The 52,694-nt window shown below is 39.3% G+C and carries 50 protein-coding genes, 2 tRNA genes and 2 pseudogenes (1 of these 54 cut by a window edge); 23 read left to right on the top strand and 31 right to left on the bottom strand.

What is annotated here, in order from left to right; genetic code table 11:
• The 6 genes from PL8927_RS29025 to ureE all read right to left on the bottom strand — a co-directional run.
• Positions 1 to 407, bottom strand: a 407-nt coding sequence (locus PL8927_RS29025) for an RNA-guided endonuclease TnpB family protein (protein WP_456319744.1), incomplete at its 3' end; no start/stop codon positions are given.
• 229 nt (positions 408 to 636) lie between these two features.
• Positions 637 to 939, bottom strand: a complete 303-nt coding sequence (gene ureA / locus PL8927_RS19515) for an urease subunit gamma (protein WP_083624877.1) — start codon at positions 937 to 939, stop codon at positions 637 to 639.
• Between the two features lie 27 nt (positions 940 to 966).
• The gene (locus tag PL8927_RS19510; protein WP_083624876.1) at positions 967 to 1,830 is read right to left on the bottom strand and encodes an urease accessory protein UreD; all 864 of its coding nucleotides are present in this window, start codon (positions 1,828 to 1,830) and stop codon (positions 967 to 969) included.
• A gap of 214 nt (positions 1,831 to 2,044) precedes the next feature.
• Positions 2,045 to 2,644 carry an urease accessory protein UreG gene (gene ureG / locus PL8927_RS19505; protein ID WP_083624875.1) on the bottom strand — a complete coding sequence of 200 codons (600 nt, stop codon included), beginning with the start codon at positions 2,642 to 2,644 and terminating at the stop codon, positions 2,045 to 2,047.
• 49 nt (positions 2,645 to 2,693) lie between these two features.
• Positions 2,694 to 3,392, bottom strand: a complete 699-nt coding sequence (locus PL8927_RS19500; RefSeq protein ID WP_083624874.1) for an urease accessory protein UreF — start codon at positions 3,390 to 3,392, stop codon at positions 2,694 to 2,696.
• Between the two features lie 122 nt (positions 3,393 to 3,514).
• Positions 3,515 to 3,952, bottom strand: coding sequence for an urease accessory protein UreE (ureE, locus tag PL8927_RS19495; protein WP_083624873.1), 438 nt, complete (start codon positions 3,950 to 3,952; stop codon positions 3,515 to 3,517).
• 187 nt (positions 3,953 to 4,139) lie between these two features.
• Between ureE and PL8927_RS19490 the strand changes: the two genes are divergently transcribed.
• The 6 genes from PL8927_RS19490 to PL8927_RS19460 all read left to right on the top strand — a co-directional run bounded on the left by PL8927_RS19490 (position 4,140) and on the right by PL8927_RS19460 (position 9,282).
• Positions 4,140 to 4,817: a response regulator transcription factor gene (locus PL8927_RS19490; protein WP_083624872.1), complete on the top strand. Its 678-nt coding sequence runs from the start codon at positions 4,140 to 4,142 to the stop codon at positions 4,815 to 4,817.
• On the top strand, positions 4,783 to 6,147 hold the full coding sequence (locus PL8927_RS19485) for a sensor histidine kinase (protein WP_156093251.1): 1,365 nt from the start codon (positions 4,783 to 4,785) through the stop codon (positions 6,145 to 6,147). The genes PL8927_RS19490 and PL8927_RS19485 overlap by 35 nt, the downstream gene beginning before the upstream one ends.
• 237 nt (positions 6,148 to 6,384) lie before the next feature.
• Entirely contained in the window at positions 6,385 to 6,828 is a 444-nt protein-coding gene (locus PL8927_RS19480) for a hypothetical protein (protein WP_156093250.1), read from the top strand.
• A 299-nt stretch (positions 6,829 to 7,127) separates the two neighbouring features.
• Positions 7,128 to 7,745: a hypothetical protein gene (locus tag PL8927_RS19475; RefSeq protein WP_083624870.1), complete on the top strand. Its 618-nt coding sequence runs from the start codon at positions 7,128 to 7,130 to the stop codon at positions 7,743 to 7,745.
• Between the two features lie 828 nt (positions 7,746 to 8,573).
• Positions 8,574 to 8,720 (top strand): helix-turn-helix domain-containing protein, encoded by a 147-nt coding sequence (locus tag PL8927_RS19465; protein ID WP_231506069.1) that lies wholly within the window; start codon positions 8,574 to 8,576, stop codon positions 8,718 to 8,720.
• Between the two features lie 52 nt (positions 8,721 to 8,772).
• Positions 8,773 to 9,282 (top strand): zinc ribbon domain-containing protein, encoded by a 510-nt coding sequence (locus PL8927_RS19460; protein ID WP_083624868.1) that lies wholly within the window; start codon positions 8,773 to 8,775, stop codon positions 9,280 to 9,282.
• A gap of 4 nt (positions 9,283 to 9,286) precedes the next feature.
• On the opposite strand, the gene PL8927_RS19455 is transcribed toward PL8927_RS19460, so the two are convergent.
• Both PL8927_RS19455 and PL8927_RS29165 read right to left on the bottom strand, forming a co-directional pair.
• Positions 9,287 to 10,651: a glycosyltransferase family protein gene (locus tag PL8927_RS19455; protein WP_231506068.1), complete on the bottom strand. Its 1,365-nt coding sequence runs from the start codon at positions 10,649 to 10,651 to the stop codon at positions 9,287 to 9,289.
• A gap of 76 nt (positions 10,652 to 10,727) precedes the next feature.
• A complete protein-coding gene (locus PL8927_RS29165; RefSeq protein WP_155806305.1) occupies positions 10,728 to 10,889 on the bottom strand; it encodes a ribbon-helix-helix protein, CopG family in 162 nt (53 codons plus the stop codon).
• A 639-nt stretch (positions 10,890 to 11,528) separates the two neighbouring features.
• Between PL8927_RS29165 and PL8927_RS19450 the strand changes: the two genes are divergently transcribed.
• Positions 11,529 to 14,813, top strand: a complete 3,285-nt coding sequence (locus PL8927_RS19450) for an EAL domain-containing protein (protein ID WP_156093249.1) — start codon at positions 11,529 to 11,531, stop codon at positions 14,811 to 14,813.
• Positions 14,814 to 14,940: 127 nt separating this feature from the next.
• On the opposite strand, the gene PL8927_RS19445 is transcribed toward PL8927_RS19450, so the two are convergent.
• The 3 genes from PL8927_RS19445 to PL8927_RS19435 all read right to left on the bottom strand — a co-directional run bounded on the left by PL8927_RS19445 (position 14,941) and on the right by PL8927_RS19435 (position 16,396).
• On the bottom strand, positions 14,941 to 15,129 hold the full coding sequence (locus PL8927_RS19445; protein ID WP_083624866.1) for a CsbD family protein: 189 nt from the start codon (positions 15,127 to 15,129) through the stop codon (positions 14,941 to 14,943).
• Positions 15,130 to 15,269: 140 nt separating this feature from the next.
• Positions 15,270 to 15,521: a sunset domain-containing protein gene (locus tag PL8927_RS19440; RefSeq protein ID WP_197047477.1), complete on the bottom strand. Its 252-nt coding sequence runs from the start codon at positions 15,519 to 15,521 to the stop codon at positions 15,270 to 15,272.
• 50 nt (positions 15,522 to 15,571) lie between these two features.
• Positions 15,572 to 16,396: an RNA-guided endonuclease InsQ/TnpB family protein gene (locus PL8927_RS19435; RefSeq protein ID WP_231506067.1), complete on the bottom strand. Its 825-nt coding sequence runs from the start codon at positions 16,394 to 16,396 to the stop codon at positions 15,572 to 15,574.
• 146 nt (positions 16,397 to 16,542) lie between these two features.
• Between PL8927_RS19435 and bioU the strand changes: the two genes are divergently transcribed.
• The gene (gene bioU, locus PL8927_RS19430; protein ID WP_083624864.1) at positions 16,543 to 17,544 is read left to right on the top strand and encodes a (S)-8-amino-7-oxononanoate synthase BioU; all 1,002 of its coding nucleotides are present in this window, start codon (positions 16,543 to 16,545) and stop codon (positions 17,542 to 17,544) included.
• A gap of 294 nt (positions 17,545 to 17,838) precedes the next feature.
• Here the strand turns inward: bioU and PL8927_RS19425 are convergent, their stop codons facing one another.
• From PL8927_RS19425 to PL8927_RS19415, 3 genes and pseudogenes are all read right to left on the bottom strand, one after another.
• The gene (locus PL8927_RS19425) at positions 17,839 to 18,156 is read right to left on the bottom strand and encodes a DUF3067 family protein (RefSeq protein ID WP_083624863.1); all 318 of its coding nucleotides are present in this window, start codon (positions 18,154 to 18,156) and stop codon (positions 17,839 to 17,841) included.
• 29 nt (positions 18,157 to 18,185) lie between these two features.
• Positions 18,186 to 19,253, bottom strand: a pseudogene (locus PL8927_RS19420) (site-2 protease family protein); the annotation flags it as partial.
• A 319-nt stretch (positions 19,254 to 19,572) separates the two neighbouring features.
• Positions 19,573 to 21,564: a serine/threonine-protein kinase gene (locus PL8927_RS19415; protein ID WP_083624862.1), complete on the bottom strand. Its 1,992-nt coding sequence runs from the start codon at positions 21,562 to 21,564 to the stop codon at positions 19,573 to 19,575.
• Positions 21,565 to 21,813: 249 nt separating this feature from the next.
• On the opposite strand from PL8927_RS19415, the gene msrP reads away from it, so the two are divergent.
• Positions 21,814 to 22,794: a protein-methionine-sulfoxide reductase catalytic subunit MsrP gene (gene msrP, locus PL8927_RS19410; RefSeq protein WP_083624861.1), complete on the top strand. Its 981-nt coding sequence runs from the start codon at positions 21,814 to 21,816 to the stop codon at positions 22,792 to 22,794.
• Positions 22,795 to 22,852: 58 nt separating this feature from the next.
• On the opposite strand, the gene PL8927_RS19405 is transcribed toward msrP, so the two are convergent.
• Entirely contained in the window at positions 22,853 to 23,092 is a 240-nt protein-coding gene (locus tag PL8927_RS19405) for a LapA family protein (RefSeq protein ID WP_083624860.1), read from the bottom strand.
• A 616-nt stretch (positions 23,093 to 23,708) separates the two neighbouring features.
• Between PL8927_RS19405 and PL8927_RS19400 the strand changes: the two genes are divergently transcribed.
• The gene (locus PL8927_RS19400; RefSeq protein ID WP_083624859.1) at positions 23,709 to 24,833 is read left to right on the top strand and encodes a hypothetical protein; all 1,125 of its coding nucleotides are present in this window, start codon (positions 23,709 to 23,711) and stop codon (positions 24,831 to 24,833) included.
• 147 nt (positions 24,834 to 24,980) lie between these two features.
• On the opposite strand, the gene PL8927_RS19395 is transcribed toward PL8927_RS19400, so the two are convergent.
• The 5 genes from PL8927_RS19395 to PL8927_RS19375 all read right to left on the bottom strand — a co-directional run bounded on the left by PL8927_RS19395 (position 24,981) and on the right by PL8927_RS19375 (position 29,189).
• Complete coding sequence (locus PL8927_RS19395; RefSeq protein ID WP_083624858.1) at positions 24,981 to 26,210, bottom strand: adenylate/guanylate cyclase domain-containing protein; 1,230 nt, start codon at positions 26,208 to 26,210, stop codon at positions 24,981 to 24,983.
• 321 nt (positions 26,211 to 26,531) lie between these two features.
• On the bottom strand, positions 26,532 to 26,954 hold the full coding sequence (locus PL8927_RS19390; RefSeq protein ID WP_083624857.1) for a QcrA and Rieske domain-containing protein: 423 nt from the start codon (positions 26,952 to 26,954) through the stop codon (positions 26,532 to 26,534).
• Between the two features lie 112 nt (positions 26,955 to 27,066).
• Positions 27,067 to 27,777 carry a rubrerythrin family protein gene (locus PL8927_RS19385; protein WP_083624856.1) on the bottom strand — a complete coding sequence of 237 codons (711 nt, stop codon included), beginning with the start codon at positions 27,775 to 27,777 and terminating at the stop codon, positions 27,067 to 27,069.
• Positions 27,778 to 27,865: 88 nt separating this feature from the next.
• On the bottom strand, positions 27,866 to 28,288 hold the full coding sequence (locus PL8927_RS19380; protein ID WP_083624855.1) for a QcrA and Rieske domain-containing protein: 423 nt from the start codon (positions 28,286 to 28,288) through the stop codon (positions 27,866 to 27,868).
• A gap of 205 nt (positions 28,289 to 28,493) precedes the next feature.
• Entirely contained in the window at positions 28,494 to 29,189 is a 696-nt protein-coding gene (locus tag PL8927_RS19375) for a GDSL-type esterase/lipase family protein (protein WP_083624854.1), read from the bottom strand.
• 284 nt (positions 29,190 to 29,473) lie between these two features.
• On the opposite strand from PL8927_RS19375, the gene PL8927_RS19370 reads away from it, so the two are divergent.
• The 5 genes from PL8927_RS19370 (at position 29,474) to PL8927_RS19350 (ending at position 32,989) form a co-directional block, all read left to right on the top strand.
• Positions 29,474 to 29,704 (top strand): DNA-directed RNA polymerase subunit omega, encoded by a 231-nt coding sequence (locus PL8927_RS19370; protein WP_083624853.1) that lies wholly within the window; start codon positions 29,474 to 29,476, stop codon positions 29,702 to 29,704.
• Between the two features lie 108 nt (positions 29,705 to 29,812).
• Positions 29,813 to 30,445: a hypothetical protein gene (locus tag PL8927_RS19365; protein WP_083624852.1), complete on the top strand. Its 633-nt coding sequence runs from the start codon at positions 29,813 to 29,815 to the stop codon at positions 30,443 to 30,445.
• Between the two features lie 10 nt (positions 30,446 to 30,455).
• On the top strand, positions 30,456 to 30,821 hold the full coding sequence (locus PL8927_RS19360) for a DUF1818 family protein (RefSeq protein WP_083624851.1): 366 nt from the start codon (positions 30,456 to 30,458) through the stop codon (positions 30,819 to 30,821).
• A gap of 49 nt (positions 30,822 to 30,870) precedes the next feature.
• A tRNA-Pro gene (locus tag PL8927_RS19355) sits at positions 30,871 to 30,944 on the top strand.
• Positions 30,945 to 31,159: 215 nt separating this feature from the next.
• Positions 31,160 to 32,989, top strand: coding sequence for a DUF262 domain-containing protein (locus PL8927_RS19350; RefSeq protein WP_083624850.1), 1,830 nt, complete (start codon positions 31,160 to 31,162; stop codon positions 32,987 to 32,989).
• Between the two features lie 131 nt (positions 32,990 to 33,120).
• On the opposite strand, the pseudogene PL8927_RS19345 reads toward PL8927_RS19350, so the two are convergent.
• A pseudogene (locus tag PL8927_RS19345) lies at positions 33,121 to 33,402 on the bottom strand (Uma2 family endonuclease); the annotation flags it as partial.
• A gap of 177 nt (positions 33,403 to 33,579) precedes the next feature.
• Positions 33,580 to 33,652, bottom strand: a tRNA-Ile gene (locus PL8927_RS19340).
• Positions 33,653 to 33,788: 136 nt separating this feature from the next.
• On the opposite strand from PL8927_RS19340, the gene PL8927_RS19335 reads away from it, so the two are divergent.
• Together PL8927_RS19335 and PL8927_RS19330 are read left to right on the top strand one after the other, a co-directional pair.
• On the top strand, positions 33,789 to 34,487 hold the full coding sequence (locus PL8927_RS19335; RefSeq protein ID WP_083624849.1) for a hypothetical protein: 699 nt from the start codon (positions 33,789 to 33,791) through the stop codon (positions 34,485 to 34,487).
• Positions 34,488 to 34,515: 28 nt separating this feature from the next.
• Positions 34,516 to 35,964: a hemolysin family protein gene (locus PL8927_RS19330; protein WP_083624848.1), complete on the top strand. Its 1,449-nt coding sequence runs from the start codon at positions 34,516 to 34,518 to the stop codon at positions 35,962 to 35,964.
• A gap of 57 nt (positions 35,965 to 36,021) precedes the next feature.
• Here the strand turns inward: PL8927_RS19330 and PL8927_RS19325 are convergent, their stop codons facing one another.
• Complete coding sequence (locus PL8927_RS19325) at positions 36,022 to 37,941, bottom strand: cation:proton antiporter (protein ID WP_083624847.1); 1,920 nt, start codon at positions 37,939 to 37,941, stop codon at positions 36,022 to 36,024.
• 106 nt (positions 37,942 to 38,047) lie between these two features.
• Between PL8927_RS19325 and PL8927_RS19320 the strand changes: the two genes are divergently transcribed.
• Complete coding sequence (locus PL8927_RS19320) at positions 38,048 to 38,719, top strand: hypothetical protein (RefSeq protein ID WP_331281852.1); 672 nt, start codon at positions 38,048 to 38,050, stop codon at positions 38,717 to 38,719.
• 54 nt (positions 38,720 to 38,773) lie between these two features.
• On the opposite strand, the gene PL8927_RS19315 is transcribed toward PL8927_RS19320, so the two are convergent.
• On the bottom strand, positions 38,774 to 40,054 hold the full coding sequence (locus tag PL8927_RS19315) for a GH25 family lysozyme (protein WP_083624846.1): 1,281 nt from the start codon (positions 40,052 to 40,054) through the stop codon (positions 38,774 to 38,776).
• Positions 40,055 to 40,503: 449 nt separating this feature from the next.
• On the opposite strand from PL8927_RS19315, the gene PL8927_RS19310 reads away from it, so the two are divergent.
• Positions 40,504 to 41,169, top strand: a complete 666-nt coding sequence (locus PL8927_RS19310; RefSeq protein WP_083624845.1) for a leucine-rich repeat domain-containing protein — start codon at positions 40,504 to 40,506, stop codon at positions 41,167 to 41,169.
• A 7-nt stretch (positions 41,170 to 41,176) separates the two neighbouring features.
• On the opposite strand, the gene PL8927_RS19305 is transcribed toward PL8927_RS19310, so the two are convergent.
• Positions 41,177 to 41,836 carry a DUF1361 domain-containing protein gene (locus PL8927_RS19305; protein WP_083624844.1) on the bottom strand — a complete coding sequence of 220 codons (660 nt, stop codon included), beginning with the start codon at positions 41,834 to 41,836 and terminating at the stop codon, positions 41,177 to 41,179.
• Positions 41,837 to 42,011: 175 nt separating this feature from the next.
• Here PL8927_RS19305 and PL8927_RS19300 point away from each other — a divergent pair, with 175 nt between their 5' ends.
• The gene (locus tag PL8927_RS19300) at positions 42,012 to 42,860 is read left to right on the top strand and encodes a zinc metalloprotease HtpX (RefSeq protein WP_083624843.1); all 849 of its coding nucleotides are present in this window, start codon (positions 42,012 to 42,014) and stop codon (positions 42,858 to 42,860) included.
• 122 nt (positions 42,861 to 42,982) lie between these two features.
• On the opposite strand, the gene PL8927_RS19295 is transcribed toward PL8927_RS19300, so the two are convergent.
• The 5 genes from PL8927_RS19295 to PL8927_RS19275 all read right to left on the bottom strand — a co-directional run bounded on the left by PL8927_RS19295 (position 42,983) and on the right by PL8927_RS19275 (position 49,577).
• On the bottom strand, positions 42,983 to 44,359 hold the full coding sequence (locus tag PL8927_RS19295) for a hypothetical protein (RefSeq protein ID WP_083624842.1): 1,377 nt from the start codon (positions 44,357 to 44,359) through the stop codon (positions 42,983 to 42,985).
• 346 nt (positions 44,360 to 44,705) lie between these two features.
• The gene (locus tag PL8927_RS19290; protein WP_083624841.1) at positions 44,706 to 45,146 is read right to left on the bottom strand and encodes a hypothetical protein; all 441 of its coding nucleotides are present in this window, start codon (positions 45,144 to 45,146) and stop codon (positions 44,706 to 44,708) included.
• Positions 45,133 to 47,994 carry a CHAT domain-containing protein gene (locus tag PL8927_RS19285; RefSeq protein WP_083624840.1) on the bottom strand — a complete coding sequence of 954 codons (2,862 nt, stop codon included), beginning with the start codon at positions 47,992 to 47,994 and terminating at the stop codon, positions 45,133 to 45,135. Before PL8927_RS19285 ends, PL8927_RS19290 begins: the two co-directional genes overlap by 14 nt.
• Before the next feature lie 327 nt (positions 47,995 to 48,321).
• The gene (locus tag PL8927_RS19280; RefSeq protein ID WP_083624839.1) at positions 48,322 to 49,170 is read right to left on the bottom strand and encodes a M28 family peptidase; all 849 of its coding nucleotides are present in this window, start codon (positions 49,168 to 49,170) and stop codon (positions 48,322 to 48,324) included.
• 173 nt (positions 49,171 to 49,343) lie between these two features.
• Complete coding sequence (locus PL8927_RS19275) at positions 49,344 to 49,577, bottom strand: hypothetical protein (RefSeq protein WP_083624837.1); 234 nt, start codon at positions 49,575 to 49,577, stop codon at positions 49,344 to 49,346.
• Positions 49,578 to 50,208: 631 nt separating this feature from the next.
• Between PL8927_RS19275 and scpB the strand changes: the two genes are divergently transcribed.
• Together scpB and PL8927_RS19265 are read left to right on the top strand one after the other, a co-directional pair.
• Complete coding sequence (scpB, locus tag PL8927_RS19270; protein WP_083624835.1) at positions 50,209 to 50,724, top strand: SMC-Scp complex subunit ScpB; 516 nt, start codon at positions 50,209 to 50,211, stop codon at positions 50,722 to 50,724.
• A gap of 43 nt (positions 50,725 to 50,767) precedes the next feature.
• Positions 50,768 to 51,100 (top strand): DUF760 domain-containing protein, encoded by a 333-nt coding sequence (locus tag PL8927_RS19265; RefSeq protein WP_083624833.1) that lies wholly within the window; start codon positions 50,768 to 50,770, stop codon positions 51,098 to 51,100.
• Positions 51,101 to 51,114: 14 nt separating this feature from the next.
• On the opposite strand, the gene PL8927_RS19260 is transcribed toward PL8927_RS19265, so the two are convergent.
• Complete coding sequence (locus tag PL8927_RS19260) at positions 51,115 to 52,335, bottom strand: HhoA/HhoB/HtrA family serine endopeptidase (protein ID WP_083624831.1); 1,221 nt, start codon at positions 52,333 to 52,335, stop codon at positions 51,115 to 51,117.
• A gap of 246 nt (positions 52,336 to 52,581) precedes the next feature.
• Between PL8927_RS19260 and PL8927_RS19255 the strand changes: the two genes are divergently transcribed.
• A protein-coding gene (locus PL8927_RS19255) for a LysM peptidoglycan-binding domain-containing M23 family metallopeptidase (protein ID WP_083624829.1) crosses the window boundary here: on the top strand, positions 52,582 to 52,694 show its beginning. Its footprint extends 769 nt past the window's final position; only the first 113 of its 882 coding nucleotides appear in the window; it begins with the start codon at positions 52,582 to 52,584; its stop codon lies beyond the right edge, outside the window.

Genomic DNA, 52,694 nt, shown 5'->3' with positions numbered 1-52,694 from the left:
GAGTAAGTGTGGGCTTCTGATTTCTCAGCCCGATGCCCTTTCACCGTTCGGCTGAGGCTCACGGCTGAAGCCTTGCGGTTATCCGGTCTTACACAGACTCCATCAACAGAGACGGGGTTCCCTCCGCCTTTATTCTTAATTCTGATGCCTTCGTTCCTGATGTTAAGCGAGGCGTTAAGATCTCGGTCATGATGAGTATGACAGTTAGGGCAATCCCATTCTCTGATATTCAGAGGTAACACATCCACTATATGACCACAACTCGAACAAGTTTTGGAACTAGGGAAAAAGCGATCAATTTCTACAAGTTCACCATCTTTTTGTTTGAGTTTATAGTCAACAAAATTGATGAACATTCCCCATCCCACATCAGATATTGATTTTGATAGCTTCCGGTTCTTAACCATTCCCTTGACGTTGAGATTTTCAACGACAATAACNCTAAAGTTCGGGCTAAGAGCTAAAGTCATCTAAAGATGACTCAAAACTTCTCTTTCTTAACCCGTTTTAACGGGTTTTAGCTTTGAGCCTGAAATTGATTTCAAGGCTTTTGGCGCGATTGTTGACACGGATGGTTCTATACTATCTTTCCTGATTCACAAGATCTTGATAAACCCGCCCATCAACCGTCAACATTTAAACAATCGGATCATGAACTGTAACTAATTTTGTACCATCGGGAAATGTCGCTTCTACCTGAACTTCATGAATCATTTCAGGAATGCCTTCCATGACCTCTTCCCGCTTCAAAATAGTTTTGCCATAACTCATTAATTCAGCAACAGTTCGTCCTTCCCTAGCCCCTTCTAAAATAGCAGCAGTAATATAAGCAATGGCTTCAGGATAATTCAGTTTTAATCCCTTTTCTTTGCGTCTTTCTGCTAATAAAGCAGCCGTAAAAATTAAAAGTTTATCTTTTTCTTGGGGAGATAATTGCATAGATAATCCTGGCAGAATTTTAAAAAATTAAATTTGCCAAACACGGGGTTTGACTATCAATTGTCCGGTATAATTTTGACGGAGTAACCGCCAAACATCTGTAAACCAGTCTATCACCTCTTGGGTAGAATTTCCCCGATAGCGACAGAGTAATCCTGATATTAATTGAGTCACTCCAGCTTGACTAGAAGTTTCTCGTTGTTCCCACAATTGTCGTATATTTTTAACAATATCTTCAGAAACAGGTTGTCCGACCCAAGTTAAACTTCCGATCACAGCTTGTCCTCCTAAACTATGGGGACTATTTAATAGGTCTTCATTGGCGATAAATCCTTGTCGATCAATCCAAAGTGGACAGCCGTTTTGCCAGATTTCTGTACAGGATTTCCATTGTCCTTGATTAAAGGTTTCTCCCCTAGCTGTTCGTCCAAATCGGGTAATTTCCCATCCCAAATAACAAGCTGATTCAGCTAAATTAACTTGTATATTTTGGCTAAATATTGCGCCCTTAAAAACAATCGTTTCACGAGGAATAAACTCTAAATAGGCGTGTTCCTGAAGATCAATTTTAATATTTTGTTGGGCAATTTCTCCCGTACTCCGATAAATTTTACTAGCGGCTGGTGTAGTTAATAAAACTTGAGTTTTCGGCTGTAAGTTAATCGTTTGAGATAAGCGATCGCCCCCTACAATTCCTCCGGCGGTATGTAATATTATATTATGACAAATCTCTTTTCCTTCTGGATAAAAGGAACGCTGAATTTTTAAAGGAGCTTGACTATAAGCTTTAACTAATTGGGTAGAATTATCAATTTTTTGATAGTCTAACTCTAATATTCCCTGCCAGTTAGAGGGCTTTTGTTCTAAATCATGAAATTCCAAATTACTCATAATATTAATCTTAAACGTAGTAAGCCCTTCAGGGCTTTCTTACATAAAGTTAGCACTAACTACAACCTTGATCTATTGCCTATTGCCTTAATTTAATCGGTTATCAGTGTTAGGTTTTGGTGTTGACCGTTAGATGAGAAAGCCCTGAAGGGCTTACTACTGTTAGGAAAGCCCTGAAGGGCTTACTACTGTTAGGAAAGCCCTGAAGGGCTTACTACTGAATTAAATGGGATTGAATAAATTTAATTATAGCATCTACTCCTTGTTTTGTTTTTAAATTAGTAAATACAAAGGGTTTATTTCCTCGCATTTTTTTAGCATCTCTTTCCATAATCCCTAAGTCTGCACCCACGAAGGGAGCTAAGTCAATTTTATTAATTACTAATAAATCTGATTTGGTAATTCCTGGCCCCCCTTTTCGAGGAATTTTATCTCCGGCGGCGACATCTATCACATAAATGGTAATATCGACTAATTCCGGGCTAAAAGTTGCGGCTAAATTATCGCCTCCACTTTCAACAAATAATAGATCTAAATTCTGAAATTGGGTTTCTAATTGTTCAATAGCTGCTAAATTTAATGAGGCATCTTCTCGAATTGCTGTATGGGGACAACCTCCGGTTTCTACTCCTAAAATGCGATCGCTTTCTAAGGCTTGGGAATGAACTAAAAATTGAGCATCTTCTTGAGTATAAATATCATTAGTCACCACCGCTAATTGATAGGAAGTTCGCATTTGCTTACATAAAACATCAACTAAGGCGGTTTTCCCCGAACCTACAGGGCCAGCAATTCCAACGCGCAAACCAGACATAAAATTAAGGCAAAAATGACTCATTTAATTATAGCATAAATTTATAGTTTTAACTTCTAAATAATCGAGTATATTGGGTTTCATGAGCCATACTCGCTAAGGCTAACCCCCAATTACAACTGACTAAATCCTCGTCTTTTAATTTTAAAATAGCTGCGGTTGTAGCTTCAATTTCTGGGTGTAATTGTAATAGTAAGGTTTGACCCATTGTTTGACCCAAAGGAATCAGTTTGACCCCAGCATTAATTAAATTAGTCGCCCAACTGTAGAGATATCCGAGTAAAGCATTTTTTAGCTCCAAATTCCAATAAGCTGCACCCAGTCCAAACGCGATCGCATAATTACAAGGTTTTCCCACTTGTTCAACCCAATTTTTCAAAGGAGGTAATTCTAAATTCAGAGTTTCTGTTGTTTTAACTCCTTCTAAATGAACCAGAAGCTGGATTAAGGTATTCCCCATTTGCCAACTTTGTTGTCGCAGTTCAGCCGTTTCTTTCGCCGCCGTTGACCATTGATTCCAATAGATCAATTTGTTATATTCTTGTTGAATCACACATCGATAAGCTCGAACCATGATAGCAGATTCTAAGCGAATCGCCCCGAATTTTAAGTCTTGAATTAACCACTGTAATAAACTCTGGCTATCCGTAATAATTTGAGTTTCAACTAAAGTTTCTAATCCTTCAGAATAGCTATAAGCACCCAAAGGTAAAGCCGGACTTGAAAGTTGTAATAAATTTAAAATCATTATCAATAATTAAGGGTTATGACCGTCTGGGCTAAAGGTATTTGAAAAAGACTAATACAGCAAACCTAGACTTATCTTATGTTCCTCTTTTCCTCCCTGTTCCCTGTTCCCTGCTATCATTTTTAATGATCATGTCCATAGGCCCCCCGTTCAGGATAAAAAGGGGTAATTTCTTCTTTAATTGTTAATCCCATTTGCACCAACATTGAACATAATACAGGATCAGGTAAAAACCGTAAATAGTCTGAGGTAATTTCTAAAGGAACGTGACGATTTCCTAAATGATAAGTGGCTTTTAATAAATCGAGGGAATGGTTAGCAAAAACGGTGATAATGGGTTCGGGTTTAGCAATTACTTTCGCCCAAAAATCTTGAGTATCAGAGGTTAATAAATCTCCAGCATTTAAAACTATTCCTCTAGGTAGACGAATATAATAGGTTTCACCCTCTATTGTTTCAATATACTGGCGAGTTTTCGTGCGTTGTTCTGCGGTTAAAGCGAGGTAAACTTTAACGAATTGATTTTCATTTGCTGGACAGGATTGTGTAAAAATGATCATGTTACATTTTAAGTTGAGTTTGTCTGATAACCCGATTGAATTCTTTCTAAACCCTAGAATGAGTAAAAATTCTTAGGATTTTTCTGTGATTTCAACAGTACCAACATTTAGCTTTATATCATCAAACCTGATTTTTTTATTCAAATTGTAAAATCAAAGGTATACAGTTTGGATCATGAGTCAATCCATGAAGTTATTGCTAGTTGAGGATGATGAACGAGTCACGGAAGCTCTGGTTGAATATTTCACAGATCAACATTACTTAATTGATGTGGCACATGATGGGCAAATTGGCTTACAAATGGCAGAGACTTTTAATTATAACTTAATTTTACTCGATGTGATGTTACCCAAACTAGATGGAATTAGTATTTGCAAACATTTACGAGAAAAAGGTTATAATACTCCGATATTAATTTTAACGGCTAAAGATACCAGTACCGATAAAATTTTGGGTTTAGATGCAGGTGCGGATGATTATGTTGTTAAACCTTTTGATTTAGAGGTTCTCTCAGCAAGAATTCGGGCGTTACTCCGTCGAGGAGGACAAAGTTTACCTCCGGTTTTAGAATGGGAAAATCTTCGTCTGAATCCCAGTTCTTTGGAAGTCACTTATCGAGGTCAACTCTTATCTTTAACCCCTAAAGAATATCGGTTACTTGAACTTTTTCTCAGGAATGGTCGTCGTGTATTTAGCCGCAGTGCAATTTTAGATTTACTTTGGTCATGGGAGGAGATTCCTACCGAAGCAACGGTTAAAACCCATATTAAAAGTTTACGATCTAAACTAAAAGCTGTTGGTGCTCCTGGTGATTTAATTGAAACGGTCTATGGTTTGGGATACCGACTTAAAAAGAACCCGTAATTTTAATTTTAGGCATTTACGTTGGCATTTATTGTTATCCTATTTAACAGTAATGGCAGCTATATTATTTATTTTTGTTCTAGGTGTTTATCTATTTTTTAGCTATAGTTTTTATCAACAATTAGATGAGAAACTCAGAACCTTAGCCCAATCTGCCGCCCCTTCTTTGAGTCAAGTAGAAACGCAGGGAAATCAATATTTGAATCAAATGTCTGTTTTTCCTTGGCGTGATTTATTTAATCGTAATCAACAAAGTTTACAATGGTTTAATGCCAATCGGCAATTATTAGCTCAAAGAGGACAATTAGTTTTTCGTCTTTCTCCTCAGCCGGGAGCCTTGACAATTCGCTTATCAAACAATCCATTTCCTGTTCGTACCTACACAATTTCAGTTTTTACCACTTCATCGAATAAAAAGCAGATTTTGAAAGGATTTATTCGGGCGAGTCAATCAACAGAATCGATTAAAAAGTCTCAAAAAAAATTATTATTCTGGTTAGGTTCAGGAGGAATACTGGCGTTAGGATTTGCCGGAATTGGAGGATTATGGTTAACACAAAAAGCATTAAAACCGATTGAGCAAAGCTATAAACAACTCCAACAATTTACCGCCGATGCTTCCCATGAGTTACGCAGTCCTTTAACAGCGATTAAAACCTCTGTGGATGTGATGTTAACTCATTTAGAACGCATTCATCCTAAAGATTTGAAAAAACTCTCTACAATTAGTAATGCCACGATTGAAATGAATCATCTTGTCGATGACTTATTATTTTTAGCAAGAACAGATGTTTCTGCTTCTAAACTCTATCATGAATGGCTTCCGATTAAACTCCATGAAACTTTACAAGAGGTCATTGACTTAATTGAACCTTCAGCTAAGGTTAAAAATATTCGATTAATTTCTGAAGTTTCTCTGAATCTATTAATTTATGGTAATCGTACTCACCTTAATCGTTTATTTTCTAATTTATTAGAAAATGCCATTCAATATACCTCAGCCGGAGGTAAAATTACCATCTGTTTAAAGAAACAAAATCGCTTTGCAGTGGTGAGTATCAAAGATACAGGAATTGGCATTGCTCAGGAGCATTTACCCTTGATTTTTGATCGATTTTGGCGGGCGGATAAAGCGCGTTCTCATCGGGAAAGAGGTACGGGGTTAGGACTGTCTATTGCTCAAGCGGTGACTCTCCAACATGGGGGTAAAATTACTGTCACCTCTAAACTAGGGGTCGGGAGTTGCTTTTTTGTCCGTTTACCTCGCATTTCTTCAACGGTAACTGGGGCTAATTTTCCCAAAAACTCTGACTTAAAATCCTTGAGTTAAGCCATCTTTCCGAGATCTTCACTTTTTCCGTTTAAGTTAAGACTAAGTATCAACAATCGCTGAATAATCTTTAACAAAGTTTATGAAAATTAAATTTTGTTTACATTACCTTTGAAGTCGGGGTCAGTATCCCTGGTGGTACTGACCCCCTACTCTAAGCTTTTCTATCCAGAAAAGTTGGGAAATTGCCTTTCCTATATCCGTTATTTGTCCCCCTATACTGCTTTTAGCTATCCTATGAACACAGTTATTGAAGTCAATTGTAACTGTCAATTTCATCAAGAAATTAACGCTTTTCTAACCCAGATTGAACAAAGGATTATGACGATTAATTCTGGGTCAGAACCTTCTACTGCTTGGCAAAATCAACGGGATAGAATTACAGCAGAATTAACGAAAGTTCGAGAATTAATGGCTTTTTATTTGGCTCAATGTAAAACAACAAACCTTGAAGTTAATGATCAGTTTATTCAAGGTTATCAAGTTGGGAAGCAATGCAATCAAGTGCTGTATGATGCCTCTCAAATTCCGGTTCAAGAAGTCAAAATGGCATTAGCCTTAGATCTGAGTCAAAATAGTGTTCCGCCTTATCTACTAGGGATTCAACTGGGGTGGAGATTGGCGGTAATTGAACAAAGTTTAACTCGATTTTTACCCGATGAGAAATTAACTATTGCTTGAATTCGCTTGTAATCAGTAAGGATAACTGGATTCAAAAATTGATTTTAATCACGGTGTTATGGGTTATCTAGTTATGAGCTTGATTTTGACTTAACTCCCATGTATATCAAAGCTTTTGGGATTTTTAAGACTAATTTATTACGCAAAAATCAATCTCTTTCTCCAGATGGATAATACATTGTTCCTTCAGACAGATTAATTGAGGAAAGGATTTTAGATAAACTTTAAAGGATCAGAAGTTATCGCTTTATCTAAATCAATTTATTTTCAATTAGTTTGATCAACCTTGGGAAAAATGTATGAATAATAATCAACCTCAAAATCCTCCCTATTCTCATCGAGAGAGTAATGCTCAAAAAGAGTATACTTTTGACCCGATACGAGATGAATATATTCGTCAAACTGAAAGAAATAAAGCTAACTATGAAGCTACTTCGAGTGCTTTAATTGGCATAGGAATTGCTGTGTTATTAGCATTAGGAATCGGTTCTCTGGTTTGGCCGAGTTTATTTAAACCCAATAACCCCCAAACTCCAACTGTGGGGCCAGAAACAACCGAATCCGATTCCTCTAATAATCAACCCAGAACCCAGGAAACACAGCCAAATACCGTAATTATTGAGAGAAATCGGACTCAAGTGGTTCCAGTTCCGGTAGAAACCCCCCAACCTCCCAGTCCCCAACCGACCCCCAATGTTGATGTCACGGTTCCTCCTGCGGCTCCTCAAACCGTACCCAATGTTGATGTCACGGTTCCCCCAACCCCATCGGAAACCTTACCCAATACGGACGGAACTTTACTGGATACCAATCCTACCCCCACTTCTGACCCCTCCGTTCAACCTCCGAGAGCATCAGGCACCGATGGGTCTGGAGGAACGGAAACCACCCCCACAGCACCCGTTGACCAACCGTAAAGTCATCACTTTGCCCCAAACTCCTGATCAGTTAGTCAGTACAAATTTATCCCAAACAAGAAACTCATCTGCATTATTTAACGGTCGCCGTGATTAGATTAAATTCAACCTGTTTGTAGAGGCGTTGCTGTGGAATGTCTCTACAAAAACGGCAGATTTCCTGCTAGGTTGATCAACAATACTGAGATAATAGAAGATTGTGTGAACTACCCACACTTCTCTAANGTCTGGGATGGGGGTAACAGAACTGGCAGGGGTCGGATGGGTTGGGTCTAGGGGGGATTCTGAACGCTCTAAATCATCGGGTTTGGGTTCGGGGGGAGAGTCTGTTTCTTGATTGGCGACTTCTCGGAGTTGGCGACCAATCATAATATACAATCCCGTCGAGGCGACAAATAAAAATAAGATACTCACCACATTCAGGTAGATGCCCATCGCCGCCAAGCAGAAAAACAGCAACCAAGGAGACATTAAGGCCACTGATTGCAACCAGGACAACAAGCCGAGTTTTCCGAAAGGTCTAGCGCGATAATACCCCCAACCTAGGATGCCAAGGGCAATAAATAGAACTAGAACAGTGGTGTTATCAGATGCTGTAAACATTATTGACCTTGATTTTGAGCTTCGGGAGAGTATCTATCTTAAATGTCGTGAGAGGAATCCCTCCGAGCGCGTTAGCTTGACGGTGAGATGAATCACGGGACATTTATCAATATGAGCGGTAGCGAATCCGATTTAATTGAGTTGGCTGTTACTTAACATTAAATAAGCTGGCAACAAACAACATTAAATATTATCTTAACAGAAGATTGTCAATATGTAGCAGCAATGTTAGATGTTCTCAGAGTAAGGATATACCCAAACCAAGAACAGCAAGCAGCTTTAGCGAAAAACTTTGGCTGTTGCCGTATGGTATGGAATTACTACTTAATTTACTCAAAGTTACTCATATACATAGCTAGAAAGCTAAAATGAGGAGATTTTTAGCAAGATGTATTTATTGACTCGGCTCAGGTAGAATGAAGGTATGAAGCTAGTTGAACGTCATGTTGTCACCCAATCACATTCATTGTGGTCAGAAATTGACCATTATGCTTTTTTGTCAAAAAATCTGTTCAATCTAGCCAACTACCATTATCGTCAATATTTCTTTCTTGACCACAAGAAATTAAGTTTTAATCAACTCTATCATCTTGTTAATATTCCTCATTATAGATTAATAGAAATGTTAACTTATAAAGCCAAATTAAAGGGAATAAAAGTCATCATAACCGAAGAATCCTATACATCACAATCTAGTTGTTTAGATAGAGATGAGTTGCCTAAATATGGCGAGAAAAAACCATTATTTAAAGGAAAAAGAGTAGCTAGAGGATTGTATAGAACTGGTGATAATAAATTATTAAATGCCGATGTTAATGGTGCATTTAATATTATGAGAAAAGTAATTCCTGATGTCGTTGACCAGGGAATAAAGGGTTTGCCGTTTAACCCTGTAGTGCTTGATCCACTACGAATGACTAGCCTTTCAGACTGAATAGTTAAGTTTGAGTAGGTTTAGTTGAGCGGTGTTCTAACTCCATCGAACTTAAGGGGTTAGGGTCTTTTGAGAAGCCGTTTGAATCCTCCAGGGGAATGAAATCAGGATTAGCGGCTAAAATGGCTTTGGCTTCAGCCATATCTCTACGGGTGGCTTCTCGCAATTGTTCTCGTAGAGCAGGCATAGCGGCTAAAGCCCTTGTCCAGTCTGGAATTTGAGAAGCGGCCGGATTTTGAAAGAATTCTTCCCCGGCTTCGGCGATCACTTGTTCAAACACATCTACCGTCGCTTCTTCTTGATGACGGTCATAACGTAAATTATTGAATCGCGCATCAACGAAATATTGACGGGTAAAATCTTGAGCTTCCCGTTTGAATTTAATCCGCAGGGTGTGGATTTGTTCACGGGTGACAACGACTCGCTCGGTTTCAATTAAAGTTCGCAAAATAGACCGGAGAATATCGGCACACATTTTGCGTAATCCTTCTTGGGAAGAGTTACCAATAATTTGATGTTTATGATCAAAGTTTCCCAAATCAATTTGAGCAATTCTTTGGGGGGCAACATTGCGATACACTTCCGCTAATAAACCAATTTCTAAGCCCCAGTTGCTCGGAATTCGGGTATTGAGGGCAATATCATTCGTTAAGGCAAATTCCCCGGATAAGGGATAACGATAGGCACTGAGATATCGTAAGTAATTGTTATAGCCATATAAATCCATTAATGCCACCAGTAATGGGGTGACAAATAGACGCATCACCCGACCATGAAAGCCTCTAGGTTCTCCCCCTAAACGGGCATAATAAGCTTTATTAAAAGAAATCCCTAGTTCTTTTTCCAGGAGGGGAAATAACAGTTTCAGAGGATAGGATTTATCGTAAGTAATAATATCGGCATCATGGAGAGCGATCGCTTCTGCTTGTAAGGAGACGACACCTAAACCAATCCAAACGGCTCGACCTTTGCCTTTAAAGCTCATTAGGTCTAAGCCTTTTTCCCTCAATTTTTCTAACAGTTGAGTTACTCTAGGGCTATTTTCCCAAATCACTAGGGTAGGTTGGGGTAAAATACTAAAAAATTGAACGGCTTTTGTGTACTGTTCTAGGGTTTTGGCGTAGAGACAGACCACAACGGTATTGATGAACTGGCACTCTTTGAGACAATCCCGAATTCGAGTCAAAGCAGGGCGTTCTAGTTCTTCGTACAGAGCCGGAATCAAAACAGCAGTGGGAAACGTTTCACAAAGTTGGGTGAGTCGGGCTTCCAATAAGTCAATATCACAACCGAAGTCGTGAATGGTGGTAATTAATTCTTGTTTATAGTCCATAGGGTTACCCAACTCCCAAGGCGGTAAGCCAGTCATAGAGTCCATCCTAACACTGAACGGCAAAGACGTATACAAATTTTTACAATAATCCTCGCACTACAGCCCACGTACTTCAGTCGTGGGATGTAGTGCGACCCCCTTTAGGGGGCGTGAGGGTTTTAATGTAGTCCCTAAGAACTTCAGCCATTGATAATCCTTCTGATTCAGCATAGCTTTTGAGCCGTTCATATTCTTTCTCATTGACGTTAAACTGAATTTTCTTCTCTCTTGACATACTCTAGTTAAAACTCTACTGTCAGAGTGTAGCAGGATGTTCCTCGCTGATGTCGGATGTTCCGACGCACTTAGAAACAAGTTGCCAATTGGCCCGAAAGAAGGCAACCACTGTAACAACCCTAGTTAGCTACAGAGGACTACGCACTCATCCCATCAGATTTCAGGGGATTGAATCTTTAAAACGGAATCGATTTGTGTAATACTAAAATTAGTTTTAATCCTAAATTCGGGTAAAAACTTGAAGCTAAGTTGCAGGAAAAAAATTGTCAGTCTAGGTTGCCCAAATTAGCAATCGCCACTATAAATGGAACAGGCACTAAAGCAACAAGGGAAGGGATGAAATCCAAAAGCGGGACTAGAAACGACATCAAAAAATCAGTACCTATCATGAGGCAAAATAAGTGAAATTAGTGCGGCCGTTAATTATTTTGGACAACCTGATCGAGGACTTTTTATAGCCGTAGTAGAAAGTCGTGATTTTAACGGTTTTATTCCAGTAGGGTTGAACTAAAGATTATCTTCTCATCACCGAGATCGTAACTTTTTTTTGAAACAGGCTTGATGTTCAATCTCTTATTCTTCAGGATAAGAATATACAATAAACCCAGTGAACCACCAGAAACCTCAAAATTATATTATGCAACAGGAAGACGCACTTATTCTGAATCATGATTTGATGAAGATAGAGCAAGAGTTCATTCATAATCCGGGTAGGATACAACCTCATGGTCTTTTGTTGGTGTTACAAGAACCAGATTTAAAAATTTTGCAAGTTAGCCAAAATGCGCTAAAACTCTTTGGTGTATCCTTTTCGACTTTTCTGAATCGACCCTTAAGCCATTTTTTAAACAAACTGCAATTTTTTCAAATTCAAGACTGTTTAATCAATAATAACTTCCAATCTTATAATCCGATTCACCTCGTTTTTCATATTAAAAATAAAAAGATTATTTGTGAAGGTATTTTGCACCGAAATCAGGATATTGTAGTTTTGGAACTAGAGCTAACTCAAGACCAAAATGTTACATTTGTCAATTTTTATCATTTAGTCAGAGTCTCGGTTTGTAAAATTCAAAGTGCCACAAATTTTCAAAGTCTAACTCAATTTTTAGCCGAGGAAATCCGAAAAATTAGTGGTTTTGATCGGGTTATGGTGTATCAATTCGATCAAGCAAATAATGGGATTGTGATTGCCGAAGATAAACGCCAAGATTTAGAAAGCTTGTTAGGACTCCATTACCCCCATACTGACATTCCTAGATTTTACAGAGAACTTTATAAGCAAAATTGGTTACGATTATTAGTAGATATTGATCATGAACCCGTTGATATTATTCCTGCAATTAATCCGGTGACACAAAAACCCCTAGATTTAAGTTTTTCGGTTCTACGTTCAGTCTCTCCTTGTCATTTAGAATATCTCAGAAATATGGGAGTACAAGCGACTCTGTGTATTTCTTTGATTAAAAAAGATCGGCTGTGGGGTTTAATTGCTTGTCACCATTATTCTCCCCGTTACTTGTCCTACGGTATCCGAAAAGCCTGTGAATTTCTGGGACAAGTGATGGCTGTAGAATTACCCTATAAAGAAGTCAGTGAAGATTACCTTTATTACCATGAAATTCTCAAATTAGTTCGGAAAAATTTACTCAACGCACCCGCACTAGAAACCTCTTTTATTCAAAGTTTAGTTCAAGACAAAACCAATTTGTTGAATCTTGTTAAAGCTCAAGGTGCTGTAATTCGATTTGGGGAAGATTTGATGTTAATTGGTCAAACCCCATCTTTAACAGAAGTTCAACAACTGATTACCTGGTTATCTCAATATTGCCATCAAGAGGTATTCTATACAGATTGTTTACCAGCACTTTATCCTAAAGCTGCATCTTATAAGGACTTAATTAGTGGAATTCTGGCTATTTCTCTATCTCCGAATCAAAGCGAATATCATTTAATTTGGTTTAGACCGGAAGTGATTCAAATGGTGAATTGGGCAGGAAATCCCCAACATTCCCTGGAAATTGAAAATCCAGGCGTGCTGCGATTAACCCCTCGACAATCTTTTGAACTTTGGAAAGAAACCGTTAAATTAAAATCCTTACCTTGGAAATCTGTTGAAATTGAAACCGCCCAAGAATTAAGAAACTCCTTGATGTTAGCCGCCTTAGAATCGAGTGAATATCAGTTAAGACAAAGTAAAGAATTAGCGCAAGTTACCTTACAATCTATTGGCGATGCGGTAATTACCACCAATAATCAAGGAGAAATTGAATCCCTCAATCCCGTTGCCGAAGAATTAACAGGTTGGTCAGTAATCCAAGCGAAAAATTTACCTTTACATGATGTCTTTAAAATTTTTGATGGCATCACCCATGAATTCATCGAAAATCCCGTTAAAACAGTATTAAAAGAAGGGTGTATTTTTGATTTTTCAGATAATGTCATTTTAAGGTCAAAAGATGGTAAAGAACGAGCCATTGATAATTCTGCCGCCCCGATTCGTAACCGAGATGGTGCAATTATTGGAGCCGTTTTAGTGTTTCGGGATGTCACCCAAGAACGAGAACTTTCCCAGCGATTATCTTGGCAAGCCTGCCATGATGCTTTAACCGGATTAATTAATCGTAGTGAATTTGAAAAGCGAGTTAAAACAACCTTGCAACTAATGCAAGAATCTCCCAATCATCACGCCATTTGTTATTTAGATTTAGATCAATTCAAAATTGTTAATGATACCTGTGGACATCTAGCGGGAGATGAACTGCTCCGGCAATTGAGTTGTTTGTTACAAACTCAAGTCAGCGAACGAGATACCCTGGCTCGTTTAGGCGGGGATGAATTTGGCTTGTTGTTGAATTACTATTCTTTCGATGAAGCCCAAAAGAAAGCTTTAGATTTGTGTAATTTAATCCGAAGTTTTCGCTTTATTTGGCAAGAAAAAGTATTTTCTATCGGAGTGAGTATTGGATTAGTCATTATTGATGAGAAAACCTCTGATTTAGCCACGATTTTGAGTGCGGCGGATGCGGCTTGTTATGCGGCAAAAAATCAAGGTCGTAACCGGGTTCACCTCTATCAAGCCGATGACCAAGACTTAATTCAACAACGCCGGGAAATTCGCTGGGCGGCTCAAATTCCTCAAGCCTTAGAAGAAGATCGTTTCTGTTTATATCACCAACCGATTGTTGAGGTGAATACCACTTCAAAACAGCATAAACATGGTGAAATTTTACTCCGTTTACGAGACACATCCGGTCAACTGGTTTCACCGATGGCATTTATTCCCGCCGCCGAACGATATGATTTAATGAAAAGCATTGACCGTTGGGTAATTCGTACTGTTTTTAGCCATTTAGAAAAACATCATCAGAGTTTGAATTTAACTACAAATGCCGGGGAAACTGAAGAATTTTATGCAATTAATTTATCGGGTGCAAGTTTGAATGATAATGAATTTATTAAGTTTCTCTATGAACAGTTTAAAGTTTATCAAGTTTCCCCCAAAATGATTTGTTTTGAAATTACAGAAACCTTAGCCATTGCTAACCTCAAAAAAGCGGTTCAACTGATTCAATCTCTCAAATTATTAGGCTGTTCCTTTGCCTTGGATGATTTTGGTAGTGGAATGTCTTCTTTTTCCTATTTAAAAACCCTACCCATTGATTACTTAAAAATTGATGGGGGTTTTGTTCGAGAAATTTTAACTGACCCCGTTGCTCGTGAAATTGTTGAAGCAATACATCGTATTGGTCATGTAATGAAAATTAAAACTATTGCAGAATTTGTAGAAAATGATGCTATTTTAACAGAACTTAAAAAAATTGGGATTGACTATGCTCAAGGGTATGGAATTGGGAAACCTCAGCCCTTTATTCTTCCTGTAATTAAAACTGGACGCGAGACAGACTGGAATAGACATTAAACCGTATTCCTAACTCAGAAACTGGGTTGGTTTTGATTTATAACAGTCAGTAAATCCGGTAATTAACATAGATTGATAATTAATTTTATCCTAAAAAGGGTGAGTAAACCCACCCCTGTAATGGATTTCAAAGGTCTCGTGAAGCCTGATTCACTTTTTCTTTAATATTTTCAACAGAATGCTGAAATTTTGCTTCAGCTTGTTTGGCTTTTCCTTCGGCTTTATCTTGAGGATCACCTGTAATTTCACCGATGGCTTCCTGTGTCTTTCCTTCAATATTTTTAGCCGTTGCTTCTAATCTTTCCTTCATACTCATTTTGACCTTCCTTGTTTTTAAACAAAGTTGAATTTTTATAGTTATAATTATAAAGAATTTAAAAACCTTTACCTTCTATCCTAAGATAGAAAACAGGGAACAAAACAATAAAAATAATCAGTTGTATTCAATGGGGTTAACTATCTTGGTGCTTTACTCCAACCCTTTGCGATCGCTTCTGACTCTGTACAAAACCACCTTTCTCCTTTTCCTCGATCAATAACTGTTGATTTATAATCTTTCATCCCTGGAATATAATATAATTTATTGCCTGTCTTCAGGGAAATATTTCCTTTAATTTTACATCCGGGTTTGATAATAGATTGAATGACAGGAGGAAATTCACTCGGACTACATTCTATAATAAAAAGTAAGATTATAGCGACAATCACATACTTGATAATATTTATTAATATACTCTCTTTGATGCGTTTATTTTCGTTTAATTCATACAGATATTGATCATCTTGAATAAAAGCTTTATCAGTAGAANATCTACCAACTTTCTTGATAATTTATGCAAGAAATCTTGGCGGGAATTGGCGATTTTCTCATGAACCTTAGCTACAATCTTTCTAAACCTCTCTCTCGATTTACTTCCTTTGGTTTTTCGAGAGAGTTTTTTCTGTTTTCGGGCTAGATTTTTTTGGTGACGATATAAATGTTTGGGGTTAATATATTTAGTTGCGATATCTCCGTCATGAACAATTGCAAAATCTTTCAACCCCAGATCAATACCGATAATTTTATCTCCCGACTGTTTAATATCAGTTCCTTCCACTTCACACAGAATTGAAGCAAAGTATTTATCAGTTGGAGTTTTTGAGATTGTTACGGTTTTAATCTTTCCCGTAACTTCTCGGTGAAATACCGCTTTGATTTCACCAATTTTAGGGATTTTTAGGTGTTCACCGTTAACAGTAACACTCTGGGGATATTGGATTGATTGCTTATGATGTTTAAATTTGAATCTAGGAAACTTAGCTCGTCCCTCAAAAAAGTTTTTATAAGCTTTATCCAAATTGATTGCTACACACTGCAAAACTGATGAGTAACAATCTTCCTTAAGCCAAGGATATTCTTTCTTGAGTTGAGGGAGCATTCCCTTATAGGTTGCTAGTTTTAAGCTTTTTCCTGTTTCTTGATAGTGCTGAATACAGGCATTTAAGGCAAAATTCCAATACCATCTTGCACAACCATAAGACTTGGCTAATGCCAATTCCTGTTCGGGTGTTGGGTATAGTCTAACCTTTACTGCCTTAAGCACTTTAAATCACCCCCTTTTTTGATTATAATCAATTATTGAACATTTTAGTTCCTGACCGCAATTCATCCCACGCTGCCCTAACGGGTCAGACGTGGGGCACGAGTGCGGATGAAGCTAAAAGCAATCAGATATTAATGAGTTCAGTAATGGTTAATTCAGATTTGTCTTTGATTCGGGTGGGAATTTTGGGGTTTGGCGGGTTAGGACAAGCCGCAACACGGGTTTTAGCGCCAAAACAGCAAATGCAGTGGGTCGCTGTGGCGGATCAAAAAGGTTATGCTTATGATGCTGAGGGATTGAATCCTAATCGCTGTATTGATATTTATCAATCTCAAGGGTCTGTGGGATATTTAGAACCTTATGGGGTTCTCAGCAATAACAGTATTGAAGATTTAGTAAAAACAGCCCCAGACGTTGAGGGATATTTTCTAGCTTTGCCGAATTTACCGAATGATTTTATGGCAAGTGTGGCTAAAACTTTTATTCGTTTAGGATGGCGAGGGGTATTAGTTGATGCGATTAAACGGACGAGTGCCGTTGAATTATTATTAGAACTCAAAGATGAGTTAAAATCGGCGGGAATTACTTACATGACCGGATGCGGTGCAACACCGGGGTTATTAACCGCCGCCGCCGCTTTAGCCGCCCAAAGTTATACCGAAATTCACAGCGTTAAAATTACTTTTGGAGTGGGTATTGCCAACTGGGAAGCCTATCGCGCTACCATTCGAGAAGATATTGGTCATTTACCTGGATATACCATCGAGCAAGCGAGAGCGATGACGGATGCTGAAGTGGAAGCTTTGTTAGCAGAAACGGGCGGGTTACTGACGTTAGAAAATATGGAACACGCCGATGATATTATGTTAGAATTGGCGGGAATTTGTTCCCGCGATCGCGTTACTGTTGGCGGAATTGTTGATACTCGTAACCCGAAAAAACCCTTAAGCACAAACGTTAAAATTACAGGCCGAACTTTTGAAGGCAAAATTTCAACCCATACCTTTACTTTAGGGGATGAAACCAGTATGGCAGCTAACGTTTGTGGGCCAGCTTTCGGCTATTTAAAAGCAGGAATTCAACTGCATCGTCGAGGAATTCACGGTTTATTTACTGCTGCTGAAATCATGCCTCAATTTGTTAAGTAACCTCCGATTTCACCCTAAATTATCTAAATATAGGAGGGAACAGGGAACAGGGAACAGGGAACAGGGAACAGGGAATGAGTAGTAGAGACGCGCCTTACATTGGTGTGAACTTAACTCACGTTAGCCCTGAACGCTCATTTCGGGCTAAGAGCGATCGGCATCTAAAGATGACTCAAAACTTCTCTTTCTTAACCCGTTTTAACGGGTTTGAGCTTTGAGCCCGAAATTTATTTCCGGGCTTTTGGCGTTAAGTTGACACCAATGCGCGCCATGGCGCGTCTCTGTAATGGGTATCTAAAATTCCTCTACCATCCATTCTGAAGATCTAGCCCCTAAGTCGAGGGGAATACTAACGGCTTTTCCTAAACGCGGTTTTTCACGGGTATTGAGAATATAATGTCTAACTTGTTCTGTACTTCCCCAACTATTCAAATAGTCGGCGATCGCATTCAAATGAGCAATATAATCCGCTTCTGTCATTGGAAAAGACAGTTGTTCTAAATATTTCCACATAATTTGTAGGAAGATTTTACCCCGTGTCCGTCGCAGTTGAATATCGTAGGACACACCCCATTTATTTAATAAGAGTTGACGTAGATCTTCTCCTGTCATAGTTAAGATTCACTCCCCAATAATAACAGTTAACCCCCAATTCCTAACCCTCTAGCTAATCCGGGTGTGAGGGGAAATAGGGTGACAATCATTAAAAACAAAACCAATAATCCCCAGGCGGCGCGAGCATCATTAGGTTCTGTTAATTCATTTAAACTGGGACGCTCTAAATTGCGCTGTAAAATTAAAATTACTAAAGCCCAATAGAGTGCTAATGGATTAGTTAAAGAAGCGATCGCTAACACAATAAACGAGGCAATTGTTGAACGTCCGGCTATTTTTCGTCCATAAATTGCCTGCATAATCCGTCCTCCATCTAATTGTCCCGCAGGCATTAAATTTAAGGCGGTAATTACTAATCCAAACCAACCAATTAAGGTAAGAGGATGCACATCAACGCTGGTTTGATGCAATTGTGAACCTAAAATTACCCGTGATATTGTTCCCACTAATACTGACCCTTGAAAAAATTCCGTCGGAACTTTAAATAAACTCCCCGGATGAGATAAAAATAACCCACTGATTAACATCAATAACGATAATCCTCCGCCTGCTGCTGGCCCTGCAAAGGCGACATCAAATAAAACCGTGCGGTTGGGTAAGACGGATTCAAACCGATTGAAGGCTCCAAAGGTTCCGATTTGAACGGTGGGAATAAAAAACGGCCAACTAAACTTAATATTATGTCGTTTTGCCATAATTTGATGAGCGATTTCATGGCTGATTAAAATCGCTAGAAGACCGAAGACGATGGGTAGAATTTCCCCATAACGGTTTAAATTTTCAAAAAAATCGAATCCTAATAAAAGACCTCCGGCTTCAAAAATTGTTCCGATTGTAATTAAGCATAAAATTATCGCTAAAACTTTTTGAGAAATTGAAGTAGTTGGGGGTTCATTGGTGCGGGGAAGCACAATCACAACGGGTTTGCCATCGGGATTATCAACTAAAAATAACCGTAAGCGATCGCCAATTCGTCTTTTTAAATTTGCCGATAATTGTTGATAAGCGGTTTCAGGATCGCTGCGAAGATTTCCTTTAAAAATTACTCCGTCTTGATAGGGAATTGTTTCTGTAGCGAAAAATGTATCGATGCCANCATTTGCTTTTCTCAACTGTTGAACAACTGACTTATATGAAATCCCATTATGAACGCTACAGATGATCCCCCCCAACCCCCCCCTGTAGAGACGTTGCATGCAACGTCTCTACAGGGGGATTTGTAGCAAACATTTAAGGATGGAATATTATAACCCTTAAATTCAGCCAACATTAAAGCTGTATATCCACGTTGATTTTAATCACTAATATTAGTCCCTGACTAAATTAATGATTTAACTGCTGCTTTTATAAAAGTCATTCCCCCTGGTTTTTTTGAAGAATAATTAACCTCAATAAACCTACCCCGTTACCCTTTCAGTCTGGTGGTAATAACTGCCAAACTTTCAATGTATCATCTAAACTCCCGGTAATTAAGGTATAATTCTGAGGATTAAACGCTACATTTACCCAAGCTCGATGTCCTTTAAATGTTCCTCGGAGTCCTCCATTTTTCACGTCCCAAAGTTTAACGGTTCCCGCTAAATCTCCACTGGCTAAGGTATAACCATCGGGACTAAAAGCAACAGATTGAACCTTCTCCCCATGACCCAAAAGAATTTGCTGAGGAGTATTATTAAAATAGCGAGATTCTAATTCCTCGAAATTCCACAATTTAATCGAATGATCCCAACTTCCCGTCGCTAAATTTTGACCATCGGGACTGATAGCAACCGACCAAATTGCCTCAGAATGGGCTTTAAATGTTCTTAATAATTGTCCGGTGTGCCAATTCCAAATATCAACAATACCGTTACTTCCACCACTAACTAACGTTTGATTATCCGCACTAAAAGCCAAGGACTGCACCTCTGTCCCATACCCTTGTAAGGTCATCAAGGTTTGTCCCGTGTAGATATTCCACAGCCGAATTGTTTGGTCACGACTGACACTCGCCACCGTTTCCCCATCGGGACTAATGGTAACCGCATAGACCCATCCTTGATGACCGTAGAGCATCTTTTTCTGACGGCCATTCCACAAATCCCAAACTAAAATAGTTTTATCACCGCTTCCACTTACTAACGTCCGACCATCGTTACTAATTGCTAAGGTTCCCACGGGTTGAGAATGTCCTAACAACGTGTTAATTAATCCTCCAGTATTGGCATCAATAATATTAATTGAACCATCCGTATTTCCATAAACCACAAATTGACCATCGGGACTGACGGCCACTGACCACACTGGGCCCGAATTGTGGGACAGGGTGCGAACGGCCGGAAATTTTTGCGGAATTGGCGGGTCAAAATTCTCGATTTGGGGAGAAGGAATATGAATATCAGGAACCTGATAAATCGGTTCTACGGGTTCGGGGGAAAATTGCGGAAGCGGTTGGGAAAAACGGGAACTCATGAACAAGGATAACAGAGCTAACCCGGCTCCCCCCAAGGCCGTTAAGATCCATTTTTTGGGGGTAACTGGGGTGAGATTAACAGCAATTGGCCCTGATTTTAAATCCTGAATTACCGCCGTCGCCGACTGATAACGTTTTGCGGGGTTGCGTTCAATTAATTGATTCAGAATCCGAGTTAAACGATGACTAATCGGTGTTTTGAGATAGTGATGCCAAACCCAAGAATTGGTTTTAATATCCCATAAATCAAAAGCAGACATCTGAGTTAACAGATGCAAACAAGTTACTCCTAAACTATAGAGATCACTTTTCGTGCTAATTTCGCCTTGAAGTTGTTCCGGTGCGATATATTCCGCCGCAGCTTGTAGGGGATTTCTCCCGGCAAAATCGACTAAAACCAGTTGTTTTTTAGGGGATGAATTCGGAAAAGCAGGGGTTGAAACTAAACGACGAATAATATTTTCAGGTTTAATATCCCCATGCACCCGATCTTTTTTATGAATAAATTCCAGCATGGGGAGAATTGCACTCAGTAAAGCCCAAATTTGCAGTTCCGAAAAAACCCCTTCTTGTTCGAGTTCTTCGGCTAAATTTCGCCCTGGTATATAGTCTTGTACCAGATACCCATAGCCATTTTCTTCAAAGACGGCTAACAGCTTGGGAAGGGCTGGATGTTGACTAATTTGATCTAAGGCTGCTGCATAAAGGCGAAACTCTACACTCGCTTCTGGGGTGGATAGGCCATCATCCAGACATTGTTTAATCACACATCGGGGTTTGGAGGGTTGATCTTCATCAATCGCTAAAAACGTGCGGTTACAATGGCTTTGACCTAAAATTCTGATCACACGATAGCGATGTTTGAGGCGTAGTTCTAATCCACAACTCTGACACAAAACAGCGTGAGTCGGGTTTTGAGGGTTCTGACATTGGGGGTTGATGCAGTAACTCATAACCGGAATTTTTTAGTATATTTTTCTATGATACTTCTTTCCCAAACTTTAGTCGGATTCAGGGGTGGCGATCGCAGATTCTTAAATAAACGCAACATCTTTGAACCGATTTTCCGTCATCAGGAGGATGACGACATCAAGGGTGATCTTAAATTCGGGTGAGTTAAGATAAAGTAGTTTGTGAGATCTAGCTTCCCGTTTCCTGGTTTTGATTTTTCTTTTCTCATTTCTAAAATTTACTACTTACTTATGACTTTAATTCGTATTACTCCTTCTTGGCAACTTCCAGAGAATCAAATTACACCCGAGTCAGGATTTCTGAATCGTCGTCGGTTTATGAAAAGTTTAATTGGGGCGGGATTAACAGCCTCAATTTTACCTTTAACCGGATGTCAATCTTCCTCAAAAGTTAAAAATCAGGATAAATTTTCGGGTCAAGAGATCTCGAATTTTACCCAAAATCCGAATTTTGCTCAAGTTAATCGTCCCGTTACTTCTGAAGATTTAGCCACAAAATATAATAATTTCTATGAGTATGGCGGATCAAAATCAATTTGGCAAGCAGCCCAAGCATTACCGTTAGAAGATTGGAAAGTTGAGGTTTCAGGATTAGTTAAAAATCCGACAACTTATGATTTAGATGATCTTCAGAAAAAATTTCCCTTAGAAGAACGAATTTATCGCTTTCGCTGTGTTGAAGCTTGGGCGATGGTAATTCCCTGGTTAGGGTTTCCGATGCGGGAATTAATGGCGGCGGTTGAACCCAATTCTCAGGCTAAATTTGTCCGGTTTACTTCTTTTTATGATCCTAAAATTACCACCGGGCCAGGATTTTGGGCCAATGGTTATCCTTGGCCTTATACCGAAGGATTAACGATGGCAGAAATGGCGAATGAATTAGCGTTTTTTGCCATAGGAATGTATGGTAAAACGATTTCTAAACAAAATGGTGCTCCTTTGCGAATGGTAACTCCTTGGAAATACGGATTTAAGGGGGCAAAATCGATTGTTAAGATTGAGTTTTTGCAGGAAAAACCCGCCACATTTTGGAATACTTTAGTTCCCGATGAATATGGGTTTCAGGCTAATGTTAACCCCACAAAACCTCACCCTCGATGGTCACAAGCGACAGAACGAATTGTCAGCAATACCCCTAGTTTTTCTTGGGAAAAACAGCCAACTTTACCCTATAATGGTTATGGGGAATATGTCGCTAGTCTTTATTCTTAGAAAATTAACCCGCTTTGTCCAATCAGGGCTGACCCAAAATCCAACACCCATATTTTCCCTATCTTTTTGTCTTACCCATTTCGCCTTCTCCTAGCTGTGCTATCGGCTGGAACAAAGCAGCGCCCAAAAGTCCACTAACGACACTAAAGGCTAGAATTACGCCAACGGGAAGTTGAATGGAGTCGAAGAACAGAAACGTCAGGGAAATGGGTGTAGCATTTTGAACCGCGAGAATTGCGATCGCACTGATCCAGAAGGCGACAATAAAGCTGGTTACAATAGCAGGAGCGTTAGGCATAATTGACGACAACCTGTCAAACTAAAAGAGTTACTTTCCATTGTAATCAACAGATAGAAAAATCCTGACGCTCTGGAAAAAATAGACTTTATGGGTATTTTAATAATGCCGAATACTTCTCTAACACTGATTTCTAATCACAGTTCCCTCTCCACCACCGATCAACCGATGTAGCAAAAATTAAATAAAAAGATAGAAAATATACGGAAATTTATTAAAAATGCGGTATTATCGATCAATCTCAAAATCAGTATTTAAGAAAAATTTAACATTTGACAAAAAAGGGTGTATCACTGAAATAGATTATGGTATAATCTCTAGTTAAACTTGAGTTAAATTACTAATTCAGTTTGTCTAATTACTTGAATTACGCCCATCCTTAATTCAATAAGTATCTCTTATCCAAGTTAGATTCAAAGGAGGTCGTTCTATTACTGCTGTCTATTGGACTAAAACCCAATTTTTACAGACTAAAATCCCCTCCCCCATCACGATAGAAGTTCCCCCTGAATAAGCGTTTAGATCGAGATCAGCAGAGTTTTAATTGATCACTCTCTTGCTGTGCTTTGAGAATTTTTCTCATGAATTTACAAACACAAGCAAAACTAAATTCAATATGACACCCGAATACCAAGGTTTACCCGTCCACGACTGGACTCAAGGAGCCCCTGAAACCCTTGCCTTCTTAACTCAAACTTCCACTTCTGGGTCTATCATACCTGGAGAACCCCAGGATGAAAACCTCAGCCCCAGTTCCCATTCTTCCCAGATGATGGCCCTAATGGCGGTGGAATGGGCTAAACAATATTATTCAATGATTTGGGCAACAAATCAAGCTAATCCATCTCTAGGGTTAGAGTCCCTTAACAAAATTGATATCACAGAATTTGACGAACAGCGCTCTCGAATTGTTTCCCAGCTTTTGCAAATGTTAAATGTGGCGGGAGAAATTGCTTGGAATAAAATTGAAGCGGTACTCGGAGATCATATTCAATCTCATCAAATTCTTTTAAAGTTAATTGAAAAAACCGAAATTATTCAAGATACTTGTCAGTTGTATCGAAAAACAATAGAAGCTTATGCTCAATATGAATATCCTTCACGGTTATCTGTTTTAGTCGGTCGAGACATTATTTCAGTTCGCCGAAAATATTCCAGTATTAATGCCTTATTCCTAGCTGTTTTAGCAATGGAATTTCACTATGTTGGTAGAATTTTATTAGACTGGATTCCTCTAAAATCTCGATCTATCTTTATACTGTATTTTAAAGCTGTAGAAGATTATCTTCATGCGCCTCTAGGAGAAGTTTATGCCTTAGCTGGTACCCATCAAGTGGATTCTGAAGCCTTAATTGCTGTACAGCAATTACTCTCTCAAACCACAACCATTGCTCATACTGTTTATAAACGGGTTTGTCATTTACATCCCGGCTATCGGAGCATGAGTGGTCATTTAGTACATTCGATGGTTTACTATTCTAGTATTCGGGATGTGGAACTGTTTCAAATTTATTTATGTTTATCTGCCTTAGAAGGTAACTTGCGTCCCATTCAAGATGAATTATTCCCCATTTGTGCGATACTATATCCTCGGTTAAATGTTAGTTGGAAGTTGGTACAAGATATGTTAAAATATCTGCTTTGGGAACTTTACCATGTTTTACTTCCAGAAAATTTCAGAGTATTTTTGCCCTATGTTCATGCTTTAACTGAGATGTTTTCTGATCAAGTTGTCTACTAATAAATTCATGTTTTCAACCCTCTTGGAAACGTTCTCTAGGAAATGGGTTAAATACACCGATTTAATAGCGGTTTGGTGTGTGATTGCCTATTCCCTATTTTCTGTTCCCTTGTCATCTGTAGCACTAATTTAAGGGTGGAATATAACCTACGAAATCAAACGCCAAGCAATTAAAGGTTCGACTTTTCCCTTAACAACAATTGGATCACAAGGTTCAACATTTAGTTTGTGATTTAAGGCTTGATACATCGCATCAGAAATAGTAATTTTTCCAGCCGGAGTAATCCCTTCCAAGCGTTTACCTGTATTGACCACATCTCCAATAACAGTGTAAGTTCTGACTTCTTTTCCGCCAAATAATCCTTCAATGACTCCCCCACAATGAACGCTACAACCTGCTCCCAAACTATAGGAATTTAGGCTATTTTTAGCTGCATTTTGCATGGCTTGAGCCGCTTGAATTCCCTGTTGTGGGGTGGCATAAATCGCCATAATTTCATCCCCGGCTAGGCTCATTTTTAAAGGATGATATCGGGCTGCTTCCGGTTCTACAGTTTGATAATAATTGTTTAAAACTTGGGCGACAATATCCGGTTTTGTTTGTTCACACCATTGGGTAAAACCGCGAATATCCATAAATAAAATTGTGCGATCGCATTGTTGAAACGCTAAGGCTTCAGGATTATTTAAAGCAGTTGCTACCATATAACTTCCCATCCCCCATTCTGCCATATTTCCTAATAGTCTAGCCGTTTGTTGAAGTTGATTTCGTTGTTGTGATAATTGAAAAGATTGTAACCCCAAAAGTAACCCAATTAAAATCAGACTGAATGTCAAAAATGAATGGGTTTTACTTTGAAGAAAATTCAAAAATGTTCGCCAATATAATCGATCAGAATCCCAAGGAATTTCAACGACAATATAAAAGGCAATAATCATTAAAGTTCGGGTGATACTTTCCAAAGGAAAGAATAACCAATCTGCTTTAAATTGGCTATGAAATCTTAATCCTTGAAGCGTAGCAATTAGAAAAGAAAAAATTAAAAATACTAGATGGATAGGCTCTTTAAAAAACTCTAATCCATCAATAGGTAAATCCATTCCTGTGTACAAACCAACACCGACTAAATTCCCCCAAAATCGATTAGATCGGGGGCGAGAAAGAACCCATGCTTGGATTAACATGGCTAGAATCAAAAAATATTCTGTTGGGTTAGTTAAATATTCAATCCAACTTTTAGAAATAATAGTAGACAGACTTTTTAAGATTAAAAAATAACCACTATTACTCAAAAGTTCACCCCAGAAAGCACTCCAAGGATTTCCTTTAAATCGAGATTCTAACAGGGGTTTTAGCGAATCAGATGAAGTATACATGAGTTCATAATTCAATGCTAATATCAGTTTTGAGGTTTATTGTTTTAGACTGGCATATACCTATTAAATTAAATAGGTTTAGAGTTTAATTTAGAGGGATAAAAGTACCCACTTTTGTCGATTAAATCGGTTTTTATGTCAGTTATATTCACATCAATAATATATTTTTTCTTGACTGTGAATAGTGATTGTATTAATCCTCAGCACCCGAACTGTAAATAGTTCTGTTAGAAAAGCTACACTTTGTATAGTAGCACACTTTTTGATGCTTGATATCAGTCATTAATTTCCGAACTCAATTCCCACTGATTCCAACTGGAATTAACTAGGTTTGACTAAAATTATATTTCCTTCTACTTTAGCAAGATAAGGTTTTAATCCTTGATCAGCAGGCCCTTTAATCACTTGACCATCTGGCGTAAATTGGGAAGCATGACAAGGACAGCCAAATTCTTTTTTACTGGCTTCCCATTCCACGACACAATCTAAATGAGGACAATTAGGATTAACCGCATAAACTTCTTCTGTATTTTTAGGATTACGAATAATTAAAGCCGGAAGTTGGGAATTTAAAATAGATCCCTTTTCATCGAGTTCTTGAATCGTTCCTACGGGGATAAAACCATCAGGACGAGTAGCAATATTAGCAGTATTTTTAGAGTTAGAACAAGCCGCTAAAGCAACGGGAAAAAAACTAGCTAAACTTCCGACACCCACCCAAGCTAAAAAAGTTCGACGGTTCATAATTAACTCAGAAATTTTAGGAATAAATTCTTACTATTATGTAGAGACGTTTCTGGCAACATCTCTACATAACTAAAATAAAAAATAGAGTAATAAACAACAGTTTAAACAACTAAGCAACACTTAAGAAAAGATTTTCAGCCGTATTACACTCAGGACAGTTTGTAAAGCCTAAAGCATTGGTTGTAAAACCACATTCAGGACAGACATAAAACGTCATTTTAGCTTGTTGCCAATCGGCTAAATTATCCTTAGCTAGGGTATAGAAATTAGCGTGTTGTTTTTCAGCATCTACCGCATAAGTAAAGGTGACAACTGCATCTTTATTGCCTTCAGCACGCGCTTGTTCAATAAATTGCGGATACATTGTATCTCGTTCATAGGACTCTCCCTTAATTGCTTCTTGCAAATTTTCAGCCGTCGATTTTACGCTGGGAGTTTCAATTTTAGCTTCTGGTGTCGCCCCTAATTTACGAATGACTGCGGCATGATTAGCAGCATGAATCGCTTCTGCATCACTCGCCGCTTGAAATAAGGTAGCAACTTGCTGATACCCTTCATCCTTTGCTTGTTTAGCAAAAGCTACATAACGAGCATGAGCATTCGATTCACCATTATAAGCAGCTTGTAAATTTTTCAGGGTGACGGATTCGCTGTTCGCCACAGGATTAACAGAGGTTGCTGCTTCTGGTGTCGCTGGAATATTTGTGGCGGTGGGTTGATTGGGATTACAACCAACTAAACTTAACCCACTTAAAAGCGTAACGGTGACTAAACTGGCTGTTTGGCGAAATAGGGGACGAAATTTTAAGGAATAGTTCATAAGATGAGGTTTCCTGGCTCAGTATTGAACAGATAACTGTTTTGTTACTGACATTAAAGGTAAACCTAAAAAGTGACAATCTCGTGACTTAACGGGTCTTGACTAAAATTATATTTGCTTCTACTTTAGTAAGATAAGCTTTTAACCCTTGATGAGCAGGGCCTTTCATTAGTTGACCGTCTGCTCTAAATTGAGAACCGTGACAAGGACATATAAATTCTTCTTTATTAGCTTTCCATTTCACAATACAACCTGCATGGGGACAAGTCGGATTAAAGGCAGAAATATCTGGGGAATTTTTAGAATTATGAATAATTAAAGCGGGAAGTTGAGAATTAAAAATAGATCCCTTTTTATCCAGTTCTTGAATTGTCCCTACAGGAATAAAACCATCAGGACGAGGGGAGGAATTAGTAGCATCTTTCGGGCTAGAACAAAGTGCTAAAGCCATAGGAAAGAAACTGGCTAAACTTCCGACACCCACCCAAGTTAAAAAGGTTCGACGGTTCATAATCGACTCAGAGATTTTATCAATCAATCCTTGTTAAGATCTTTCAGCCTAGGGAAAATCAGGGTTTTGCATGAAAATGAAACAGGAAAAAGTATTAATCCTGTTCCCTATTCCCTATTCCCTGTTCCCTGTTCCCTGTTCCCTGTTCCCTGTTCCCTGTTCCCTACTCTACAAAACAGTTTAAACCATTCAACCACACTCAAGGTTAATGTGCTAATTTTTGAATGGGTTCCCACTGGGAAATATCTTGCAATAACGCTTCATATCCGATGACATTGGGATGTAAACCATCGCAACATAACCGAGGTTTCCACCAATGTTCCCCTCGATTTAACCAAATTTCAAATAAATCCAAATAGGGGATATTCCGTTCTAAACAGGCGAGACGAGTGGCTTCTTTGTACCGAAATTGATCCGCTAAGGTATAGTATAAACAGCCTTGAAAGGGCATTTTTCCTTCATCAACAGGAACCATTCCCACAAACAAGACATTACACAGCCGTTGGGCTTGGTCTAACATACCGTGTAAGGCGGTTTCAAAGTCATTAAATTCGGTGTAATTGCGACCTTGAAAAGATTGAACCCGCGCCGAATCATTTAATCCCACAGAAAAAATACTAGCGTCCGGTAAACGGTTTCGCAATTCTCCCCGATGGCGAAATTCCTGTTCTAAGCGATCGCGGACTTGAATCACTCGATTTCCCCGCACGCCTAAATTATAAAGGATTGGCCCGACTGTATCCGGTGACATCCATTGACGCCGCAGTCTTTCAACCCAACCCCCTCCTTCAGGATCACCAAATCCATAGACGAGACTATCCCCCAAAACCACGACTTTCAGAGGTTGACGTTGGGTAACAACGGATAAATTGATTAGGGTTGGATTTAGCGCTGCTTGCATAGGGCTTGAAAATCCTAATTTATGGACGGTATGCCTAGAAGAATAGTTATTTTTTCCTAAAGGCTGTTCATAAAACTTAACACCTCCGCGAGCGTTTGACTAGATTCCTCTGCTACATTTTGCAATTTTTTTATCCAGAGGCCCTTACTTACCGATTCCCATACCCCAGTTGACAGGTTAACAGGTTAACAAACAGGCAAGATGCCTGTTCCACAGACTTGATACCGGATATCCTGGGTTTTGGTACAATAGAAGCAACTCTAGGGCCAGGAAATCATAACTTCATGCAAAAGCGTTCAACGATTGACTCTATAGAACTTACCCGTCGCGCTGCTGATCTCGTTAGCGCTGCGTCTAATCGCTATCGGATTACAGTACAAGTAGCAAATCGAGCAAAACGGTGTCGGTATGAAGACTTTGATAGCGGGGATGAGAATACCATCAAACCTGTTTTACGCGCAATTATTGAAATGTCCGATGAACTGACCCAACCGGAAATTATTGCAGATCGTTAAACCGAGGGTCTAAGCTCCGGTATCGGTGTTGTGCTATTAGTAGGAGCGGGTTCACTCAACAGCCTACTAATAGTGTAAAGATCTTACAGAACCCACCCCTACAATGCTATGTCTAAATCTCGGAAACCTCAAAAACAACGAGGGTTAAGTTTTCTGTTAGTGGCTTTGAGTATCACCCTATTAATTGTTTTGGGTGGTTTTTTTGATAGTTTTGAAATCCAGGGACTCGCCCAAACTCCCCCTGAACAAATACCCTCCACATCAGGACGGGTGAGAGTCTCGGAAGTTTGGAAAAAAGTTTATGAACAGTTACCAAATTTACCCCCAGAAAATCAATATATTTCCCAAGAAACCGGAAAAGTTGCGGAGGACAATACTTTAATTAGTCGGTTAATTCGCTATCACGTTTATGTTAAAGCTCGACCTACCCAATATCGTTTAGATTGGAAACTTACCCTAGCTGATTATTTAGGGGTAAATGAACCGATGTTAGTGTTAAATTATCCGGGTCAAGAAGCACTCAAAGAAAATCCTTTAGAACGAGATCAAAAAGCAATTCAACAGTTAAATAGAACCCAACGGGATGCTTTAGTAAATACATTAGTTAGTTTATTTAATCCTAATGCGGCTAATATTCAAAACAGAACTATTCCTAAACCCAATTCTTCATCAACACCCCCTAAAACTCCTCCCGGTCTAACCCCTCTTCCTCAGTCGGGGGATGCGGACTTATTGAAATAACGGGTAAAACGTGGAAAGAATTCTAAAAACGGGAACGGGATGGCGTTTAGGTTGGAACCCCGAAGCAACGGAATTTCAAGGGTTAGTCGGGGGCGAAACCTGGGCGATGGAATTGACCGCAGCAGAGTTAGATGATTTTTGTCGGCTGTTGGGTCAATTGGCCGAGACGATGACCCAAATGGCCGGGGAGTTGATGGATGAAGAAAAAATAGCCTGTGAAGCCGAAAGTGATCGGCTGTGGATGCAGGTGGAAGGCTATCCTAATGCTTATACTGTGCAGTTAATCTTGAATACGGGACGTCGGGCGGAGGGGAGTTGGCCCGTGGAAGTCGTGGCGGAATTGGTACAAGCCACAAAAACTTTTAAAATTTTTTAAAAAAGGCTTGACAAATTGATGTTAACGATGCTACATTGGTTAATTGTGTCGGGGCGTAGCGCAGCTTGGTAGCGCACCACTTTGGGGTAGTGGGGGTCGTGGGTTCGAATCCCGCCGCTCCGATTCTAAGTCGGTAACTATTTTATTTTAATTTGTAGTGACAGATTGTTGTCAGTTTGACAAATTATTAATTGAGCAGAAAGGATTCCATACTAGGAGTCCTTTTTTTTTATAAGAGCGATCGCTTCAAATGGTAGAGTTTGAGATGGAAAGTGCGATCGCTTCCTTCTTTATGGTTAGATCAAATCTATCAACAGCTACCTAGAGGAGATAGTATAATGAGAGAGATTCTTGGAGATGCTAAAACAATTTGCCAGCTTTTGAAGGGGAATAAATACTCCATTGACTATTACCAAAGAGAATACAAATGGGAAACCAAACAAATTCAAGAGCTTTTGCAAGATTTAACAGGCAAATTTCTATCTGACTTCGAGTCAAGCCACGAACGCCAAGCCGTTGCAAATTATGGTCATTATTTCTTAGGTTCGATTATTATTAGCAATAAGGAAAATAAGAAATTTATTATCGATGGTCAGCAACGTTTAACTAGCTTATCTTTATTGCTAATTTTTCTATATAACTTACAAAAAGAACGCCTTGACCAAGTTAAAATAGACGATTTAATTTTTTCAGAAAAGTTTGCTAAAAAATCCTTTAACTTGGATGTTGAAGAGCGCAATTCTTGTATGGAAGCACTCTTTACCCAAACTCCTTTTGATGATACAGATAAACCAGAATCAGTCAAAAATATTATTGATCGTTACCAAGATATTAAAGAAAATTTTCCAGAGGATTTAACAGGAGACGCTTTACCCTATTTTATTGATTGGTTAATAGAGAATGTTCATATTGTTGAGATTACCGCTTACTCAGATGAGGATGCTTATACTGTTTTTGAAACAATGAATGATCGCGGGCTATCTCTGACACCAACAGATATGCTTAAGGGATTCTTGCTGGCAAATATTAATGATGAAAGCAAGAAGGTACAAGCCAATCAGCTTTGGAAACAACAAGTTAATGCTTTGCTTGAATTGGGAAAAGAGGAAGAAACTGATGCTATTAAAACTTGGCTTCGCAGTCAGTACGCCCAAACAATTAGAGATCGGAAAAAAGGTGCTGTTCCTGGGGATTTTGACCGCATTGGTACTGAATTTCATCGGTGGTTACGGGACAATAGACAGAAAATTGGGCTTATTAATAGTCCTGACTTTATACGCTTTATTGAGCGAGATTTTGCATTTTATACCCGTCAGTATCTTGAGTTGCGAAAAGCATCAGTATCTTTGACATCAGGGTTAGAAGAAGTTTTTTACAATAGCCAGCATGGTTTTACTTTGCAATATCCGTTACTACTTGCGCCTCTAAATCCTGACGATGAACCCCAAGTTGTTAATCAAAAAATTCGCTTAGTGGCAAGTTTTGTGGATATTCTACTTGCTCGTAGGTTATGGAACTTCCGCAACATTACTTACAATACAATGCAGTATGCCATGTTTGTAGTTATGCGGGATATTCAGGGAAAAAGCCCTATTGAACTGGCAGCTATTCTGCATCAAAAGCTCGATGAACAAACAGAAGTATTTGCTTCTAATGACAGGTTGAGACTGCATCAGCAAAACTACAACGCGATTAAACAGTTTCTTGCCCGAATAACTGACCATTTAGAAAGACAATCGGCAATAGCTTCACGTTACAGCGAATACATATCGAGTGGCCATAATCGCTATGAAATAGAGCATATTTGGGCAAATAAGCCTGAACGTCATGCCGATGAGTTTTCTAGTAAGGAAGATTTCTTTGAGTATCGCAACCGCATTGGGGGTTTGTTGTTGCTACCGAAGTCTTTTAATGCTAGTTATGGTGATTTACCTTACGCTGAAAAATTACCCCACTATTACGGTCAGAATATTTTAGCTCAATCCCTAAATCCTCAATGTTACGACCATAACCCCGGCTTCTTGGCCTATAAGCAACGGAGTAATTTACCTTTTCAGCCGTATGAGGAATTTAAAAAGGCAGATTTGGAAGCGCGTCAGAAGCTATATCAGAAAATTGCTGAGGAAATTTGGAACCCAGAACGTCTGATAAGATTGATTGAATCTTAATTTTAGGGAGGAGATTGTAGCATGAAGCGTTGTTAGCTATTCCTGTTCCTAAGTAGTAAGCCCTTTAGGGCTAAATTATCCTGTAATGGTAATGGTGCGTGCGCTTTCAGCTTACACACCCTACAACTAAATTATTCACCCTGAAAAATTTGCTGTGCTGTTAAAGTTAATTCTGGAAAAACTACTGACTCAATTCTTTGATCTTCCCGAAATAGCTTAATTTGATACTCACCCTCTATTAACTGATAAACCGATAAAGTTGGCTGTTTGGGAGAACCAATATAACGACTCCCTCCTAACCCTAAATAATCGATAATCCAATATTCAGGAATACCTAAAGCTTCATAATCAATCATTTTATGGGCATAATCATCCCGCCAATTTGTGCTAACGACTTCAATCACTAATTTAACTATAGCAGGGAACAGGGAACAGGGAACAGGGAACAGGGAACAGGGAACAAGGATGATTTAATTCAATTGATAAAAATCACCAGGTTTTGAATTTTAGGGGTTGCTCCCCAATATCTAATGCAGCTAACAGCCAACAGCCAACTGTTAACTGTCAAGATGAATTTGTTAATTAACAAGTGCGCCCTACTGGAATCGAACCAGTCTGAAGGCGAATTATGAGTTCGCTGCCTCCCCAATCGGCCAAGGGCACTTGCAACCCTATAATACCATACCCCCAGTCAAGATTGTTAATTCGGCTTAAATTTTCAGTTGACTGTGTAGGTGATAGCATATCCTCTAGGCATTAGCCGTTAAAATAGCGAGTTAGATCATATCTAAATTTTGAGATGGGACTAAATTCAACTGTTGTTCTGACTGTCGTTTTACTGACCATGATGTTTGGGGCTGGCTTTACCAGTGCTGTTTGGGGTTATGGTCTAGGTCGTTCTGCCTTGAAAGAAATTACGCAACCGGATGTGCGTCCGAATAATTTAGCTAATAAAAATAAAAATGGCACCCGCCATGACGGGGTGACTTTACTGCAAGAAAAGGATATCTTGGCAACGGTCAAGAAACGCATGGAAGGGAAAGATACAGAAGTGGCGAGCGCCTCTAGCAAAGATGTCAAGAAGCCAACCTCTGCTCAAGCCCAGAAGCCGAAGACTGAAAGTTCTACCTCAGCATCAGCAAATAATAAATCGGTGTTTCCCATTGTCAGCCGCGATGGGGGGGTGAGTTTAGAAGTGGTGGAAACAACTCGCCAAGGCAATTCTTTAGTTTTAAACGTGAATTTGAAAAATGAAAGCCAACAGTCTGTTCGTTTTCTCTATAGTTTTTTAAATGTTACGGATGATAAGGGTCGGGCTTTGAGCGCCAGTGTGGAAGAATTACCGGGTCAATTACCACCGAATAGCAAAGTCTATGGGGGAACAGTTACGATTCCGACAGCATTAGTGGAAAATTCTAAAGAATTGACCATGAGTTTAACCGATTATCCTGACCAAAAAATGCAGTTACAGATGTCGGGAATTCCAGTGGCTCAATAGACTTCTGGATTTTCTGAAAAGGTGATTCATGACACTCACGATTCAAGATGTACTGTGGCGATTGTTCTCAGTGCTATTTCTCATTACAATTAATGCTTTTTTTGTTACAGCCGAATTCTCTATGGTTTCGGTTAGGCGATCGCGGATTAATCAACTGGTTGATGAAGGAGATGCTCCGGCGCGAAGTGTTCAGCAATTGCAACGACGGATTGATTTATTTCTTTCCACGACTCAGTTAGGGATTACTCTTTCGAGTTTAGCATTAGGCTGGATTGGAGAAGCCACGGTAGCAATGACGTTAAAGGATATCCTAACTCCTTTACCCCTCCCGGCGGCGTTTCAGGAAACGATCGCGCATTCTTTAGTCATCCCGATTTTTGCCTTTTTCTTAATTGCTTATCTGCAAATTGTTCTAGGAGAATTATACCCTAAGTCTTTGGCGTTAGTTTATCCTGAACAGTTATCTCGGTTTCTAGCTCCTCCGAGTTTAGCGATCGCACGTTTTTTTAAACCGTTTGTTTGGAGTTTAAATCAATCTACCCGGTGGTTATTGCAATTGTGTGGAATTCAGTTTACGGGACAACCCTATACTAGAGTTACACCAGAGGAATTGCAATTAATTATTACCACATCCAGTGAATCCATTGGGTTAGAAGCGGAAGAACGACAATTATTAAATAATGTGTTTGAATTTGGGGATGTGATCGCAGAAGAAATTATGGTTCCTCGTACCAGTATTGTTGCGATTCCCAGTGACGCTACTTTTCAAATCTTGCTGAATGAAATGACGAGTTCAGAGCACTCCTGTTATCCGATTATGGGGGAATCTTTAGATGATATTCTGGGAACGATTGATTTTCGAGATCTAGCACGACCCTTAGCCGATGGGATACTCTCTCAAGTCAGTTTAATTCAACCTTGGGTACGTCCGGCTCGATTTGTTTCGGAACAAATGCCTTTGAATGAGTTATTATCTTTGATGCAGCGATCGCAGTTACAATTAGTGATTGTTGTTGATGAATTTGGCGGAACCGCCGGATTAGTCACGATTCAAGATTTGATTGCTGAAATTATTGGGGATCATTCTGATTTAACGGAAGAGGAAGATATTACGGTTCAATTTGTCGATGAACATACCTTTTTAGTGCAAGCGCAATTAGACTTGGAAGAATTAAATGAACGTTTAGATTTAAACTTACCGTTAACTGAAGAATATCAAACATTAGGAGGATTTTTAATTTATCAACTCCAAAAAATTCCTTCCGTTGGCGAAACGTTCCGTTATCATCATCTGGAGTTTGCTATTCTCTCAACAGATGGCCCCCGTTTAGATCAGATTGAAATTCGGATTCTTGAACCAGAAACCCTCGAAAACCCTTCGGAAATCCTCACTCAAACGGAAGTCTCCGAACCCCAGGATATTCCTAAAGCTTCTGAAATATCTGAGTTAAATTATCCCGCTTCTGAAGAAGAATAATTAAAGTATAGGGAACAGGGAACAGGGAATAGTAAGTTAAAACAAGAGCTAAACCGACTAACTGATCATCGCAGATTGTTGATGATTCAAAGCGACTTCAATGGGAACCTCCTCAACAACGGGATGTTTTTCTAAGGTTAAATTAGACTGTTGAGAACCCGATAAACGCTTGAGTAACTTCGGTTTAGGGTCATGAAGTAGATAAATAATCCGATCTCCGACTTGCCCAGATTCTGAGGCGGGTAAGACTTGAAGATTTCCGCCTCTTTCAATTAATAAAGGCACTAATTCCCTAGACCGAATTAACGCTTGTAGATGCGCCCGTTGAAATTCTAACCCCGGTTGACGTAATACCGTTTCTCCTAATTTCACTTCTCGATCTTCGAGATAGGTATTCCACTGTTTTAACGGTAAATCGGGGATAAAAGCTTGTTGGACTTTCTCTCGATTAACCGTTGCTTTCGTTTGCGGTTCACGGGGAAACAAAGCCAATACACGGGGCGGTTTAAATTCTGCATCTGCACGTTCAGCTAAGACAACATTCACCTCACCATTATTCGTCATAGCTAGAAACGTTCCTATCGATTCTAATCCGGCTTCTTCCAATACATTCGGATCTAAAGCACTACTTTGATAAACCCTTAACCCTTGCTGTCTTGCTTTTTCACAGGCTTCGGTATCCGTATCAATTATTACGACTAACTCATCCCGTTCTTGGAAGAGTTTAGCAATTAATCGACTTAAAGGATTTGAACCCACAATCACCGCCCCGGTGACGGAATGTGAAGTAACTCCTAATGTTTTCGCCATCCATCGAGCAGTTAATCCTTGAATCACCACCGTCATAATAATCGTTAAAAACACTAAAGCCTTAATTGAATCTCCCCCGTTAATTCCTCGTTGGGTGAGTAAAATTGCAAATAAAGAAGCAACGGAAGCGGAAACAATACCTCTAGGCGAAACCCAGGAAGCAAATAATTTTTGTCGCCAATTCAGATTACTATTAAGCGTACAAAGCCAAATATTAATCGGACGCACCACCCACATTAAGGCAAAAACCGTTAATACACTTCCCCATCCCAAAGCCACAATACTATCTAAGGATAAATCCGCCGCTAACAAAATAAATAATACCGAAACCGCCAACATCGTTAATTGACCTTTAAATCGGAGTAACTGACGCATATCGGGAATCCCCACATAACGCACCATCATTCCCGTGACTACCGTTGTCATTAACCCCGATTCACTCATTAGCAATTCCGCAATATCAAATAATCCCCAAAGGGCTGCTAATACGACTAAATTCTTTAATTCTTCTGACATAAATTTAGCGGTTTTCAAGAACCATCCCAAGATGCCACCGCCAATCATCCCAATTCCCGCACCAATACTCAAACGTAATAGCAATTGTCCCATAATTTCTAACGGGCCAGTATTGCCATTTAAGACAACGTTGAGCACTAAAACCGCTAAAATCGCCCCAACGGGGTCAATCAGAACCCCCTCCCCTTCTAATAAAGCCGATACCTGACGGTCTACGGAAACCTGTTTTAACAATGGCCCGATTACTGTTGGGCCTGTAACTACCACTAAAGAAGCGTACAGAAAGGCAATAGGCCAAGGGAATTCCCCCAACCAATGGGCAGCCATTCCTGCCCCCATCAGGGTGATTAAAGTTCCAAAGGTGACTAAATTGCGAATACTGCCCGAAACTTGACCTAACGCCCGCAGGTCTAAACTTAATCCCCCTTCAAATAAAATCAAGGCGACGGAGAGGGAGACAATTACTTCTAACCCACTTCCCAAGAGGTTTGGCTGCACGAAACCCAAGCCATCATTCCCGGCGAGAATTCCGAAGAATAACAGAAAGACGATGGCAGGAACTTTCAGGTAGTCTGCCAAGACTTGAGCCGTAATCCCTGCAATGACGGTAATCACCATCAACAGGGTAATGTGAAAAGATGAAGTTTCCATAGGCGCTATTGTCGCAGGCTATCCCCTGAAATGGGAAGGTGTTCTGTTCTACTATACCTTCTGTCCAAAGGAGGAACACCGGAAGCAGGGGGAGAGAGGGAAATAATTGACTGTCAACAGCCAACAGCCAACAGCCAATAGTCAACCGTCAACCGTCAGCAAAATAGAGGCAATTTGTCCTATGTCTTACAGCGAGTTTAGTTTATTTAAAGCCAAACAGAATTTTGGATTAACTACTTTAGAAAAACAGGATATTTTTGTGGATATTCCTGAATTAATCGCTAGTAACTTACTTACAGAAACCCTCAACTATAACTTGCCTATTGCATTAGGAAGTAATAGTGAAAAGGCACGTTCTGAACTTATTATTGCACCCATTTTAGTTGATTTGCGACGACAATTACAGGAGGAAATTAATTTATTTTCAGGTGTAGATTTTACAGTAGATGAGCAAAAAGGATTAAACGGTATTTGCGATTTTATTATTACTAAATCACCAGAAATTCTGATGATAACAGCACCAGTAATTACTGTTGTAGAAGCGAAAAAAGAGAATATTAATGCAGGTTTAGGTCAATGTGCAGCAGAAATGGTAGCAGCCCAAATTTTTAATCAGCGATCAGCAACAGAGATTAAAACAATTTACGGTGTGGTAACGACGGGAAGTATTTGGCAATTTCTCAAACTCCAAGGACAAACATTAAGCATTGACTTGAGTGAATATTATCTCAAAGATGTGAATAAAATTCTGGGAATTTTAGCAAGTGGAATCAGTTAATAGTTGACTGTTGGCGAGCGAGGACGCTCGCACTGCTCCCCTTCTCCCCTGCTCCTATTTTTTCGGTGCAGGTTGTCGCCACTTCTTGCCAAATTCATCTAAGGTAGCAGCAGGAATTTGACTTTGTAACCAATCTAATGCCGCCGCTTGATTCGGTAAACCTTTATAATATTTACAAACATCCTGTAATTTAATACTCGGTGGTGGTAGGGTTTGTTGATTCCATTTTTGAGCTAATTCACTTAAAATTGTGGGTGCAATTTGCTCTTGTAACCAACGCAAAGCTTGATCTTGATTCGGTAAACCTCGATAATATTTACAAACATCAATCAACTTCACAGAAGTGGTTTGTGCTTTTGTTTGGTTTCGCCAGAGTTTAGAAAATTCTAATAACGTCGCTTGGGGAATTTGTTGCTGTAACCACCCTAAAACTTGATCCTGATTCGGATTTCCTTTGTAAACTTTACAAATATCAATCAGTTCAATACTGGGAACAGGTGCGGGAGTGGGTGCTGGGGTAGGTTCGGGGGTAGGTTCAACGTTCCCTCCAGGTAATACAAAAGAATCTGAACGTCCCATTAATGCTGTCCAGGTTTTTAACCCCGCTATTCCATCAGCTTCTAACTGTTTTGTTTGTTGAAATTTGATTAAAGCTGTTTCTGTACCCGTGCCAAAATCTCCATCAATAATTCCCGGATCATAACCAGAATTTTTCAGTAAGTTTTGAATTTTTTCAACTTTTGTTCCCTGATCTCCTTTCCGAACACTTTCAAATAAATTAACATCTATACCCCCGCTAATTCCTTCGACTTGACCTTGATCGGTAAATTGCCACAATACCCAGGTTTTCCATCCTCCGGGGATCATCGGTTGTTCAGCCGTGGTATAGTGAGCAATCCACAGGGGATAATCGGAAAAACGGGTGGTATTGAGTTTTTGCCAAAACCCAGGATAGGTGTAAATAATCGGACGAAAACCGATTTCTTTTTCAATAATATCAATCCATTGTGCCGCGCGATCGCACAGCGCTGTAGCATCTAATCCTCCCATCGTTTCAATATCCAAAACCGGAGGAAGATCGCCATCTTGAAGTTTAACGGTTTTGAGGAAATGATAGGCTTGTTTAATCGGATCACTGGCGGGTTTAAAAAAATGATAAGCACCCCGAATTAAACCATTGGTTTTTGTTTGTTCCCAATAGCGGGGAAAAACTTCACAAACAAAGCTTTCTCCTTCAGTTGCTTTAATAATAGCAAAGGCAATACCAGAACGGGCAACGGCTTGCCAATCTACGTTAGGCTGGTAATCAGAAACGTCAATCCCGCGAATACTCATTGGTTTAGATGTTTAGGAATTAGGAAAATTAGCGATCGCGTTGTCAATTGTTATTTTTATCGCCATATTTTACAATACGGTTTCGATCATAAACGATCATTCTCAAAATTTAGATCTTCTTGTCCTGAGTCAAAATTTTATTCTCTGCTCACAGGTGTCTATCCGTTTCCGGGCTTCTCCCTCTCGCCTAGCAGCCTCCTTGAGTCAGGACACAACCTAAAATCGTCCTAAACTGAATACTGATCCTTCCTAAAATAGCACTTCCTATCCCATAGAATAGCCCGGTGTTGAAACGGATGTTTATCAGTCAGTTATGGAAGATTGTTAAAAAATGTCCTGGCTTTGGTGATATGCTAGGCTAACAATAGAGAATCTTAAAAAAATTTATACACTGAATTTAAAACCCACTGAAAATACTGAATTACAACCCTTAAGGAGGATTGCATATTATGAATAAACTCTCAAAAAAAAGGACAATTCAACAAAGAATAAGCGGAATTTTATTTATATTAACCGTTATCGGTTTACCCACTTTGAGTTTAGCCCAATCAGAAGCGGATACACCAACCTTTAAAACCTTTCAAGATTGGTGTTCTAATCGTCAACAGTTGTCACCGGAAGCGAGGAGAACTGTGGATGTTTTATTACAACAAGTGGGAACCTCTGATTGCGATCGCGCCAATCAAATGCTTTCTGAACAAGAAAGGTTAGATTTAAGTACCTTTCTGATCTCGGATTTAAGTCCCTTAACAGGATTAACCCATTTAACGTCATTGAGAATTAACAATAACCAGATTTCTGATCTCACTCCCTTACAAAGTTTAACTGATTTAAAAGAATTGGATTTAAGTTTTAATAAAATTACGGATATTAGTCCGTTACAACCTTTAACCCAATTAGTCCGAATTAATTTAAGTTATAATCAGATTTCTGATATTTCCCCACTTCAGAGCTTAACGAGTTTAATTGAAGTCTATCTCAACCATAACAAAATTGTTGATATTACCGATTTAAAAGCTTTAACCAAACTTCGCTTCTTATTTATTCAAAATAATCCCCTCACATCTACTCAATGTCCGATTAATCCTAAATACGTTTGTCGCTTTGATCGGTGATCTAAATTTATCGCTTGAGAATTTCTTCAGGATCTAATTCATCTAAGCCTAAATAAATTCGTCGAAACTGAAGCATTAATCCAAAAGTGACTTGCTTCATTAAACTATAGGATATTGTAATTGCAAGGAAAGTAATAAAAATCACTAACAAAGGCTTTTTGGTTGTTAAATCATCTAAGGTTTTAACGAAAACAACATCTGGCTGAGTGACTAAATCCCAACTATTAAAGCGCCGAAATCGTCCCATAAATACCCCAATAGCACACAAAAGGTGAGTCAGAATTTCCGACAGAAAAATATATTGTTTCGCGCCTTGCTTTCTGAGATAATGATTTTGATTAATTAACGATACAACATAAGCTTCTAACCCACTAAGAATGGCAAAGGTATGAAGTGGAATAAAAATTAGAGTAATAATCCAAACCGAATACCTTCCACGAATTGCGCGAATTAAATGAACAATATCCGTGAGTAAATAAGGCGCGTTAGGTAAAAAAGCAATAAAAATGACATAAATAATCCACCAAAACCAAGTTCGAGAAATACTTCTCCTCCGAAACAGCCAAAAACTTAAGACTAACGGAATAAACGCCAAAAACAGATTCCAAATAATCCAACCACTGTGTCGATCAAAGATCTCCAGGCCATCCGCTAACAGTTCTCTCATAGATTTCTGTGTTTATGGTAAAATTATGCTTGTTCAGTATAACAACTCCGTTCTCAAGAATTCCGTCAACCCGTATTATTTAGGTCTGTATTTCCTCCTATTGTTGGCAACTTTCAGACTAAAATAGAACTGAAAACAAAGGGTTACAGCCGATACCTAATTTAGGAAAGTGGGTATGAATCAATTTAAAACAGTAGCTTTACTCGGATTATTAAGTGCTCTTTTAGTCAGCATTAGCTATTGGGTCATTGGGGGAACTAATGGCTTGTTTGTGGGTATTATCTTCGCCGCCGTGACCAACTTAGGTAGCTGGTATTTTTCCGATCAAATTGCCCTCAAAGCCTATAATGCTCAACCCGTGACGCCGGAACAAGCACCCGGTTTATATGCAATGGTAAAACAATTATGCGATCGCGCTAATTTACCTCTCCCTGGCGTTTATATTGTTCCCAGTGCGGCTGCTAATGCTTTCGCCACAGGTCGAGATCCTAAACACGCCGCCGTTGCTGTTACCGAAGGAATTATTAGTCTGTTACCCGAAGATGAATTAGAGGCCGTTATTGCCCATGAATTAAGCCATGTTAATAATCGGGATACCCTCACCCAAGCGGTAGCTGCAACCGTTGCTGGCGCTATTTCTGGGTTAGCACAATTTGCTAGTTATGGGATGTGGTTTGGGGGGTCACGGAATAATAATCGCGGGGGAAATCCCATTGGATTATTATTAACAATTATGCTGGCTCCTATTGCAGCAACTGTGATTCAATTAGCAATTTCTCGAACACGGGAATTTTCCGCCGATGCAGGTGCGGCTAAATTAACTGGAAATCCCAAAGCCTTAGCCAGAGCATTACAACGGTTAGATTTAACGGCTAGACAAATTCCCATTGAAGGAAATCCTGCCTTTGAACCTTTATTAATTATGAATAGTTTTTCGGGAAAAACAATGGCAAATTTATTCTCAACTCATCCGTCTACAGAAGCTCGTATTCAAGCGTTAATGAAGTTAGAGCAAAAAATCTAATTCTTCTATAGAAACTCTAAATAATTTGTGATCAAAATCCGTAGGGGTTGGGTCTCCCAACCCTCTTGTAACCTGGGTTGGAAGACCCAACCCCTACACGGATTACTATAAATTTTTATTAATTATCGAAAAAAACGATATAATAAAATTATCACTGAAATTAACACGGGTAAACTACTAATAAAAAAAGTCGGAGAAGCCATAAAGGAAAAATCGCCATGAGATTTAGGAGGTTCGGGTTGGGCAGATAAAACACTCGCAGTAACGCCACTCATGGTTAATGCTGTACCAACAACACCAATCGTTAAATTGAGATTGCGATCGCTTTTTGTTTGTTCAATACTAATAATTCCCTCTATCGTTTTAATCGCATTTTCTAATAGCTTAAATCCACTATTTAAACTTCTTAAGTCAGATTTAGTTTGTTCTAAATATTTTTCTTCAACATAATCACTAAAAAACATTAAAAATTTTCGCGTTGCTTCTGAATTGAAATTAAAGTCTAATTCAGCAATAGCGTCAACTCGTTTTTGATAATTCTTTAAATTCGTTTTAATCGTTGATTGTTGTTCCTCTAAACTACTTAATTGATTAGAATAAATTGATAATATTTTCAATATATCCGCTAATTCTTTCTGTAACTGGTTCAAATTCAACCGAGTTTGATCAACTTGTTGCGGTAGATTATTAACCGTTGTTTGAATAATAGGATAGGCTTTTTTGAGTTCAATTTTTAATTGACGACTTTGCCAATATGACCAAATAACCTTATTTCGATAGCGAAATAATTGCATCAGTTGAGGATAAATCCGTTCAACTTTTTTTGAAACCTCTGGCAAGGAATTATTGAGTTGAGCATCAAATAAACAAATGATTAAATGCACAGAATCACAAGTTTGATGTTGATGGGATGGCGGTTTCCAAAGTTCATAAAAATGCGCTCCTAAAAATTCACCTGTTTGTTGTAAATCTCGTTCCCAATTATCATCAGGAAATAAGTTAATTTGTTGATAACATTTTTGGGCTGTTTCCAAAGAATTTTGTTCAGGAGAGGTTAGTAAACCCCAGACAAACCAACTTTGTCCAATTGTTCCTTCACAGGAATTGAGTTGATTTTTAATCAGGGTTTTGCTTTCTGCTAAACTAATTAAAGGTTTAGGAGAAAATCTCTTTTTAGCGTCCTTTTCTATTTCTCCAGAACAGTCTATTTGTAACCCATAGGTATCTCCTAATTTAACCGGAGAATAATAACCATCCCCCTGTTTTAACGGTTGTATACAACCAGGGAGATGAGACAGTAAGGGTAAATAATCTCCTGCTTTTTCCTCAACACTTTTAATTTTGTTTAAAATTTCTGTATCAAGTTTCTCTCCATAAATTCGGGTGAAAAAATCCCTTCTATTTTGCTCAATTTTTGTGTCTAATTCACCTAAACCTTCCCCTAAATCATACAGAAATAAATCCACAGTCGGATAAATTAACTGCTCATTATCAACCATAATTAACTCTCTCCCTAACCGTAGGGTGCGTAAGCGAAGCGCACGCACCAAACCCCAACTGATTAACCATAATTAACTCTCCCCCTAACCGTAGGGTGCGTAAGCAAAGCGCACGCACCAAACCCTAAAAAGCAAAGTGCACGCACCAAACCTCAACCTGAAAAAATCCACACATCAACCTCCAAAAAAATTTACACCTCAACCCCGGAAAAAACCACACGCATCAAAACCCCTAATAAAACACGCACCTAATAAAAATATTAAACACCCAACAATTTATTGTAAATTAATATGGTTATTGATTATAAATTGTGGGGTGGTGCGTGCGCTTCGCTTACGCACCCTACTAAAAGCCAGAGGTTAAGAATATGGTTTTTGCGGCTTCACTTGGATTAGGATTTCCGCAAATTCTTTTGATTAAAGATGTAGATGTTTCTTGATGAAGTCGGGTTTCAATCTGAGTTAGAATTTCATCTAAATTTTGTTCGGGAATACGACTCGCTAAATTCTCAACTTCTGTACAAGTTGTGTTTTCAACCTCAGATTTATGATTCGGAATTACATCTAATCCTAAATTGCGAAAACTCGATTTAGACACTAACAAGTTATAGATAGTGTCATAATTTTTTCCCAAAATGGAATTAGTAATCAACTCATCTAATTGATTCAAATCTAAAGATTCACTAATTTGATTTAACTGAACAACGAAATCCGCAGGTAACGGTTTAGACTGTTGAGTTAAGGCGGCAAAAAACGCCGTTAACATTTCAACTTCATAATCTTTCATAGCCGCTTAAAATAAATGCAGCCCAATAGTAGGGATGCTGTAAAGGTGGATTTTGTTCTATTATAGCAAGTTCATCGACACTGATTTTAAACCGTTTTCCTAATAAACCTTTTTCCGGGGGTAACTCCGCTATTCTCGCTTCACACCAGTCTTGTAACTCCTGATGGGTTGCTGTTTTTAACCAGGTTTGGGTTTGGGTAAAAGCATCGGTTTTCGATAACTTCAGAACCTGCCAACGATAATAAAATTCTATCACAAATAACGAACAAGCGACGGATTCAACGACCCATAATGTCCCTAGAACATGGTCAACTTGCTGCATTAAAAACCCGCTTGCGAGTCCCACATATTCACTCAAAATGGTTTGTTTCCCAGCAACGGCCGTTTCACAGGCGGCTAAACAAACTAATTGATAGGAATTGAGACAATAATCGGGTTGAATAATTTCTTCTAGGGTTAAGCGATCGCTATCTTTTAAAAATAACATCGATGATTTAGGATCATTTGTGTTATAATAACCATGACCCGCAAAATGCAAAACTTGGTATTTTTGTTTTAACCCTTGGCTAACTTTTTCTAAGGTTGTTTCATCTTCTGCTAATCGAGTGGGATGATCAAATCTGAGACTAACAAATTCCGATTCAATATCCGCCACAGGTAAAGGCATTAACCGTTTTTTATTTCCTTCTCCCGCTTGAATAATACTAGGGGGATTTTCAATATTTAGTAAAGTTTGATTGGCAGTAATTCGAGGAGTTGATTGTAAGTTTTGACCGATTTTTAAACTCGGTAAACGGGTTAAACTGAAGGGAGGAGGAGCAAAATCACTTAATAAAAATAGAGATTCTAGGGGTAAATAGTGTAAATCTCGATGGGGAACTAAAATAACATGATTAATGCTATCCAGTTTTTCGATAATTTCATCAATTCTGAGAATTTCTTTTAACGCTCTCAGGTTAGGAATCATGTTTTGTCGCCAGTCACGCGATAAACGGTCTTTATCGGGTGTTTTTTCTCGATATTCTTGATAACTTTTATTCCAATCTGTTAACCAATCTTCAAAATCACTTAAAGTTTGAATACTCGGTTGTTGAATCACTTCTAATTCGGGGTTATCCGGTTTTAAAATAAAGGTTGTTAAAGCAATGGGGCTAAGATGCCAATAGACAATAGCCGTTTTCTCCCCAAAAGCTGCGGTTAAAAATTGTCGCATTTCCCCATAACTAAACTTGGGAATCTTATCACTCCACCCTAACAACATCCAACGCAAACAGGTATTTTTCCCTTCTTCTGCTAACTCCAACCCGTTAATAAAATCCCCCGATTTCACCGCTAAATCAACAGTTAATTGATCAAACCCAATAAACTTTAGGGACAGTTGTTGTTTTATATAATTAGAAGGCGTTTCTTCAATCAACCGACGCAACCCATCCGTTGCTTCTTGTTGTAATACCTTTACTCTTTCAGTTTCTCCTAACTCCCATAAGACTTTAATATAATCTCGTAAAACCTCTAAATAGCTTTCAAGAAAATTGTTTACTGTCAAAACCGTTAGGGCAGTATTATAACTGTTAATCGCTTTAACATAGTAATCAGAAACACCTACCTTTTGTCTCCGACCTTCAGAATAGTGCTCCCGACCTATATAATAATGCAACCGTCCCCAACCTTCCGGCTGTTTCTCCTTTTTAACATAAGTTAATCCGATTTCATAACAAGTTATTTTTCCCTGATAACCTCGTTGATTTAGTTCAGGATGTTTAGCAACAATTTGACTGAAAGAAGTTAAGAATTGATTTGGATGGGAAGATTTTCCAGCAGTACCGCCTCGGTTGCTCCAGGCATAGTGAAAGTCCGGTTTAAATTCTAAAGTCTTGTCATAAGAATTAATCGCTTCCTCTAACCTTCCTAAATTATATAAAGCACTGCCTCGGTTGCACCAGGCTTTGTGATCGTCCGGTTTAAATTTTAAAGCCTTGTCATAAGAATTAATCGCTTCCTCTAACCTTCCTAAATAAGCTAAAGCATTGCCTCGGCTGCCCCAGGCTTGGTGTAAGTCCGGTTTAAATTCTAAAGTCTTGTCATAAGAATTAATCGCTTCCTCAAACCTTCCTAAATTATTTAAAGCACCGCCTCGGCTGTTCCAAGCTTCGTGATCGTCCGGTTTAAATTCTAAAGCCTTGTCAAAGGAATTAATCGCTTCTTCTAACCTTCCTAAATTATCTAAAGCAATGCCTCGGTTGTACCAGACATAGTGATCGTCCGGTTTAAATTCTAAAGCCTTGTCATAAGAATCAATCGCTTCCTCTAACCTTCCGAATAAAGATAAAGCAGCGCCTCGGTTGCTCCAAGCCACATGATTATCTGGTTCTAGTTGAATAACCTTTTCAAAACAGAAAAGTGCGTCTTCAAAATTACCTTTTTCAACTTGCTGACAACCCTGATCAAACCAGGAATTATCATCTGATTTTGAATTAATTCCCTCTAAAATTTCTCTCCCAATTCTCCCCGCAACAATTCCTAATTCTCCGATCTCCAAATTCCCCAATAAAACCATCCGCTTTGCTAATTCTTCCTGGGGAGTTGGGTTATCTGCGATGCGTTGTCCAAACCTTTCCAACCAGACGACAAACTCCCCCGGTTTCAGTTGATTTCCCATTAACCATCCCTTCACCTCACCCCGACTTGCACCTTGATGCACGATCTCCAACAATTGCAAAAATAACCCCTCATATTCCGTATCGCTACGGTTAGGACGCACAGGGTTTGAGGGTGGCGGTGGCGGTGGTTGTCGGTTCAGGAGTCGTTGCAGTAATCGTTTAAAAAACCGAATAATTCGTTGCAACATACACCCAATCCCCTACGCACATTCATTATGATTATAACTATAGCAAGTCCAAATAATTTGTGTTCAAAACCCGTAGGGGTGGCGTCCCTTCCAACCCTCTTTTTACCTGGGTGGCGTCCCTCCCATCCGTGTTAACTTAATGCCAAAAGCCTTGAAATAAATTTCAGGCTAAAAGCTCAAACCCGTTAAAACGGGTTAAGAAAGACAGGTATTTAGTTATCTTTAGATAACTTTAGCTTTCAGCCCGAACTTTAGTTCAGGGCATTATAATTTGCTATAGTCATAATAACCCAATTTTTCTATATTTTTGTAGGCTATTCCTCAGATTTAAACTCGCCGTAAACCTGCAATTAAACCCTGACAAACTCCCGTGAGAAAATCTAAATCTAAAGTTTCTAGGGTATCTGTAGATTTGTGATAATGAGGATTTCTTAAATTTGCTGTATCTGTCACCATAATAGCTGAATATCCTAAATCCCAAAAAGGAACATGATCACTGCGTCGGGTATCAGGAACCATCATTCCTCGGTTGGGAACCGGAAGCCATTCACAAGGCGTTTTTGTGCGACGAATTCCGCGACTAATCTTAATTAAATCAGGAATCGTTTTTAAATTACCAATTAATGCAATATAATTACCAGAATTCGGATAAAAATATTTTAATCCAGGGGGATAAATTTGGGAATTAGGGTTAGAATTACAATAACCTAACATTTCTAAAGAGAGCATCAAACGAATAGGTTGGTTTTGCTCTTTTAAATGTTGAGCATAATGTTGACTCCCGACAAAACCATATTCTTCTAAATCAAACGCTACACATTGAACGGGATAGTTGAGGGGATGTTCCGCAATAGTTCTCGCTAATTCTAATAAAACCGCAATACCCGTCCCATTATCATCAGCACCCGGACAACCGGGCACCGCATCATAATGAGCACCAATTAACAGAATAGCATCTTGATGACTTGTGGCTAAAGCAGGTAAATTTAGGATTAAATTCTGATGGGTTCTACCCCGAAGTTGAAACTCATCTGTAATTACTGTTCCCCATTGTTGGAGTTGCTGACGAATATATTCACGGACATAAAAATGACCCTCCGAAGCTAGATAAGGGTCACGTTCCCGAATAATTTGTTGTAGATGTTGAGTTAACTGGGTTTTTAAATTGAACAGCATTCACTAATCTTAAAGGATGTTTTTCTTCAGATTGATTTTACCATGAATTTGAAAAAAAACGAACTTGAACAACTTAGTAAAATTGGAGTAATTCTAAAATACAATTATAAACAGTTTTGATCATAGTTTGCCCTCCTATCCTACAAATAATTTTTCAGCGTGATCAATGAGGATTATACAATATTATCCTTTAAGCGAACTCTAGGATCTTTCCCCTCTTGTACCCCTTGAAATTCTACATCGACTTGATCCCATAGGTAAATAAAAGGTAAAGTCGCTAAAGTGCAGGATTTCCAATGGCTTTGAACGGGAGCATGAAACATTTGACAGGTTCCCCCCCGCCGCCCTTCTGGCTTATAATAACGACAATTGCGACAATTTGAGGGAACTGGATTTTCCCTTGTCATTTTGAAGCCTCCCAAATTACGATATTATTTCCGATTGTCTATGATTTGTGCGTTTCACTTTGTTATCTAACTTACAGTTACTCTATATTTTTGTTAAGTTTAATTAAGCTCACTGTTGATGCTTAAATATTCCTCAAGAGAGTTGACAAAAATGCCATTTTCTAAGTTAAATGTTGACGGGTAGGGGCGAGGCGCGCCCATTAGTGTCAACTTAAGCCGAAAACCTCTGAATTATAGCCCAGATTAGATCCCCCTAAATCCCCCTTAAAAAGGGGGACTTTGATCTCCTGTTCCCCCCTTTTCAAGGGGGGTTAGGGGGGATCTAGGACGCTTAAAAAAATCAACGAACTTTTGGTTTTTTGGCTTACTTTTAGCCTTAAAGTTGACGGACTTTGGGCGCGCCTCGCCCCTACGCCTGAAATTGATTTCAAGGCTTTTGGCTTTAAGTTGACACCGATGGGGAACCCCGCCCCTACGACGGTTGAGGTGTTGACTGTTAACTGTTAAAAAATGCTCCTCTTATTCCTGACTACTGACTCTGAGTTACTATGAAAAGTTGACGGTTAGCAGGTAACTGTGTACAGTCAACAGTTATGGACTCCAAACCGTGACCTGTAATCTGTGCTTAAACATGAGTTTATTGGCGAAAATTGAAGCAATTTTGTATTTAAAAGGTCAACCCCTTTCCATTGGAGGACTAGCAGAATTAGCAGGGTGCGATCGCAAAGAAGTTGAAGAAGCATTAATTCAACTCATGTCCGACTATGCCCATCGAGATAGCGCCTTAGAAGTGGTAGAAACCGACTCTGGATATACCTTACAACTCCGAGAAGCCTATATGGAGTTAATGCACACCTTAGTCGCTCCAGAGTTAGGAGTCGGCGCCTTAAGAACCTTAGCCGCCATCGCCCTCAACGGGGGAATTACCCAAACCGATTTAGTTGAATTAAGAGGATCAGGAGCGTATCAACAAGTTCAAGAACTGGTAGAACTAGGATTTGTTCACAAACGCAAACAACCCAACGCTCGCTCCTATTGGCTACAAGTCACGAAAAAATTCCATCAGTATTTCCAAGTCGATCAGCTTCCTAAACAATTATCTTTGAATTTTGCCGAAGATTTACCCCTCGATTCTCCGGCACAGTAGGATAAACTAGAAATAGCATAAGCCTGACATAGAGACGCACATCATGGTTTTTAACCCTGACTTTCCCAAATCTGATGTTCAAGAAACCGCCGAAAACCCGTTGTTGACCTACCTGCAAAGTCAACATCCTGACGTTTTGGCAACGGTGGCTCAGTCTGCGAGTTCAGAAATTAAAGAAATTATTAGTAGAAACGTCCAAGGATTAGTCGGGGTCTTACCCTCCGATCACTTTGACGTGCAGATTACCACCAACCGGGAAAACTTGGCGGGTTTGTTAGCATCAGCAATGATGACGGGTTACTTTTTACGTCAGATGGAACAACGGATGCACCTAGAAGAAAACCTCTCTCGAACCCATTCCATTGACCCCAATTAACCCTGTTTCCCGCCCTAATTATTAAATTCTCCTGCTAAGGCAGATTCGGGGAACACCCCGGTTTTAACAATTAGGGTTTGTTTTTGACCCTGGCGATTAATTTCGATCGGGAGTTCCTCTCCAACGGCTTTGGTTTCAATTTGTTCTTGAACTTGAGATGGAGTGTTAACCGCAACGCCGTCTACTTTCACCAGAATATCTCCTTTGAGAATTCCGACTTGAGCCGCCGCCGAATTCTCCACCACCCGCACCACAATTACCCCCGTATCTTGGGTGAGGTCAACTTCCAGTTGTTGATTCATTTCCGCTTTCACCGCCGGATTTAATTCCACCATTTGCACCCCTACATAAGGATGATCGGCTTTACCCTTAACAAACAGTTGACTCGCCATGCGAATCGCTGTTTCAATGGGAATCGCAAATCCTAACCCTTGAGCATTGGCTCGAATTGCCGTATTAATCCCAATCACATGACCTTGATCGTTTAACAACGGCCCCCCAGAATTCCCTGGATTAATGGCGGCATCGGTTTGAATGAAGCGAACTCGTTTATCGGGAATGCCTACTTGGGTAGCCGAACGTCCTGTGGCGCTAATAATGCCAATGGTTACGGTATTATCTAAGCCTAACGGATTACCAATGGCGATCGCCCACTGTCCCGGAACTAAATTCTCCGAGAAACCTATCGGAGCCGTCGGTAACTCCTTACTCTCAATTTTCACCGCCGCCACATCCGTCACCGGGTCAACCCCTTTGACTTTCCCTTCAAAGACCCGACCATCTTTCAGGGTGACTTGGACGGTATCGGCCCCATCGACAACATGAGCATTGGTAATAATGCGACCATCAGAATGCAGAATAAATCCTGAACCTGTTCCTCGGCGAACTCGATCTTCTGGTGTGGGGATTTGATTGCCAAAAAAGCGTTTAAATAGGGGATTTTTAAAGGCATCGGGGACGTCTTGTTCCGATTTGCGCGTCGCATCAATCCGAACCACCGTCGGGCCAACAATTTCTGCGGCTTCTGCAATAAAATTAGGACTACTGCGGTCAATTACCTGCTGTTCAGTAACCATTGGGGGAGGAATGGTCGCCAAGGGTTTGACGACAGCTACCGTCGCCGATAACTGGGTGGGGCTGTTGGTTTGGACATAGCGACTTCCTAACCATCCCGCACCTCCACCGAGGGAGAGTAAAGTCAGGTATACCGTAAACTGTTTGAAAGATAAATCCATTTGTGCTGCCGTCTGGAAATACAATTCTGTTGAGGGTCTACCGGAATAGGTTCTCTGTCCTCTAATCTTAAGATCAAAAGTCTTGAATCACGACTCTTTAACTTTACTTAGCACATCTTGAACCTTGAGTTTGTGATCTGTGAGCCACTTTGTTGATTCAGATATTCGCCCAAACCCATTGCTAATCAATGACTTGGCGATCGGTGGGTGATCCGCTCGTTTTCAGTTAAATTTTGATAAATGATCATGAGGTTTCAACGTTTAGGAATAGTCTTGTTGGGGTTGATGGGAAGTCTAATCGGGATGTTAGCGAGTCCCCTACCTTCAATAAAATCACAAGAAGTTCAACCAGAAGCTGA

Origin of the sequence: Planktothrix serta PCC 8927, from assembly GCF_900010725.2 — a bacterium.
Lineage (GTDB): Bacteria > Cyanobacteriota > Cyanobacteriia > Cyanobacteriales > Microcoleaceae > Planktothrix > Planktothrix serta.
Note: the sequence above shows the minus strand (reverse complement) of the source record. Positions and strands in the feature narration are given on the sequence as shown.

What these genes read in the sequence shown, in the direction of transcription:
- PL8927_RS19295 (WP_083624842.1), bottom strand. Translation starts at nt 44,359, where the DNA reads ATGGTTGATAATGAGCAGTTAATTTATCCGACTGTGGATTTATTTCTG.
- PL8927_RS19405 (WP_083624860.1), bottom strand. Translation starts at nt 23,092, where the DNA reads ATGCCTAACGCTCCTGCTATTGTAACCAGCTTTATTGTCGCCTTCTGG.
- PL8927_RS19350 (WP_083624850.1), top strand. Translation starts at nt 31,160, where the DNA reads ATGAGAGAGATTCTTGGAGATGCTAAAACAATTTGCCAGCTTTTGAAG.
- PL8927_RS19315 (WP_083624846.1), bottom strand. Translation starts at nt 40,054, where the DNA reads ATGAGTATTCGCGGGATTGACGTTTCTGATTACCAGCCTAACGTAGAT.
- PL8927_RS19310 (WP_083624845.1), top strand. Translation starts at nt 40,504, where the DNA reads ATGAATAAACTCTCAAAAAAAAGGACAATTCAACAAAGAATAAGCGGA.
- msrP (WP_083624861.1), top strand. Translation starts at nt 21,814, where the DNA reads ATGACTTTAATTCGTATTACTCCTTCTTGGCAACTTCCAGAGAATCAA.
- PL8927_RS19325 (WP_083624847.1), bottom strand. Translation starts at nt 37,941, where the DNA reads ATGGAAACTTCATCTTTTCACATTACCCTGTTGATGGTGATTACCGTC.
- PL8927_RS19370 (WP_083624853.1), top strand. Translation starts at nt 29,474, where the DNA reads ATGCAAAAGCGTTCAACGATTGACTCTATAGAACTTACCCGTCGCGCT.
- PL8927_RS19480 (WP_156093250.1), top strand. Translation starts at nt 6,385, where the DNA reads ATGAACACAGTTATTGAAGTCAATTGTAACTGTCAATTTCATCAAGAA.
- PL8927_RS19275 (WP_083624837.1), bottom strand. Translation starts at nt 49,577, where the DNA reads ATGACAAGGGAAAATCCAGTTCCCTCAAATTGTCGCAATTGTCGTTAT.
- PL8927_RS19380 (WP_083624855.1), bottom strand. Translation starts at nt 28,288, where the DNA reads ATGAACCGTCGAACCTTTTTAACTTGGGTGGGTGTCGGAAGTTTAGCC.
- ureA (WP_083624877.1), bottom strand. Translation starts at nt 939, where the DNA reads ATGCAATTATCTCCCCAAGAAAAAGATAAACTTTTAATTTTTACGGCT.
- PL8927_RS19415 (WP_083624862.1), bottom strand. Translation starts at nt 21,564, where the DNA reads ATGAGTTACTGCATCAACCCCCAATGTCAGAACCCTCAAAACCCGACT.
- PL8927_RS19385 (WP_083624856.1), bottom strand. Translation starts at nt 27,777, where the DNA reads ATGAACTATTCCTTAAAATTTCGTCCCCTATTTCGCCAAACAGCCAGT.
- PL8927_RS29165 (WP_155806305.1), bottom strand. Translation starts at nt 10,889, where the DNA reads ATGTCAAGAGAGAAGAAAATTCAGTTTAACGTCAATGAGAAAGAATAT.
- PL8927_RS19305 (WP_083624844.1), bottom strand. Translation starts at nt 41,836, where the DNA reads ATGAGAGAACTGTTAGCGGATGGCCTGGAGATCTTTGATCGACACAGT.
- PL8927_RS19455 (WP_231506068.1), bottom strand. Translation starts at nt 10,651, where the DNA reads ATGACTGGCTTACCGCCTTGGGAGTTGGGTAACCCTATGGACTATAAA.
- bioU (WP_083624864.1), top strand. Translation starts at nt 16,543, where the DNA reads ATGGTTAATTCAGATTTGTCTTTGATTCGGGTGGGAATTTTGGGGTTT.
- PL8927_RS19450 (WP_156093249.1), top strand. Translation starts at nt 11,529, where the DNA reads ATGCAACAGGAAGACGCACTTATTCTGAATCATGATTTGATGAAGATA.
- PL8927_RS19335 (WP_083624849.1), top strand. Translation starts at nt 33,789, where the DNA reads ATGGGACTAAATTCAACTGTTGTTCTGACTGTCGTTTTACTGACCATG.
- PL8927_RS19395 (WP_083624858.1), bottom strand. Translation starts at nt 26,210, where the DNA reads ATGTATACTTCATCTGATTCGCTAAAACCCCTGTTAGAATCTCGATTT.
- PL8927_RS19425 (WP_083624863.1), bottom strand. Translation starts at nt 18,156, where the DNA reads ATGACAGGAGAAGATCTACGTCAACTCTTATTAAATAAATGGGGTGTG.
- PL8927_RS19365 (WP_083624852.1), top strand. Translation starts at nt 29,813, where the DNA reads ATGTCTAAATCTCGGAAACCTCAAAAACAACGAGGGTTAAGTTTTCTG.
- PL8927_RS19400 (WP_083624859.1), top strand. Translation starts at nt 23,709, where the DNA reads ATGACACCCGAATACCAAGGTTTACCCGTCCACGACTGGACTCAAGGA.
- PL8927_RS19280 (WP_083624839.1), bottom strand. Translation starts at nt 49,170, where the DNA reads ATGCTGTTCAATTTAAAAACCCAGTTAACTCAACATCTACAACAAATT.
- PL8927_RS19490 (WP_083624872.1), top strand. Translation starts at nt 4,140, where the DNA reads ATGAAGTTATTGCTAGTTGAGGATGATGAACGAGTCACGGAAGCTCTG.
- ureE (WP_083624873.1), bottom strand. Translation starts at nt 3,952, where the DNA reads ATGATCATTTTTACACAATCCTGTCCAGCAAATGAAAATCAATTCGTT.
- PL8927_RS19475 (WP_083624870.1), top strand. Translation starts at nt 7,128, where the DNA reads ATGAATAATAATCAACCTCAAAATCCTCCCTATTCTCATCGAGAGAGT.
- PL8927_RS19285 (WP_083624840.1), bottom strand. Translation starts at nt 47,994, where the DNA reads ATGTTGCAACGAATTATTCGGTTTTTTAAACGATTACTGCAACGACTC.
- PL8927_RS19260 (WP_083624831.1), bottom strand. Translation starts at nt 52,335, where the DNA reads ATGGATTTATCTTTCAAACAGTTTACGGTATACCTGACTTTACTCTCC.
- PL8927_RS19390 (WP_083624857.1), bottom strand. Translation starts at nt 26,954, where the DNA reads ATGAACCGTCGAACTTTTTTAGCTTGGGTGGGTGTCGGAAGTTTAGCT.
- PL8927_RS19485 (WP_156093251.1), top strand. Translation starts at nt 4,783, where the DNA reads ATGGTTTGGGATACCGACTTAAAAAGAACCCGTAATTTTAATTTTAGG.
- PL8927_RS19330 (WP_083624848.1), top strand. Translation starts at nt 34,516, where the DNA reads ATGACACTCACGATTCAAGATGTACTGTGGCGATTGTTCTCAGTGCTA.
- ureG (WP_083624875.1), bottom strand. Translation starts at nt 2,644, where the DNA reads ATGTCTGGTTTGCGCGTTGGAATTGCTGGCCCTGTAGGTTCGGGGAAA.
- PL8927_RS19465 (WP_231506069.1), top strand. Translation starts at nt 8,574, where the DNA reads ATGTTAGATGTTCTCAGAGTAAGGATATACCCAAACCAAGAACAGCAA.
- PL8927_RS19375 (WP_083624854.1), bottom strand. Translation starts at nt 29,189, where the DNA reads ATGCAAGCAGCGCTAAATCCAACCCTAATCAATTTATCCGTTGTTACC.
- PL8927_RS19445 (WP_083624866.1), bottom strand. Translation starts at nt 15,129, where the DNA reads ATGAGTATGAAGGAAAGATTAGAAGCAACGGCTAAAAATATTGAAGGA.
- PL8927_RS19290 (WP_083624841.1), bottom strand. Translation starts at nt 45,146, where the DNA reads ATGAAAGATTATGAAGTTGAAATGTTAACGGCGTTTTTTGCCGCCTTA.
- PL8927_RS19265 (WP_083624833.1), top strand. Translation starts at nt 50,768, where the DNA reads ATGGTTTTTAACCCTGACTTTCCCAAATCTGATGTTCAAGAAACCGCC.
- PL8927_RS19300 (WP_083624843.1), top strand. Translation starts at nt 42,012, where the DNA reads ATGAATCAATTTAAAACAGTAGCTTTACTCGGATTATTAAGTGCTCTT.
- PL8927_RS19460 (WP_083624868.1), top strand. Translation starts at nt 8,773, where the DNA reads ATGAAGCTAGTTGAACGTCATGTTGTCACCCAATCACATTCATTGTGG.
- PL8927_RS19500 (WP_083624874.1), bottom strand. Translation starts at nt 3,392, where the DNA reads ATGATTTTAAATTTATTACAACTTTCAAGTCCGGCTTTACCTTTGGGT.
- scpB (WP_083624835.1), top strand. Translation starts at nt 50,209, where the DNA reads ATGAGTTTATTGGCGAAAATTGAAGCAATTTTGTATTTAAAAGGTCAA.
- PL8927_RS19510 (WP_083624876.1), bottom strand. Translation starts at nt 1,830, where the DNA reads ATGAGTAATTTGGAATTTCATGATTTAGAACAAAAGCCCTCTAACTGG.